Genomic DNA, 50302 nt, shown 5'->3' with positions numbered 1-50302 from the left:
CAAGTTCGCGATCCGACAGGCCGTAGAGTGACTGCAGCAAAAGCGCCTTGAACAGAACCAGCGGTGGCCAAGCTGCCCGTCCGGGGCCGCCATCGCGCAGCGGGTTGAGCAGCTTCTCGAAGCGATACCACTTCACCAGACCCGACAATCGATCAAGCGGTGAAGAACCGCCAGCCAACTTGCCGCCCAGAAAAGCCTCCGCCAAGCTCAACTGGCCCATCTGCTTCACTGCCATCGCGATTCCCTCCGAGCTTCGTCTCAGAGAATCACAATCAGCGAATTACGCAACAGGCCCAAGGGGGAGAAGGGAGGGTGCGCTACGCATCAGCCCTGAACGTCTGCTTCTGGATGCCCAGCCCTTCGATGCCGAGCTCGACGACGTCGCCGGGCTTCAGGAACACCGGCGGCTTCATGCCGAGGCCGACGCCGGGCGGCGTGCCGGTCGAGATGATGTCGCCGGGGTGCAGCGACATGAACTGGCTGAGATAGGACACGAGATAAGCGACGCCGAAGACCATGGTCTTGGTCGAGCCGTTTTGCATCGTCTTGCCGTTGACCGTCAGCCACATCGGAATGTTCTGCGGGTCCTTGACCTCGTCCTTGGTCACCAACCACGGACCGATCGGCCCGAACGTGTCGCAGCTCTTGCCTTTAGTCCACTGGCCCTGGCGCTCAGCCTGGAAGGCGCGCTCGGAGACGTCATGCGCGACGCAATAGCCGGCGACATAATCCAGCGCCTCGGCCTCGGTGACATACTTCGCTTTTCTGCCGATGACCACGCCGAGCTCGACCTCCCAGTCGGTCTTGACCGAGCCGCGCGGGATCAGCACGTCGTCATTTGGCCCGACGATAGCCGAGCTTGCCTTCATGAAGATGATCGGTTCCGGCGGCACGGTAGCGCCGGTTTCGGCGGCGTGGTCGGAATAGTTGAGACCGATGCAGATGAATTTGCCGGTGCCGGCGACGCAGGCGCCGATCCGCGGCTTGCCGGAAACCGCCGGCAGCGATTTCGGATCGAGCTTCGACAATGTCTCGAGCGATGCCGGGTCAAGCGCCTTGCCGGCAATGTCGGTGACATAGGCGGAGAGGTCGCGGATCGTTCCATCGGCATCGAACAGGCCGGGGCGTTCGTTCCCCGCCTCGCCATAGCGCAGCAGTTTCATAGAATTCCTCTCCTTGATTTGAGATGAGCTTAGATCGACCAGCCACCGTCGATATTATAAGCCTGCCCCGACGTATAGGTAGCGCCGGCCAGATAGACGGCGAGATCGGCGATTTCCTCGGGCGTGCCGAGGCGGCCCATCGGCTGGCGGGCGATGAAGGCGGCGCGAGCTGCTTCGTAGTCGCCCTGCGCATGCATGCGATCCTGCAGTGACGGGCTTTCGACCGTGCCCGGACAGATCGCATTGCAGCGTATGCCCTTGCCGACATAGTCGGCGGCGACCGATTTGGTCAGGCCGATGACGGCTGCCTTGGTCAGCCCGTAAACGAAGCGGTTCGGCACGCCCTTGGTCGAACTGGCCAGCGACGCCATGTTGATGATCGAGCCGTCGCCGCGCTCCAGCATGCCGGGCAGCACGGCGCGGATGGTGCGGATCATCGAGCGGACATTGAGATCATAGGCGAAGTCGAGATCGCCGTCCTTCATCTCGAGGATCGAGCCGGAATGGACGAAGCCGGCGCAATTGAACAGCACGTCGACGGCGCCGATCTCGGCAAAAGCGGCATTCACCGCCTCGTCGTTCAGCACGTCGAGCTTGCGGGTCTTGATACCGGGCGTCTTGCCGAGATCGGCGAGCACCAGCTCGTTGATGTCGGTGGCATGGATGACGGCGCCGGCCTTGGCGAACGCCAGCGCACTTGCCCGACCGATGCCTTGCGCCGCCGCCGTGACGACAACGACCTTGCCAGTCAGATCCGCCATGCTTTTCTCCTCGCCCGTCTGTGATCGTTCGGCTTTTTACCGGCACAAGGCCGGGGCGCAATGTGCCAGGCGGGCACTACCATCCCGCCTGTTTCGATATTCGCCTGCCGGCCAAATGTTTTTTCTCGGTAAAGAACATCTTTTGGCCCGTCAAGCCCGGACGTCCCTCCGGGACACTCAGTCGCCGTAGGGCACCCAGACGTTCTTGACCTCGATCGCACGGCGCAGCAAGGCATCGCCGGCTGCTTCGCTCGACGCCCAGTCGAGGCTGTGGCCGTTGCCGGTCCAGACACGCTTGAGATTGCCGATGGACTCGGCCTCCGCCTTGGCACAGGTCTCGGCATCGGCGAACATCCAGAGCCCGTCGACATCGTCGTGCTTGGCCAGCACGCCGGCCAGCTCGGCGCTACGGCCCGTAACGATGTTGATGGCGCCCGCCGGAACGTCGGAATATTCGATGACCTGGTAGAGGTCGGTGGCAAGCAGCGGGTATTTTTCGGATGGCACTGCGACTACGGTGTTGCCCATGGCAAGCGCCGGTGCCATCAGCGAGATCAGGCCAAGCAGAGGCGCATTGTCCGGTGCGATGATGCCGACGACGCCGACTGGCTCGTGCAGCGCCAGCGTGACGGCGCGGGCCGGCGGCTGGTGGACGCGGGCCTCGAATTTGTCGGCCAGGCCGGCGTAGAGGAACAGGCGCTCGATCGACAGCTCCACCTCTTCGCGCGCCGCCTTGGCGGTCGCGCCGGTGAGCTGGGTCAAACGGGCGGCAAACTCGTCGGCGCGGCCGGAAAGATTTTCGGCCACGTAGTAGAGTACCTGGCTGCGGTTGTAGGCGGTCGCCTCCGGCCAGGTCTTGCAGGCGCGCGCGGCCGCGACGGCGTCGCGGATATCCTTGCGGTTGCCGAGACCGACCTCGCCGGCAAGCTTGCCCTTTGCGCTGGCGATGGCCAAGGAATAATTGCCGTCCGGCCGGACCTGCTTGCCACCGATGAACAGCTTTGCCGTGCGGTCGATGGCGCCACCTTCCGCCTGCTCGACAGGTTGGGCAGAAGACGTTGCCGGTTTGATGATCGGGCCAAGCGGCAGTTTTGCCGAGAGATATTCGAACATGCCCTCGCGCCCGCCTTCGCGGCCAAAGCCGCTCTCGCGATAGCCGCCGAAGCCGCAGGAGGCGTCGAACATATTGGTGCCGTTGACCCAGACGACGCCGGCCTTCAATTGCGGCGCGACGTGCAGGGCAAGATTGATGTTCTCGCTCCACACTGAAGCGGCCAGGCCATAGCGTGTGTTGTTGGCGAGCTCGATCGCTTCCTCGGTGTTGCGGAAGGTCATAGTGGCGAGCACCGGCCCGAACACCTCTTCCTGTGCCAAGATGTTAGCCGGCGAAACACCGGTCGCCAGCGTTGGCAGATGGTAATAGCCCGCGGCGGGCAGTGCCGAGTCCGGCTGCCAGCAGATCGCGCCCTGCTTGGCACCTTCGGCAATCAGGCCCTTGACGCGATCGAGCTGAGTCAAATCGACCAGCGGGCCGATATCGGTGTTCTTGTCGAGCGGGCTGCCGACGCGCAGCCGGCTCATCCGCGTCTTGACCTTGGCGATGAAGGCGTCGGCGATGCCTTCCTGCACCAGAAGGCGCGAGCCGGCACAGCACACCTGGCCCTGGTTGAACCAGATACCATCGACTAGACCCTCGACGGCGCTGTCGAGGTCGGCATCCTCGAAAACGACGAATGCCGACTTGCCGCCAAGCTCCAGCGACAGTTTCTTGCCCGAGCCGGCAGTGGCCTTGCGGATGATCTTGCCGACCTCGGACGAACCGGTGAAGGCTATCTTCTGGACGCCGGGATGGTTGACGATTGCCGCGCCCGCCTCCGGCCCGCCCTGGACGATGTTGACGACGCCCTTCGGCACGCCGGCGCGTGCGCAGATCTCGGCAAACAGGATCGCGGTGAGTGGCGTGAATTCCGCGGGTTTGAGCACCACGGTGCAGCCCGCGGCGAGCGCCGGCGCGATCTTCCAGGCGAGCATCAAGAGTGGGAAGTTCCACGGGATAATCTGGCCGACGACGCCGACACCCTTGTGGCCGGGAAAATCCCGGTCCAGCGCCTGCGCCCAGCCGGCATGATGGATAAAATGGCGGATCGCCAGCGGCACGTCGATGTCGCGGCTCTCGCGGATCGGCTTGCCATTGTCGATTGTCTCAAGCACCGCGAACAGCCGTTGGTGGCGCTGCATGGCGCGGCCGATGGCATAGAGCACTTTGGCTCGGCTGTAGCCGGTGCTGGCGCTCCATTTCGGCAGCGCTTTTGTGGCGGCCGACACCGCCGCGTCGATGTCGGCGGCACCAGCGTCCGACACCTTGGCCAGCAGCTTTCCCGAGGACGGATCGCTGGTGTCGAAGGTTTTGCCTTCGCTGGCTGCCTTCCAGTCGCCGCCGATGAACAGCGCCTTGCCGAAATCCCGCGCGGCCAGCCAGGCATCGGCCTCGTTGCGGGCTTCCGGCGCCAGCCCGTAATCCATGGCGTGATAGCGTTCGAGAATGTTCATGAAGCGCTCCGAATCACGCCATCGCGTGGCGATGATTGGCCGAGTAGTGGCCGGTCAGATGATGCTCGAGCTGGCGCTCGATATCGGTCAAAAGGCTCGATGCTCCGAAGCGGAACAGCTCCGGCTCCAGCCACGGCCGCCCCAGTTCTTCTTTGATTAGCACCAGCCAATCGAGCGAAGCTTTTGCCGTGGAAATGCCACCGGCCGGCTTGAAGCCGATGAGATAGCCGGTTTCCTCGAAATAGGCGCGGATGGCGCGCACCATGGCAAGGCCGACCGGCAACGTCGCGTTGACGCTTTCCTTGCCGGTCGAGGTCTTGATGAAATCTGCACCCGCCATCATCGCCACCATCGAGGCGAGCATGACGTTGCGCAGCGTGGCGAGGTCGCCGGTGCCGAGGATCACCTTCAGATGCGCCTCGCCGCAAGCGGCGCGCATCGAGACGATCTCGTTATAGAGCTCCTGCCATTTCGCCCCGAATACCAGGCCGCGCGGGATGACGACGTCGATCTCGTCGGCGCCGTCGCGGACCGATGCTTCGATCTCTTGCAGGCGCGTCGAAAGCGGTGCAAGTCCATGCGGGAAGGCGGTCGAAACGGCGGCGACATGGACGCCGCTGCCGCGCAGCGCTTCGACGGCGGTGGCGACGAAGGGATGATAGACGCAGACCGCCGCCGGGCGGATCTTTTCACCAGTAATGCCGAGCCCTTCGACGATGTCGCGACGGAACGGGTTGACCGCCTTGGCACAGAGCCGGCGCACGCGCTCTTCCGTGTCATTCGAGTTCAGCGTCGTCAGGTCCATGCAGGCGACGGCGCGCAGCAGCCAGGCCGCCTGGTTATCGGCCTTGATCGACCGTCTTTTGGTCAGGCTGGCGACGCGGCGTTCCAGCGCCGAGCGGTTGACGCTGCGCATCGATTCCATGAAGCCGAGATCGAGCCTCATGCCGGGATTGCGGGCAATGCCATGGGCTTGCGGCATCGGCACATTGGCGGCGGCGCGCGCCGGCAGCGGCGTGATCTTGGACGTGCCGAGATCGGTGTCGCGGATTGTGCTGCTCATCTCCTGCCCCTTGTTCAGCGAATTATGCCGAAGATAGACCGTGAAGCAGCGCTTCACGAGTCCTTCAAGCGGTCATAGCGGAAAAAGACGGTCGAGGCAGCCGACTTTTGACCGTATGGTCAAAATCAGGGTCGCAAACCAGTAGACTCTGAACTGCCGGCCCTCAGCCGACGAAGGCGCGCTCGACGACGAAGCTTGCCGGATGATGCAGCGAGCCTTCCTGGAAGCCGTGGCTTTCAGCCAGCTCCTTGACGTCCTTGAGCATATGCATCGAGCCGCAGATCATGATGCGGTCGGTCTCGGGATTGAGCTTGTCGATGCCGAGATCGGTGTAGAATTTGCCCGAGCCGATCAGCGCGGTGATGCGGCCCATGCGCTCGGAGGTCTCGCGCGTCGTCGAATTATACAGCGTGACGCGGCCGCCGGTCAGCTCGCCGATCAGCGGATCGTTCTCCAGTGCGGCCACCAGTTCCTGGCCGTAGGTGAGCTCGGCATTGTCGCGGCAGGTATGGGTCAGGATAACCTGCTCGAACTTCTCATAGGTATCGGGATCGCGCAGCAGGCTGGCGAAGGGAGCGATGCCGGTGCCGGTCGAGATCATGAACAGGCGCTTGGCCGGCGTCAGCGCGTCGACCACCAGCGTGCCCGTCGACTTCTGCCGCATGATGACGGTATCGCCGATCTCGATTTTCTGCAGCTCCGAGGTAAGCGGGCCGTCCGGCACCTTGATCGAGAAGAATTCGAGTTCGTCGTCCCAGGACGGGCTGGCGATCGAATAGGCGCGGAACACTGGCTTCTCGGCATTGGGCAGGCCGATCATGACGAATTCGCCGGAGCGAAAGCGCAGCGACTGCGGCCGGGTGATGCGGAACGAAAACAGCCGGTCGGTATAATGCTTCACCGAGACCACGGTTTCGGCATAGACATTGGCCGGTATCGGGAACTGCAACGGCCGGGCGCCGGCTGTGTTGAACGCGGATGTGGTGTTCATCAAACCTAACCTTCTGGGCCGGCTCAGCGCCGGCGCCAAATCTCCACCTGCGCGCCCGAACCGGTCAGGTTCCAGCGTGCCGTTTGCACACTCCGAAGCGGTAAGCTCTTGTGTCCGGAATTTATTAGTATACAAACGATATTTGCGTCAAGACGCCGCCGTAAAACAGCTTTCCAAACTAAGGCATGTAGGCAGTTCGGGCATTTCGGGTTTCGACAATGGGACAGAATTTTTCGGCGCAAGCGCTGGATTCGACTGGCAGCGTCGTCGCCGGCATCGATGTCGGCGGAACTTTTACCGACCTCCTTCTGATCGACGGCCGTGACGGTGGCCGGGTCCACATCGCCAAGACCCCGACGACAGTCGACAACCAGGCGTTCGGCGTCGTTTCGGCACTTGGCGCCACCGGATTTCCGGTCGACGGCATCGACCTCATTGTGCACGGCACGACGACGACCACCAACGCGGTCCTGGAGCGCCGGCTGGCCAAGACCGGCATGATCACCACGCGCGGCTTTCGCGACGTCATCGAGCTTGGCCGGCGGACACGGCCGCAGGCCTATGGAATGACGGGCACCTTCGTCCCGATCGTTCCGCGCAATCTGCGGCTCGAAGTGTCGGAGCGGGTCGAGGCCTCAGGCGCGGTGCGCATCCCGCTCGACGAGGCCGAGATGCGGACAGCGGTTTCACAACTGATCGCAGCCGGCTGCGAATCCCTGGTCATCCATTTCCTGCATTCCTACGCCAACCCGGCGCATGAGCGACGCGCCGCCGAGATAGCGGCCGAGCTTTGGCCGAACGGCTACATCACGACAGGCCACGCCCTGCTTTCGGAAGCGCGCGAATTCGAGCGCGGCGTGACCGCTTCGGTCAACGCTTCGGTGCAACCGATCCTCGAACGCTATGTCGAGCGGCTGCGCAAGGAGCTGGCGTCAAAAGGCTACGCCCGCGACTTCCTGATCATGAACGGCAATGGCGGCATGATCTCGGCCCGCTTTGTCACACGTGAGTCGGCCAAGACCGTCATGTCCGGCCCCGCTTCCGGCGTCATTGCTGCCGCCTATACCGGCAAGCGCGCCGGCTTCGAAAACCTGGTCACCTACGACATGGGCGGCACCTCGACCGACGTGGCGCTGATCCGCAACGCCGAGCCGGCAGTGTCGAACGAGATCGAGATCGAATATGCGATGCCGATCCACGTGCCGATGGTGGCGGTGCATACGGTCGGCGCCGGCGGCGGCTCGATCGCCCGCGTCGATGCGGCCGGCCTGATCCAAATCGGCCCGGAAAGCGCCGGCGCCAATCCCGGGCCAATCTGCTACGGACGCGGCGGCTTGGAGCCGACCATCACCGACGCCAATCTGGTGCTCGGCAGGCTGGCGCCGAAGAAGCTGCTCGCGGTGGAAAACCCGGTCACCGTCGAACGGGTCACCGGCATATTCGAGGACAGGATCGGCCGCGCCACAGGCTTGTCCGGCGTCGAGGCGGCGGGTGCGGTGCTGCGGCTCGGCAACGTGAAGATGGCCGGCGCCATCCGCATGGTCTCGGTGTCGCGCGGCCACGACCCGCGCGATTTCGCGCTGTTCGCCTTCGGCGGCGCCGGTCCGCTGCATGCGACGGCATTGGCGCGCGAACTAGGCCTGCCGAAAGTGCTGGTGCCGGCGCGGCCGGGCATCACCAATGCTCTCGGCTGCGTCGTCGCCGATCTGCGCCATGATTTCGTCAACACGGTCAACCAGCCGGTGGCCGGTCTCGATGAAACCCAACTCCACGAGATATTGGAACGGCACCGAAACGAAGGCGAGGAGCTGATCGGCAAGGAAGCGGCGAAGCCGGAAGCAATCCGCGTCACGCATTCCGCCGACATGCAGTTCGTCGGCCAGACGCATATCATCAACGTGCCGCTGCCGTCGTCTGCCGTGACACGTCAGGTACTGCAGCAACTGTTCGAGAGTGCCTATTTCGCCCGCTTCAAGGTCGAGCTACCGGAAATCCGCGCCAATCTGGTCAACCTCAACACGTCGGTCACCGGCGTGCGGCCGACGATCGATCTGTCCCGGCTGATCGACCCGGCTGGGCGCGCCAAAACGCTCGAAGAGGCGCGGCGCGAAATCCGGCCGGTCTGGTATGGCGGGCGCTGGTACGATACGCCGGTCTACAGCAGGGAAAAGCTGCCGCTCGACGCAGTCATCATGGGGCCGGCGATCCTCGAACAGATGGACGCCACCACAGTGCTCGAGCCCGGCGACCGGGCGCGGTCGGATGCCGACGGCAACATCATCATCGATATCGGCGAGGCCTGAGATGGCGCAGCTTGACACTATTACGCTTTCGGTCCTCCAGGCGGCCCTGCAGCAGGTCTGCGACGAAATGGACCTGACGTTTTCGCGCGCCGCGTTCTCGCCTGTTATCGCCGAGGCCAATGACCGTTCGGATGGCATCTATTCGGCGCTCGATGGTTCGCTGATCGCGCAAGGCAGCCAGGGCCTGCCGGTGTTCGTCGGCGTTATGCAGTATTCGACCAAAACGGTGATCGAGATGATCGCCGACGGCCGCTGCCTGCCGCCCGAGCCGGGCGATATCTACATCGTCAACGATCCTTATCTCGGCGGCACCCATCTGATGGATGTGCGCTTCGCCATGCCGGTCTACCGGGACGGGAAGATCTTCTGCTGGCTGTCGAACACCGGCCATTGGCCCGACATTGGCGGTTCGGTGCCGGGCGGCTTCTCCGCCTCGGCAACGGCGGTCGAGCAGGAAGGCTTGCGGTTGCCGCCGGTGAAACTGTTCAAGAAGGGCGTGCTCGACCCGGAGATCTACGCCATCATCTCTTCCAACATCCGTGTCGCCGACCAGCGCATTGGCGATATTCGCGCGCAGGCGGCGGCACTGCTGATCGGCCAGGACAGGCTCAACGGAATCCTGGATCGTTACGGAGATGAAACGGTTGTCGAAGCGATCGCCGAATTGCGGCGCCGCGCTGCTGAACAGATGCGCGTCAACATATCGGCCATTCCCGACGGAATCTATCGTTCGCAGGCCTTCGTCGATTCAGACGGCGTGGTAAACGAGCCGCTGATCATCGCGCTGGCAGTCGAGAAAAAAGGCGACACGCTCAGCTTCGACTTCTCGGGCTCATCAAAACCCTGCGCCGGGCCGATGAACAGCGTTCTGGCGACGACCTTGTCCTCGGTCTATCTCGCCATGCGCCATATTTTCCCGGATGTGCCGATCAGCGCCGGCGCTTTCGAACCGCTAATCGTCAAGCGGCCGGAAGGCACCTTCCTCGACGCCAAATATCCGCGCCCTGTATCGGGCTGCGCAGCCGAGGTTTCGCAGCGCATCGCCGAGGCGGTGTTCGCGGCGATGGTGCAGGCTCTGCCGGACAGGGTGACGGCGGCTCCGGCCGGCTCCAGCGGCAATTTCGCACTCGGCGGCAACGACCCGGCGCGCGGCCGCGACTACGTCATGTACCAGATTTCCGGCGGCGGCTATGGCGGCAACGCCGATCACGACGGACTGACCAATGGCTGCTCGACCATAGGCATCTCCAAGTCGCCGCCGGTCGAAATCATGGAGCAGGCCTTTCCGGTGCTCTACCGCCACTATGCGCTGCGCGAAGGCTCCGGTGGCGCCGGCAAGCATCGCGGCGGTTTTGGGCTTGCCTATGAGGTGGAAATCCTGCGCGGCGATGCACGTGCCTCTTTCGTCATGGACCACGGCCGCTTCGGCCCGCAAGGCGCGCTCGGCGGCAAGGGCGGCGCGGTCAACACGGTGACCGTGTTCCACGACGGCAAGGAACATGTGCCGCCGCACCTGTCCAAGGAGCAGGACATCGCGTTGAAAGCCGGCGACCGCGTGCGCGTCGGCACGCCGGGCGGCGGCGGCTATGGTGATCCCTTGCAGCGGGACGCCGATCTGGTGGCGAGGGATGTCGCGCTGGGCTATTACACGCCCGCAGAAGCCGCCGAAAAGTTCGGGGTCGCTCTCTCGGCGGATGGATTGGGGATCGACCGGGCGGCCACGGAAAAGAGGCGCGCCGGATGACGGCGCGGCCTCGGATTCCCTCATTTGCGGCCAACGATCAGTTGCGGTGATCCAGCCTCGCGACCAGCCGGTCGCCGGCCCACTGGATGCCGCAGACCAGGACGATCAGGACGATGACCACGGCGATCATGACTGACGTTTCGAAGCGCTGGTAACCGTAGCGGATGGCGAGGTCGCCGAGCCCGCCAGCGCCGATGGCGCCGGCCATCGCCGAGGCGCCGATCAGTGTCACCAGCGTCACCGTGAAGCCGGCGACGATGCCGGGCAGCGCTTCCGGCACCAGCACCTCGCGAATGATCGTCCAGCGGTTGCCGCCCATGGCGCGCGCCGGTTCGATCAGCCCGTGGTCGACCTTACGCAGCGACACTTCGGCGATCCGGGCATAGTAGGGCGTCGCCGCGATCGACAGCGGAACGATCGCTGCCCAGGTGCCGATCGAGGTGCCGACGATCAGCCGCGTCACCGGGATCAGCGCAACCAGCAGGATGATGAAAGGCACAGAGCGGAAGCCGTTGACGACAGCGCCAAGCGCGCGGTTCACCCACAGGTTTTCGGCGATGCCGCCGCGGTCGGTGGCGATCAGCGCCAGGCCAAGCGGGAGCCCGAAAACCAGCGAGATGAGGCCGGAGGCGGCCGTCATCAGGATCGTTTCCCAGATCGAACGGACGAGAAGCTCAAACAGAACCGGCGACATGGCCAAGCACCTCCACCCGCGCTTGGCGGGCTTTCAAGAACGCGATCACCTCTGCTAGGTGAGCTTCATTGCTGCCGGCGACCGCAACGAACAGTGTCCCGACAGGCTGCTGCTGGACGTGATCGATGCCGCCATGCACGAGGCGGAACGAGCCGGGAACTGCCGAGGCAAGATCGGACAAAAGCGGGCTTCGCGCGGCCTCACCGGCCACGTCGATCCTGAGGATCGCCTCCACACCGGCGTTCTGCGTTAGCCGGCTTGCGATCTCCGCCGGCAATTGCGGCCGGATGCCGCCGAGCAGGCTCTGCGTGATCGCCGACTTGGGGTCCGCAAAAATCGACCAGACCGGGCCTTGCTCGACGATCCGCCCAGCGTCGATCACCGCGACACGATCGGCGATCGAACGGATCACCTCCATCTCGTGCGTGATCAGCAGGATGGTCAGGCCGAGCTGCCGGTTGATGTCTCTGAGCAAGGCAAGGATGGAGCGCGTCGTCTCCGGGTCCAACGCCGAGGTCGCTTCGTCCGACAGCAGCAGCACCGGGCGCGCCGCAAGCGCCCGGGCAATGCCGACGCGCTGCTTCTGCCCGCCCGACAGAGACGCCGGATAGGCTTTCGCCTTCTCCGACAGGCCGACAAGCTCGAGCAGCTCGGCGGCGCGCGCCAGGCGTTCGGCCCTGGGCCGGCCTTCGATCTTGAGCGGCAGCGCTACATTGTCTTCGACCGTCTTGGCGGACAGCAGGTTGAAATGCTGGAAGATCATGCCGATGCGCCGGCGCAGCGGCTGCAATTCGCGCTCGCCGAGCCGGCTGATGTCGCGGCCTTCGATGAAGACCTGTCCTGAATCCGGCCGCTCCAGGCCGTTCAGGCAGCGTATCAGCGTCGACTTACCGGCGCCGCTACGGCCAATGATGCCGAGGATCTCGCCCTGGCGCACGCTGAGCGACACGCCGTCCAGCGCCGCTGTCGCGCCGAAACGGCGCTTCAGCTCGATGAGGCGCACGACGTCGTTCGGTCCCGCGGAGCGGCCGCCGACGGGATGCGTGACTTCGGTGACCGAGGCGAAATGCTGGTTCATAAAAGTTCCTGTATTGGTGTCCCGCAAACGCGATCGCGGTCCGCGTTGAAGCGCGGACCGCTTTATCATGCCGGGCTTCAGCGCCCAGTCGAGCTCGGCATCAATAGGCGCTGATGCCGGTTCCCTTGTAGACCCGGTCGAATTCGGCCTTCACCTTTTCGTTCTGATAGGAGGCGACCAATGTCTTTACCCAGGGCTGGTTTTCATTGCCGGCCTTGACCGCGATGAAATTGCGATAGGGATTGTCGGCCACCGCCTCCTGGGCGATGCGGTTCTCCGGTGTGAGGCCGCTTTTAAGCGCCCAATCCGTGTTGACTACGGCCCCGTCGAGGTCTTCCACCGAGCGCCCGACGATGCCTGCGTCCAGCTCCTTGATGACCAAGTGCTTCGGGTTTTCGGCGATGTCGGCGGTCGTCGCCAGAATGCCGGTGCCCTCCCTGAGCTTGATCAGATGTTCGCTCTGCAGGACGCGCAGTGCGCGGCCCTCATTGGACGGGTCGTTCGGCACGCCAATGACCGCGCCTTCGGGCAGGTCGGCAATATTCGCGTACTTCTTGGAATAAAGGCCGATCGGCCAGACCCCGGTATAGCCGACCGGGACGATGTGATAGCCCTGCGTCTTGATCTGGTTGTCGAGATAGGGCTTGTGCTGGAAGGCGTTGGCGTCGATTTCGCCACGCTCGAGCGCTTCATTCGGCTGGGTATAGTCGTTGAACACCACGGTCTCGATCGTCAGGCCCCTCTCCGCCGCCTGGGCGGTGACGACGCGCCAGACGTCCTCGTCCTCGCCGCTCATGATGCCGACCTTGACCGCCGTCTTGTCCTCGGCGAACGACGGCGCAGCAAGGCTGACAATCGCAACCGCTGATGCAAGAAGTACAGCGAAGCCGGCGCGCCGGCTTATAGTTGCCGAGAAGAATTGAAGCAAAGTGTTGGTGTTCCCAGGCATGGTCAATCTCATCGGTTTGCAATCGTTGCGGCCAGGCGGAATGCGAAGCCTTGCGGGCATCATCGGAAATGCTGATCGCCAGATCAAAGAACAGTATTTCACACCAGATGAGGAGCCGGGAATATTCTCTCAAAGTTTCTGGCCTGGCGAGCACAGGACCCTGCCGCCTGGCGTGGGACTCGCTATGTGGCCCGCCGTGCGTCGGAACGGCGGGCCTTTCTGCGTCGGAATGCCCAACAAGGGCAGCAGTCTGGGATGTCGACAATGCTGGACGCGCCGCATGTCCCTTCAAAGCGACGCGCTTGTTCACTCGATGACCTTCACGATCCTGCGCGTGCCAGGATCGACCAGGACGGTCCGATTGTCGACGACGACGTAGCGGTATTTGACGTCGGGAACCTCATGAAGCTCGACGGTGTCGGGCAGTGTCGAGCCGACATTGAGCTCCACGCCGGGAAGCTGGACGGACGCCAGAGGCTGCTTTTTCACATACTCGCGTACGATCGTCTCCTGCTGCGGTTCGATGACCACGTCCTGGGCCGCAGCGGCGCCAACACCCGCAAGCAGCAAGAACCCAGCCGCAGCCGCGGAAAGATGCATTCTCATGATCGTCTCCTTTCGTCGTGAGCCACCTCTGCGCTGCGCCGCGTCATGCCGTTCGCAGCGGGGTCGCTAGGTCGGTAACGTCACCGGGCAAAGCTTGTTCCGCCGCTCGGATCGCTTGCCGTTTCGCTCGGTTAATTTGGAACAAAGTTTTTTAGCCGCAGTTTTACGCGGTGAAGGGACGCATTTTCCAAGGAGATCTCTCATGAAAGGCGTTCTGATTACCAGCATGCTAGCAATCAGCGTCAGCTGCGGAGCGGCACTTGCCCAGACGCAGCAGTCGACCGACGACCAGTCCGGCGCCAATTGCGCAGCCGGCACTGCCAACTGTCCAAATGGCGCAAAGATGGGCGAGCAGGCCCAGGGCAAGGCCGGCGCTACGACTGAACAACAGGCGCAGGGCAACAAAAAGCTGAAGACCGACGAGCAAGCCCAGGGCAAGGCTGGCGCTACGACTGACCAGCAGGCTCAGGGCAAGCCGAAAATGAAGACCGACGAGCAAGCTCAGGGCAAGGCTGGCGCCACGACTGACCAGCAGGCCACGGGCAACACCAAAATGAAAACCGACGAGCAGGCCCAGGGCAAAACCGGAACCACCACTACCGAGCAGGCCCAAGGCAACACGAAAATGAAGACCGAGGAGCAGGCTCAGAGCAAGACTGGGACCACGACCAACGAGCAGACTCAGGGCAACGCCTCTACGCAGACGCAGGACCAGAGTTCGACCGCTTCCATCAGCAATGTGACCGTTGAACAGAAGACAGAAATTACCCAGGTCATCAAGGAAACGAATGTCCAACCGGTTTCCAATGTCGATTTCGACATCTCTGTCGGCGTCGAGGTTCCGCGAAAGAAGGTCCGGCTGCATCGTCTGCCGGCGCGCATCGTCAAGATCGTTCCGGCTTACGAATCCTATGAATATTTCGTGCTGGCCGATGGCCGGATCGTCATCGTCGATCCGAATACCTACAAGATCGTGCTTATCCTGACCTAGTTGTAGCCGGACGGTTTGCAAGACCGTTTGATTGCACCGGTAAGCCCGCGGCGCGACTTGCGCGGCGGGCCTTACCGCATCCCGCTCCACAGCGTTGCAGCGTCTGCAAATCGCAGATCACGGTCCGTCCTCGGGGCGAGGAGCCAGCATGGTCTGATCGATGGTGTCGGGCAGGCATGGACTTGGAGCGCACCTTGTTCGGAATGACGCGGTGGCCATGGCATCAATATTCGGGACCAGCACCATTCTCGCGTAGTGCCGCGGCCACAGCGGTTCTCCAAACAAGATGAAGATGCCGCCAACCATCAGCGCCAGCAACAAGAGCGCCGTTGCGTTTGCAAATATCTCGCCGTAGCGCATGGTAACCTGTCCCGGCCGGAAATCGATTCAGCCTGTGACAGCGGCAATCGGAACGGCGCCGAAACCCAGCTCTACTGCCCTCGGCGCCTCGCGAATGCCGCCTCCCATTGGATCCTCCCGGGAATAGGCCAAGTGAATAACGGCACTCTCGGTACTTTGTTCCCGGGGCCGACGACAGCCGCTCCCTTCAAGCCCGGCGTCTCCGTTGGCGAAACCGCTGGCGGTCGTCGCCCTCATTGATGCGCGGCAGCGAGATCCTTCACGTGACGTTCGTGCATTTGCAGCACCGGCAGCGTCTTTTTGGCAAATTCCTTCATCGCCGGATCGTCGCCGGAATTCGCGTAAGCGGAAAACAGCGCCACCGCTTCCTTATGCGCCTGGGTCTGCATGTCGATATATTTCGATTGGAAGCTGTCCCCGCTGGCCTCCTTGAGTTGGTCGAGCAGCGCCTGGTGCTTGGTGTCCAGCGACGGGCCGGCCGGCGCGGTGGCCGAAGTCGTCTGACCCTTGCTGAGCGCCGCCTTGAAGTCCTCGCCGGCCTTGGTGTGGTCCGTGACCATTTGCGCCGCGAATGCCTTCACGTCGTCGGCAGTCGCCTGCGTCTGCGCAAGTCGGCTCGATTCGATTTCGAATGTATTGGCGATGGGCACGGTCTTGACGAACGTCGCGGTGTCAACCTTGCTCATGGTGTCGGTCGTTAGAGGCGTCAGCGTCGCCGATTGGGCAAAAGCAACCAAAGGCGCGCCGGCCATCATCGCTGCCGCAGTGATGGATAGAAGTGTTTTCATGGGAGCTCTCCGAGGCTGATGTCATCCCTCGATGGCTCAACGCGGAAGCTGCAGCGAGGTTGCCTGGTCGTGGCGCCAGAGCCGCCGCGACGCCAGACAATAGTTTGGAAACGCAAAACAAAGGACGCCGGCTGCGTCCCGCAAATTGCAACGCACGCGGCGAGATCGTACGCAATCGTACAAGCTCTTTCGCTTTGCCGCGGTCTTGCTATCGTTGGCCGGGAGAGATGGGTGGAGGCTTCCGTGGGGCAGATCAAGTCGCCGCTTGGTATGGATACCGACAAAGCCATTCATACCGTCATGGCCGACTACCATTCCGGCGATATTCTCTCGACCACCGTCGTCATAGCCGATTTGCGCAGACGCTTTCCCTGGTTCCGGCAAACCGACGAGGAGCTGGTTGGCTTCATCGTTCGCGCGTTGGACGGTCGGGAGATCGCGGTCAGTTTTGACCACCGCGGCCGTTAGGCGCTAATTTGCGGCAAAAACCAACAGGCCGCGGAGCCTATGCTCCGCGGCCTGGTGCTGTGATCACCGGGCGCTTACTTGCCGCAGTGGTTGTCGTTCAGCGTCGGGGCCATCGTGCCAGGAGCCTTGCCGGTCGCATCGGGCAGAGCCCCCTGCGGGCCTGGCGGGCAATTCCGGTCGGCATTCGAATTCGTCGTTGAGAAATCGCGAATGCTGTTGGTGATGGTCGAATCCGTGCCGCTGTCAGGGCCGCCATTATCCGGGACCACGATCGTCCGCCCGCTGCCGTCGGTAGCGTCTCCGGAGGGATCGCCGACGTTCTGGGCCATCGCTGACGTGGCCAGACCGATCGTAAGCGCGGAAGCTGCGAGAATTTTCGTGAACATGATGCTTCTCCTTTTTACGAGGGTCGTCGCGTTGCGACTAAGAAAACAACCGTTCGGGCGGGCGAAGGTTCCGACAAATTCCCCATGAATTTCAGCATGTTCTCAGGTGTTCAAGGCGGCCGCCATGCCATTCTCTGCAGGCATGCATCTGTGGACTTTTCTGACGGCACGGCCCGGCATTTTGCTTGCCGCATGAGTGTACGCCTTACCGTCCCGCCGGAACAGGAATGCTCCTTGCGAGTTCATACCTTTGTACAATGCGACGCGCTGATGCGAATGGCGGCAGCGCAAACAAGGAGAGCAGACATCATGGGCCTTGGAACCATTCTCATCATCATCTTGGTCCTTGCCTTGCTTGGCGGCTTCAGCGGCTTGGGCGGCGGACCGTTCTATGGCACCGGCTATTACGGTGGTGGCGGCCTCGGCCTGGTGCTGCTTATCGTCATTATCCTGGTCCTGCTTGGGCGCATTTGAGGCATGTCGCGCAAAAGCATGCCCCCGGGCTTGACCCGAGGGTGTGCAGCGGTTTTGTGATAACGACATGCATAAAACAGGAACCTAAAGTGCATCGCATGAGGCCGGTCAAGCGCGACACGCGTTAGTGTCACGCTCGCGACAAAAACGCCTGCCGCCTGGTAATAAGCGCCGGGCGTTTTGTCGTGAAAAGACAAGATTCCAAGTATCCTTGGCAAACCGGGGCCCTGGCCAGAAAGGGCGACTCGGTGCCGAACCTTTCGGCGCCGAGGACGCCACCATAGCAGCAGCTTAGTGTTGGCGATCGGCGGCCAGCGCTTCTTTCAGATCGGCGCTGAGCACACCCTCGTTGAACAGCGACATGATACGGGCTGCCAACCGCTCGCGGACAGGACTGTCGTCCGCAACACCCAACTCGCGGCAGCAGTCGTCGAGCGCTTTTCTCAGCACGCTCAGTTCGGCTGGAGTTGCTGCACCTTGCATCGACATGCCATCCTCCCTTGAAAAGGGCGAAAGCGCGAAGCGTCTTTCTAGCGTCCACTCGCCATGCCTGTGTGGACGACTCCAATTCAATTAGCGCCGCTCTCGTCCAAACTCAATGTACAGAAATTACCAAGCAGACAGTTTGGGAACGACTGTCTCGCACCTGCATTGTTGCTGCGATCCAACCCACCCTCATTTGGATCACTGGGCGTAGCCCACGACGCCCGAATGGAGCCCGTTGCATCCCTCGCGACGGGCTCTTTTGCGCCCGGCGATCTCAATTGTCGTTTTCGTACCAAACCGTCTTTGGTACGTTTCCGACTCTAACTTTCAGTCGGATGTTTTCGTAGGCAAGCGGCAGGAGAACTGCCGTGCATCGATTCATTTTTTTATTTAGTAGGCTCCATACCTTTCAGTGCTTATATAAGCGCTATCGTTCGCAGGTTATACCGGGCGCGGACGGCTGGGAGATAAAAAAGCTCTTGCCCTGTTTTGGGCCCAGCTATGTCTGATCCAGCAACTTCCAATAAGAATCCATATTCCAATAGAAATCCATACAAAAACAAGCTGTTGCGCCGAATGAGCGCCGGCGATTTCGCATCTCTCGAGCCGCACATCGAGCGCTGTTCGCTGGAGTTACGGCAATCGCTCGAAGTGTCCGGATCGCCGATCGAGGCCATCTATTTCCTCGAGGAGGGTATCGGTTCCGTGGTTGCGAAAATGCCGAACGGCAGCGATGCGGAAGTTGGCCTTGTCGGCTTGGAAGGTATGACCGGCTCGGCCCTGATAATGGGCGACGACCGTACGGTCCATGATTGCTATGTGCAGCTGGCGGGAGAAGCCGCCAAGATCGACGCCGAGCCGTTCAAAGCGGCGCTGACACAAAGCCCGACGCTGCGGCTGTTCTTGCTGCGCTACGTGCAATATCTGCATGTACAGACTGGCTTTACCGCGCTGGTCAACGCGCGATCGAAACTTGAAGACCGGCTGGCGCGCTGGCTGCTCATGTGTGACGATCGGGTGGACGGCGGCCGGCTGACGATCACTCACGAATTCCTGTCGATCATGCTTGGCGTAAGGCGCCCGGGTGTCACGGTCGCGCTGCAGCTGCTTGAGGGGCGAGGGCTCATCCGGTCCCGCCGCGGCGAAATTATCATCCGCGACCGCGATGGTCTCGTCGCACTGGCAGATGGCGGCTACGGCTTGGCCGAGGCCGAATACACCCGCCTGTTCGAGCATATCGGCGAGCGCTGACGGCGCTTTCCTGGCCGATTGCTGCCGCAGGTCGAGCCCTTGCGACACCACACGCGGGTCGGAAAAATTTTCAAAGCTCCCGTCGCTTCAGGGAACTTGTTTCCCGTCGGAGGGTTATCGGACGCCTCCACTTTGCGAGGCGGCACCAACCATTCGGGAGAGGATCATGGCGACCACGAAAAAGGCCGCGAAGGCGGCAAGCAAGGGCCTTGAGGATCTGTTCCTCGACGGGCTCAAAGACCTCTACTACGCCGAGAAGAAGATACTGAAAGCGCTGCCCAAAATGGCCAAGGGCGCGGAGTCGGAAGAAGTGACCGCCGCTTTCGAGAAACACCGCATGGAAACCGAAGGACATGTCGACCGCCTCGAGGAGGTGTTCGAGAAATTCGGCAAGCCGGCCCGCGGCAAAACCTGTCCGGCGATTGACGGCATCATCGAAGAGGGCTCGGAAATGCTCGAGGAGTATAATGGTGCTCCCGCGCTCGACGCCGGGCTTGTCGGTGCGGCGCAAGCTGTCGAACATTACGAGATCGCTCGCTACGGCACTTTGATCGCGTGGGCGGAAGAACTTGGCAAGAGCGACGTTGTCGAGCTGCTCAGGGCAACTCTCAAGGAAGAGGTCGCGACCGACGAAGCGCTTTCCAAGCTCGGCGAAAGCGGTGTCAACGAACGCGCAATGCAAGAAGCCGCTTGATTTCAAAACCGCAACCGAGCCTCGGAAATGTTGCCAAGGCTCGGTTGGCCGCGGCGAACCGGTGAATTTTGCATTGGTCCGTCATGAACGATAGAGCGGGCAGCTAGAGCCTTGAAGCGGTGCCTCGGAGCGGACTTACTCGATCTGCTCGAACGTGCATTGCCGGGGCTCCTTGTCCGGCCGCCAGCGCAACAGCTTTGTCCCGTGCCGGAACCGGTCCCCTGTCACATGGTCGAACCGAACCTCGACCACCAGTTCAGGCTTTATCGGTTCCCATTGTCCGCTCCGCTCCGTGCTCCAGCGGCTTGGTCCGCCCGGCGCCTTGCCGGTGAAACCCGGTTTGGCCCGCAGTTTTTCCAGCCGTCTGGTCAATGCTGCCCTGTCGTCCTTGCCGATGGTCGAGGTGAACCCGACATGGTCCAGCCTGCCTTCGTTATTGTAGAGGCCAAGCAGCAGGGATCCGACTTCGTTGCTGCCGGCGAGATAGCGAAAGCCGCCGACCACGCAATCCGCAGTGCGCAGTCGCTTGACCTTGACCATGGCGCGCTCGCCGGGCCGGTATGGCCCGGCTATCAGTTTTGTAACAACACCGTCGGTGGAGCCGTGGCCGGCGCCCTGCAGCCAGCGCTCGGCGGTGGCGGCGTCGTGCGTATATTTGGACAGGTGCAGTTCGGGCCGTGCCGCCGTCGCGACAAAGGCCTCAATCGCCTGCCTCCTGGTGGTGAGAGGCTCTTCGATGATGATCCTGCCGCCGGGTTCGGCCAGCATATCGAACAGGACCAGCCTGGCGGGCGTCTCAAGGCTCAACTTGCGGATCCTGCTTTCGGCGGGATGAAGGCGCATTTGCAGGGCCTCGAACGAGGACGATCCGTCGACCTCGATGACGATCTCGCCGTCGGCAACAAACCGTCGCGAGCGCACATCGCGCAGCACCCCGACGAGCTCGGGAAAATAGCGGCCGAGCGGCTTGCCCGATTTTGCACGCAGATCGACGGCATCGTCGCCCTTGAACACGAGGCAGCGAAACCCGTCCCATTTCGGCTCGTATTGCCAAAGCCCGTCGTCGCCAGGAATTGCATCGGCGGCTTTGGCTTCCATCGGACGAAGGTCGAGCGGCAACGGAAATGCGGTCATGGCTGGCCCGCGCCGCCGCTACGGCATTCGCTACCGCCGTCGGCCATTCCTCTGTGCCCCGCTTTGCTGCCTCGGCGCCTTGCGGCCGGCTTGGTCGGCTGAAGGCGACAGCGGATCGACCTCGCCAGACCCACCGATCTCCTTGGTGATGCGATAGGCCAGATAAGCGACGGCTCCAGCAAGCAGCAAGCGGACCATGACTGCAAATCCTTCGTTGGCGTGAACCCACCAACCCGCAGGCCGAAGGTTTTGTTCCGCCGCTGCCCATCGCCGGGTGAATCGTCGGCGGCGCAACCAAAATCCAGGCGCATCGTTTGTTGCTTATCGACAAAAAGAATTTGCGATGAAGACGCTCTTGCCCTTGTTCGCTTTGACCATGGCGCTATTCCTGGCCAGCAGCGCCTGGCCCGACGGGTGACCGCGATGCTCCTCGTTGTTCCGGTTTGGCAGGACATCGCGGCACGACTGCTTCTGACCGCACTCGCCGGCCTGTTGATAGGCCTCAACCGGGAGGCGCGCGGGCACGCGGCGGGGCTACGCACCACCGTGCTGGTAGGGTTGGCGGCTGCCATCGCAATGGTCCAGGCCAGCATTCTGCTGGGAACCGTTGGCAAGCACCCGGATTCGTTTGCATCGATGGACGTCTTGCGCTTTCCGCTGGGCGTGCTGACCGGGGTCGGCTTTATCGGCGGTGGCGCCATTCTTCGCCGTGGCAGTCTTGTCAGCGGCGTCACCACGGCGGCCACATTGTGGGTGATGACGGCGATCGGATTGGCTTTCGGTGGTGGCCAATACGGCTTGGGCGCGGCCGGCACGGCACTGACGCTGGCCACCTTGCTCGTCCTGAAATGGGTGGATCTTCGAATTTCGCGCGAACACCACGCCCAGTTGGCAGTGACCTGGAAGGCCGCAGCCCGACAGGAACTCGATACGATGATCGGGCCGCTTGGTTACCGGGCACGCCTCGTCGCGATAGAGAGGCGCCCGGATATCAAAGACCCTGTTTTCTCGTTCGAGATCAGTTGGAGGCGGCCGGACACTGGCGCACCGCCAATAGATCTGCTGGAATCGGTGGGCGAGCATTGCGAGATCCAGAAGTTTGATCTCCTCAGCGAACCTGCCCGGTAGCTGGCGGCTTGCAACGATCGCGGCCTGAATCAGGCCATAGCTTCTCCACACCCCTTTCGATACCTATCTGTCGAGGCAGGACTCAAGGAGCAAGCAAAAGACCGTGGCACAGCGATCGGGAAGTGCTGATCTCCCACTTCACGGCGGGCGCGTACCGAAATGGCTTGGCGACCGCATGACGCGGCTTGGCGCGGTCATGTGCGAGGCGATCATCCACCATTACGGCCGCGATGAATTGCTGCGCCGGCTGGCGCATCCGTTCTGGTTCCAGTCTTTTGGCGCCGTGATGGGGATGGACTGGCATTCCTCCGGCATCACCACCAGCGTCGTCGGAGCGTTGAAGCGCGGTCTGTCGCCGCTTTCCGGCGAACTCGGCATCCACGTTTGCGGCGGCCGCGGCGCGCATTCGCGCAAGACCCCGCATGAGCTCGCCCTGATCGGCGAGCGTGTCGGTCTCGACGGGCAAGGCCTCGCGACTGCCAGCCGGCTTGTCGCCAAGGTGGACAGCGCCGCGGTCCAGGACGGTTTCGATCTCTATCTGCACGGCTTTATCGTCACCGACGACGGCAAGTGGGTGGTGGTGCAGCAAGGCATGAACGGCGACAGCAAGGTGGCGCGCCGCTATCACTGGCTGTCCGAGGGCCTGAAGAGCTTTGTCGACCAGCCGCATGCTGCCATCGAGGGCGCCAATCAGGGCGAGATCGTCAACCTGACCGACCGCCGCGCCGAAGCGTCGCGCCAGGGACAACTGGACCTTCTGCACGACCTTGGACCGGATCGCATCGTGAGGGAACTTGCCGCTTTGGAGCGGGGTTCGGCGCCAGCGCCGGACCCGGCACAAAAGCTGCTGCCGCATCTGGTCATGCCGGCGCACCACGATGTGCGCGAAAGTGATGTCGTCATGCGCCGCCTGCACGGCAATATCGCCGCGGCGGCTGAGCGCGGTCCGACGGATTTCGCCGAGCTTCTCCTCGTGCCCAATGTCGGCGCGCGCACGGTGCGGGCGCTGGCGTTGGTCGCCGAAGTCGTGCATGGCGCGCCGTGCCGTTTTTCCGATCCAGGACGCTTCTCGCTGGCGCATGGCGGCAAGGACAGGCACCCGTTCCCTGTGCCGCTGAAAGTCTATGACGAGACGATCGGCGTGCTGAAGTCGGCTGTCCACAAGGCCAGGCTCGGCCGTGACGAAGAGATCGGCGCCTTGCGGCGGCTGGACGACCAGTCGCGGCAGGTCGAGCGCTATGTCACCGGCCCAAGCCTGAAGGAAATCGTCGCCGGGGAGTTCGAGCAATCGCATCTGCTCGGCGGCCGCAGCGCCTTCGGTTGGGAGGGTGTACCCGAAACGGCCGCAGTCAAATCAACGAAGTGATCGGCTCGGATCAAGGCTCCAGGTCGATCAGGGCGACGCCGAGTTCGGGATGATGCCTGCGGCGCAGATGGCCAGGCGTCTCCACCAATGTGACCTCGAGCGTCGGCCGCACGATTCCGTCCAGCAGATGACCACCCCTCGTGGTGCCGTCACTCAATCCAAGGACTGCGTGGACGTGCAGGCTGGGCCTGCCGTCGTCGCCGATGGCAACATCGCCGATCGCGCTCAGCACTTCACACTGTTCTCGAACGGGGATCTTCCGGTAGGTTCTTTCTCCAGGGTCGAACCAGCCGACGGTTGCCCTTTCGAAAGCGCCGAGCGCAGTCAGCGACGCGCCGCCGACGCCACGCTCGACCGCAAACGACGTCAGCTGCGCAAACGCCTCTTCGCCGGGATCAAGCACAACCACAAACGTTCTCTGCCCGGCGCTTTCGGCAACAAGTTGTGATTTCATGATTTCGCTCCAGCCGTCAGGAATTCAAACCCACCACACCAGCAATGCCAGAAAGACGAGACCCACCAGGCCGGCGATGAAAATGATCCGGCGCGCCCGCGTCCGCAGGATGATCTCGCCCTGCCGCGCCTGCTCCGCCGAAAAGACAGGACCATTCTTGTCCGGGTCGCTGCTCATCCATCGTCTCTTTCCGGGGCAATTATTCGGCATTGATTGGATCTGGCGCCCGATAGAACACAATTTCGTTTGGCGGATGAGGTTCCACGGCTGGGCGCCGTTTGCATCTATTCCTTTGGCGCGGTGGCGGGCGCGGTATAGCGGCGGCGCACTGCGTCCAGGATGTGGTTGCGGCTCTCCTGCGCCGAAAGTGTGCCGTCTTTCTCCGCCTCCGCGGTCTCGCGCGCCAGTTCCTTGTCCCTGATCTGGTGGCGAAACCATTCGGAATAGTCGCCGGCGCGCAGATGATGTTCCCAGGTCCTGTCGTCGATGCCCTCGGCGATCTGGGCGAAAATCATCAGATTATGGGCGCGGAGATTCATTGCATTGTCGGGACCGCGGAAATAGAAGCTGCCCTTCTCGTCGAGCTGGCCCTCGGCATATTTGCGGCTGTGGCGCTTGAGCGACTGCCTCGGCTCGATTGGCTCGACCATGGCGGGTTTCTTGTGCGCCTGCGGCCGCCAGAACAGCACGCGCTGGTCTTTTGGAGAGCTCAGATCCTTGTCCTTTGGCGGTTCGGTGCCGGTCTCGCGGCAGAACGTCTTGATGACCTTTTTCGCCTTGGGGCCGAGTGCGATGACGGCGGTGACCAGCCGCAATGCCTCGGTTGAGATCGCGTCCGGATGAACCGTGATCAGGATCGTGCCCGGCAATTCCATCGCCAGCACCATTGGAGTATCGTCGCGCCGCTTCGGCAGGAGGTGATGCGCCTCGTCGATGATCAGCCAGTGCGGTCGTGCCGTACGGAAACGAAGACTGCCGAGGCCCGGCAGCAGGTCGGCAAAGAAGTCCGGCCGCTCGTTGACGCGCAGCGCCAGGCCATTCACGACAAGATTGTTGTCAGGCTTCTCCAGGAGATCGAGCAATTGCGTTTTCGTCGGCGCGTTCGAGCCGTCGCCCAGCCGGACTGCGCCTTCGAGGCCATCGTAGTCGCCTTCCGGATCGAAGATGCAGAACTGGAACTTTCTCTCGACGAAGCGCTCCGTCAGTGCGGTCGCCAGGGTCGATTTGCCGATGCCGGAGCTCCCGGCGATCAGCACCGTATCGGTTGGCGACAGATACACCTCCTTGCCGTCCTCCGAGCCAAGCACAATGCCGTCGCGGCTCGGCACAAGCTCGCGATCGCGCTCCACCACCTTGGCGATCAGTTCCTCGACGCCCTTTCCGCGCGCGCCGCGTGTCACGAGATCCGCCGTTTCCTTGACTGCCGGCAGTGCGTTGTCGACGGCGACGCTGAAGCCGCAGGCGCGCAGGAAGGCGTGGTCGTTTTCGGCGTCGCCGACGCCGACGACGTTGTGCGGCGACAATCTGAGGTCCTGAAGCGCGGCTGTCAGGCCGGTCGCCTTGTTGATGCCGCTGGGCAGGATCATCACCGCGCCCTTGTTGAAGATGATTTCCAGCTCCAGCCCCAATTTCTTGATGACCTCGAGCGCGGTAGCCTGATGCGGTTCCCAGGTTGCTACGATCGAGCGTCCGACCGAAAGCGGTTTGACACCGCGTTTCCTGAGTTTGGCGATGAGCTCGGGGGCGGGCGGCGGAGATATCGTCCGCTCCTCCTCGCTGGCCGGCGTGTAGATCAGCGCCCCGTTTTCGGCGACGACCTTGTCGAAGATCGCGACTTCGGGAAAGACGCGTTTGAGGTCGGGCAGCTCGCGCCCGGTGACGAGAATGAGTTTGCGGCCGCTCTTCTTGAAGCGTTCAAGCGCCGCAAGCGTCTTCTCGGCAACGATCCCCTCATGCGCCAGCGTGCCGTCATAGTCAGTGGCCAGGGCAATGAAATACATGCCGTCAATAGCCGCCCACGATCGGCAATATCTCGCCGGTGATATAGCTCGAGCAGTGCGGCGAGGCGAGGAACACGTAGGCCGGCGCGATCTCCTCCGGCTGGGCCGGCCGTTTCATCGGCGTATCGGCGCCAAATTTCGAAACATCGCCGGCTTCCTTGTCCGAGGGGTTGAGCGGCGTCCAAATGGGGCCTGGCGCCACGGCGTTGACCCTTATGCCCTTGTCGACAAGGTTGCCCGAGAGCGCGCGGGTGAAGGCATGAATGCCGCCCTTGGTCATGGAGTAGTCGACCAGTTGCTTCGAGCCCTCGATGCCGGTCACTGAGCCGGTATTGATGATTGCCGAACCGGGCTTCATGTGCGGTACCGCCTCCTGCGCCATGTGGAAATAGCCGTAGAGGTTGGTCTTCAGCGTCGTGTCGAAATGCTCCTCGGTCAGCTCGCTGAAATCGCTGGAGTGGATCTGGAAAGCGGCGTTGTTGACCAGCACGTCGATGCGCCCAAACTCCTGCACGACCTCAGCCACCGCGTTGTGGCAGTGGTCGCGTTCGCTGACATCGGCCTTGATCAGGATGCAGCGCCGGCCTTCGGCTTCGACGGCCCTTTTGGTCTCTTCGGCGTCCCTGTCCTCCGAGAGATAGACGATCGCCACATCGGCGCCTTCACGCGCATAGAGCACGGCCACCGCACGGCCGATGCCTGAATCGCCGCCGGTAATGACGGCCACTTTGCCGTCGAGCTTTTTCGATCCGATATAAAATGGCGCATCATAAAGCGGCGCCGGCTCGATCGCCCATTCATGCCCCGGCTTCGGCTGGTGCTGCTCGGGGAAGGGCGGCTCGGGATATTTGCGGGCACCGGCCTGCATGGCGCCTTTTTGCTTGCCATTGGATTTGGACTTGTCCTTCTCGTCGATACGGCGCTGGATATGCCGCTGCTTGGCGGCCTCGCCGGCGATTTCCGATTTCATCTGCATGGTCATCTCCCTGGCTTGAAACCCAACAACGCATGTCCGGCGAAAAGGTTTATGCCATGGCGTCATTCCTTCAGTCCGGAGCGGATCGTGCGAAGTCTGAGCCACGGCAACCCGCTGCAGTATGAACCCGTTGAAAATGCCCAGGAGATTGCGGCGTCCTCAGCGGCGCATTTGTTCGGCCCGCCCTGAATCACAGATTGTTCTGCAGTGTCGCCCGACGGCTGGCTCCAGCCGTCCTATTCATGTCGCTGCCCTTGCCATTGCGTTGCCTGGCCTCGTCCTCGGCTGCGTCTTCGAGCTTGGCGACGAGCAGATCCTTGAGGTCGCCAACCTCTTCCTCGATGTCTTCGATGGGTACCCCGGCGTTGGCCGCCTCTTGCTTACATTCCCTGGCGAGGAGTTCCGCCTCCTTTTCAAGCCTGATCGGAGGCGGCGGCACATGAACGTTTTCGTGGATCCAGTCCTGCAAGAATTCTATCGCATTAGCACTCATGGTGCTCACCTGTAGCGGCAAACTGTAGTGCCATTAACGTACGTGCTGCAAAATGGATGCTTGGCAACGCCGGATTTCAAACAGCGATACTTAACGATAGCGTGATCGCCAAAGAGCTAGATCTTTGCAGTCAAGCGAAATCATTTGGCGTCGCAGAATGCCGCTAACCAGACATTTGGGGCGGGGGTGTAATTTGCAGGCATCCCGCCCTAAGACGCGTTGCGCCGTCGCGCCGGTGTTGCGCGGTTCGGGTCGCCTGACGGCCGAACATCGTCACCTGCGGCAGATCGTGTCGGCCGCTCAGCGACACGGTCGGCGCGCATTTTGCGTTTGTGCGCCATCCAGAACGGCAAGAGTTCAGCAAGAAAACTGTATAGCGTGGTCTTCATCGGCATGCTCCGGACCGGATTACAACTCGTGATCCCGCATTTCCGTTCCGACAAAGAGTCGCGTTCCGACAAATCCGTCGCTTCTACAATTGCGATTCGATCGGCAGGCAGCCAACCAGCGCTGCAATGATGCGCCGATAGAGACTGGCCTCCGGTTCACGCGAATATTGCCGCATCTCGCCATCCGCCAAGCCGAGCCACCGCAAGGCGCCTTTGTCCAGGACTAGCTGGTAGCTCGTCTGCGGTGACTTTTCGTGCTCGAACAGCCGGCGCAACTCCCTCACCAGATTGGTATCGTGGAAAAGCACGCCCATTTCCGCATTCAACGACACCGAACGCGGATCGAAATTGAAGGAACCGACAAACCCCAGCGTGTCGTCGACCGTAAAGGCCTTGGTATGCAGGCTGGCTCCCTTTGAGCCGAAAACGGAGATGTTGGCCTGGCGGTCGAAGGGCTGCAATTCGAAAAGCTGGATACCTTTTTTTAGCAGCTTGCGGCGGTATTTGGCATAGGCGCCGTGCACGGCGGCGACGTCCGTCGCGGCGAGCGAGTTGGTCAGGATTGCAACCTCGGCGCCACGGTCCACCAGCTTCGACAGGATGGCCAACCCGGTGCGGCTGGGGATGAAATAGGGCGAGACAATTTCGAGGCGCTGCCTGGTCGCCGCGATAGCGGGAAGCAGCTCCTTTGTCAGCCAGTTTCTGCGCCTCTTGCCGCGCACCTTTTCCGGCGGATCGGAAATGACGCGAACGCCTTTCGTCCAGCAGACGTCGCTGTGCGCTACAATGAACTCTGTGATCGTGCGCCAGGCACTGAGGCTGTTCAAAAGCTGGCCGTCCGCGGTCGCATCGAGATTGTCGAGGAAATCGGCGCGCGAGCCCGCTGCAGCCGGGTTGAGCAGTTCGATCGGCTTTGCCGCCTCGCAACTCCAGAACGCCTCGAAGATCTGCATCGTCTGCCCTACGGCAGGACCGAGAAGCAACAGGTCGAGATCGCGAAAATTCGTCTCCGCAGCGTCGAAATAGGCATCGCCGATGTTTCTTCCTCCGACAATGGCCAGGCCCTCATCGGCGATCCAGGCCTTGTTGTGCATGCGGCGGGTCATCGCAAACAGCCGGGCGACCATCTCCAGCGAGCGAAAAATGCTGCCGTTCCTCATGCCGCTGGGGTTGAACAGCCTCAGCTCGATGTTCTTGTAGCTGTTGAGCGCCAGGTAAGCGGCGTCGCTGTTGCGCGGATTGATATCGTCCAGCAGCAGGCGGACGCGGACACCGCGCTCCGCCGCCTTGACGACCTCCTGCATCAGCAGCCGGCCGCTATGGTCGTCGTGCCAGAGATAGTACATCAGGTCGAGGCTGCTTGTGGCACTGCGCGCAGCAAGGATTCGCGCGGCAAACGCGTCATAATTGTCGGCGATCAGCAGCAATCCGCTATTGCCGGCCGCGATCTTGTCCCGGGCAAACCGCGAAATGGCTGTATCCATCAAGTGCACCGACAAACATCAGCGAAGCAAACGATCTGAAATCTGACTAACAACCCTTCAGGTTCATTCTGGTTGCAGTCGCGGCTGCCGTATCGCGTCCAGGTTCAGTCGGGCCTTGATCGGCAGATGATCGGAAGCGCGCTGCGCCAGCGGCGTCTTGTGCACCTCGATGCTGGAAATCAGGTGGGGCGGCCTGGCCAGGATGCGGTCGAGCGCAAACAGTGGAAAGCGCGACGGAAAGCTCGGCAGAACCGCATCGATCGGACCGAAATGCGGCAGCAAGGCCAGCAGCGAAGACCTGTTGCGGACGCGCCATTCGTTGAGGTCGCCAAGCAGGATTGTTGGCCGCAGAACCGGGTGCGTGGCTTCGACCAGCGCGTTGGCCTGCTGCGAGCGCGACCGCCGCAGCAGGCCAAAATGTGCGGCTATGATCCTGAGCGAGACGCCCTTCAGCTCCAGATCCGCGATGACCGCACCGCGCGGCTCAAGGCCGGGCAGCCGGATCTGATTCACGCTTTCGACCACGCCGCGGCGCGCCAGGATCAGATTTCCGTGCCAGCCATGGCTGCGGCGGTTTTCCGGGACATGTGTGGGGACGAGGTCGCTGTCCCGCTCGAGCGCTGCGAGATCGAGCAAACCCTGCCTGCTTCCGGTTCTTTCGTCGGCCTCCTGCAAAGCAATGATATCGGCGTCGAGTTCCTTGACCACTGCCGCGACCCGCTCCGGATCGAACCTGCCGTCGGTGCCGACACATTTATGCACATTGTAGGATGCAACTGTGGTGCACGAAATTTCATTGCCGGGCGCCGTAAACCGCGGCACTTCCCTTCGCAGCGCAGCGCCAAGCGACCTTGGAAGGGTAGGCGATCGATCCAGCATCTGATCCATTTGCTTTTGAGTCGGCGAGTGGCGGCCATTGCGATTATGGCGCGTGCGGAGGTCTGAAACAACGACGACCTTGTAAAACCGTTCCACCGCCGGCGTCGGCGCGCGGCCTGGAACCCTGACGGGCAACAACACGTTTCGGGAGGGCAGCGCAGTCTACGGAGAAGTCGAATGCAGCCCTTAGCCGCAAATTCCGCCCCCCGCTCAGGCCCGCTCAGGATTGTCCCGTTCGATGGAACCGTAACCGTTCGGTTCTCCGACGCCATTATTGCGTCGAGCGCGCGGGCAAAGCTGCTCTACGAAGACGGTCATGATCCTGTCTTCTACATACCCTTCGAGGACATCTATTTCGACCTTCTGGAGAAGACGAACACAACGAGCCACAGCCCGCTGAAGGGCACGGCAAGTTATTGGCGTGTTCATGCGGTCGGCTCGTCGGCAGAAGACTTCATGTCGGCCTACGAGACGCCCGACACCCCGGCACTGGCGATCGCCCGCCACGGCGCGTTCGATCCCGGCCGGGCGCGGATTGAGGCCGATCCCGCGGAGGACAAGCGGCATACGCCGCACGTCACGGAATAGACTCACATCGGCAACGGCGCCAGCTTTCCGTCAGAACTCTTCAAGGATGCGCAGGCTGTCTTCGTATTTCTCTGTCGAGGCACCGATCTGCCGTGCCTGCCATAGATTGTCGACAAGATCGGCGCGCTTGACCGGCAACGCCAGCGGATTGGCCGCAGCCCTGCGAACGAACACGGAATCGTCCTCGTTCGGCCGCCGCGTCAGTGCGTCGACGGCCGATACGATGGACGGCCCGAACCCGGCCGCCTCAAGCCGGTCGCGATTCCAACCGTCGCCTTTTTCGATGACGTCGTGAAGATAGGCGATGGCTTTCTGATCGAGCGTTTCGACGGCATCGACGACCCGGCGGCAATGTTCGATATAAGGCCGCCCTGTCTTGTCCGTCTGCCCGGCATGGGCCTGTTCGGCGATTTTCGCTGCGCGATAAAGCACGCTCATTGGGTCGATCCCGTAACGAACAGCACATGTCCTGGCGCACCAACGCGCCATTGTCAGTGCGAGTTCCTACGCGCCGCGGGACCCTGCTGCCTCGCTTGCGAGCTGAATGCCGCGGTGGCGGGCGGAATAGTCAGGAGACGCGTTCAAAACTGTCGAGGCTGGTTCCAAAGGCACGCCAGGCGGGGAGTTTCCTGGCTCGTGCCGGCGCCCCTTCCTTTTCCGCCGACAAAGCGGCATCCGCAACGGTGTGCCACAGCATCTCCAGCTTCCCGTTCCTGAGGATGCCGGTATAGCTCACCGCCGCGGCTCCGACCCGCCCTTCGGCCGCGCAGGTGAATCCGATGACATCTCCATGGCAGGCTCCGAACAGCGGCACCGTCGTGCCGAAGAAGGCGCTGTCCTCCAGCGCCGTCCTGAAGGTTCCGCTGATCCGTCCGCCCTCTTCGCTGGTCAGTTCGACGACCGACCCGTACTGGTTCCGCCAGGTGCCCAGCCAACTCATCGCTGCTCCTCCTGATTGCTGCCATAGGGATTGCGTTGGCACACGGCCTCCAAGCCGCGGCCGAGGTAGCGGCCTTCAATCAGCCGCAATGCCAGCCATCGACATCTGAACGAAGCGCAGCGGCGCTTCCAGCGTCCAGGTGATGCCGTGCCTCTCAAATTCCAGGCGGCCGGTGCCGCTGAGCGCCTGCGGGGTGACGCGTTTGAGCACGACCGTTCCGAAACCGCGTCGCGTGTTTTCATCGACCAATGGTCCGTCCAGTTCCCGCCAGACAAGGCGGAAGCCGTCGCTGCCATCGGCGGCTGGCGTCACGGTCCATTCGACCTCGACCCGCCCGTCAAGGCGCGACAGCGCTCCGTGCTTTACCGAATTGGTGGCCAGCTCGTGAAAGGCAATGCCGAGATATTGCACCGCATTCGGCTGCAGCATGATCATCGGCCCGCTCATCGATAGCCTGGCCTGTGTCGCGAAGGCCTTGGTCTGGGCATGGATTAGTTCGCCGATGGTCGCGCCACGCCATTCGGCATCGACCAGCAGATCGTGTGATTCCGAAAGTGCCATGATGCGTTCCCGGACTTGGGAAAGGAAAGCCTCTGGCGTACCCGCCAGCTTGCTGGTCTCGCGGATCATCGAGACGATCACCGAATACTGGTTTTTAACGCGATGGTTGACTTCGCGCATGAGTGTGCGGATACGCCGTTCGCTGTCCTTATGCGGGCTGATGTCGCGCGCGATCTTGGAAGCGCCGACGATACGCCCAATGCCGTCGCGTATCGGCGAGATGGTGAGCGAAACCGGAACCAGGGTGCCGTCCTTGCGCTGCCGGATAGTCTCATATGAAGGAATCCGTTCGCCGGCGCGAATGCGGCTGATGATCATGGCTTCCTCATCCAGGTGGTCGGGCGGGATGAGCATCGTCACCGGGCGACCGATCGCCTCCGCGGGCGTGTAGCCGAACAGGCGTTGTGCCGCATCGTTCCAGCTGGTGATAATGCCGTTCAGGTCTTTCGACACGATCGCGTCCATCGAAGATTCGACGATGGCAGCGAGCCTTATGCTGGCGTCGTCAGCCAGCGCCTGGGTGCGCAGGTCGAGCAAGGTGTTGATGGCGCCGACGACCTCGCCGTTCGCATCGCGAAGCAGGACCGGATGCGCGCTGAACGGCATGAACTGGCCGTCCGGCCGCTCGGCGATCGCCCGGCCCCCAGGAACGTCCCGCTCCTCCAGCAAGGCAACGGCCATCGGACATTCGTCGTGCGCCATCGGCCGTCCGTCGAGGTGGCGAAGCTTCCATGATCCGCACCAGCGGTCCTGGCCGATAACCGGACGATATCCCCAGAGATCGGCAGCGGCTTCATTGAAGAACGAGATGTAGCCTTGTCTGTCGGTGGTGTAGACAGCCACAGGCAACGCCTGCATCAGATCGGCGGAGGAAACTTGCGGGATTCCGCCAGTCTTTAGTTCAACGACGTCCACCAGTCCCCCGCTCCGCTTGGCTTGCCGACGGATTGCTACGTCATCTAAATGCGCGCGAGCGTTTTCGGTTCCGTTCGATCCGCTTTCGGACATTCAGGCTGATCTGCGTTTCGCGGCCGTTCCCCGACCTTTGTTAGGAGCCTTGCCGCCTTCCTGCGCCAGGCTTCTGCGCAGAATATCGGCGAGGTTGACGACATTCGTCCTCGGTGCAGGTGCCGGCTTGGGCGGTTTCTTGCCCTTGCGCTTGGCTTCGATCATCGCAACCAGCGCCTGTTCATAAGTGTCTTCGAACTTCGACGGGTCGAATTTGGCGGGCTTCTTGTCGATCAGCAATTGCGCGATTTCCAGCATCTCGGGATCGACCTTTCGAGCCTTCAGTCCTTCGAACACCGCGTCCGTTGCGACCACTTCATTGTGGTTGCGTAATTCCGTCATCACCATGCCCTTGCCCAGCGGCTGGATCAGCACCTCTCGGCCTCGCTGGTACAGCACGACGCAGGAGCGGGCTGCCACTTTCTTCCTGGCCATGGCGTCCCGGATCACCGCGAAGGCCTCAGTGGAGGGCGCGTCGGCCGGAACCAGATAATAGGGCTTTTCGAGGTAGCGTGCGTCGATTTCGGCGGTGGGCACAAACTCGCCGATCTCGAGCGTGTGCTGCGATACCATCTTTAGTTTCTTGATTTCGTCCGGCTCTATGCGGATGAATTCGCCCTTCTCGACTTCATAGCCCTTTACCTGGTCGGCAGCCTCCACCGTATCGCCGGTCTCCTCGTCGATATAAGCGCTCTTGACCGGGAGACCGTCCTTGCGGTTCAGGATCCTGAAATGCACTTTCTCGGCCTCGCTGACGGCGCCGATGATCTTGACGCCACAGGAAACCGATCCGACCTTCATAAAGCCCTTCCAGGCAGCTCGCGGCGTCGCCATGTCAATCACTCATTTGCCGAACGGACGGAACGGCTGCGAGCCGAAATCGTTCCGCCGTGGCAGGCTGGTCCGTACGCCGGCCCGGACGAGAACATTCGGTTCATTTTCGTCAGGGGAATAGCGGAATGGCCAAACGCAGCGCAGGGTTGCTCATTTATCGCCAAAGCCGAGGTTCACTTCAGGTGCTGCTGGTGCATCCCGGCGGCCCATTCTGGGCGAAGAAGGACGACGGCGCATGGTCGATCCCGAAGGGCCTGGTCGACGAGAACGAAGACGAACTGGCGGCGGCAAAACGCGAAGCCGAAGAGGAGCTCGGGGTCGCCATCGATGGAGTTTTCGAACACCTTGGCAGCTACCGGCAGCCGGGCGGCAAGCTCGTCGTCGCGTGGTGCGTCGAAGCGGACTTCGACAGCGACGCCATAAGCAGCAACACCTTCGTCATGGAATGGCCGCCAAGGTCCGGCTCGATGAAGGAATTTGCCGAAGTCGACAGAGCGGGCTGGTTCTCCGTGCCTGAAGCCAACCTCAAGATACTGAAAGGCCAGCGCGCCATGCTGGCGGATTTGGCCGGTCGGCATGGCGACCGATGAAATCGGATCGGCTCAGTACTTCAGGGCGGCGCCTGGCTTGCCTTACGGCGCTAGCCCAAGCGAATTTTGAGCGTGCAGCGTGCGTAATGTGATCGAATAGCGGTGCTCGGCGACCGGCGGAATGCTGTGCTCCCATTCGTTGCGCGCAGCACCCGTCATCAAATAGGCCGATCTTGGCTCGACGGTGGCCGTCTTGCGATCCCATCGCGTGCCGTTTTTCCGGCGCAGGCGGAAGCTGCAGGCGGCCAGCAGCGAAACGCCGGCGACCACTTCGAAATGAGGCTTGTCACGGTGCCAGCCGATACCGGCGCCCGGCCGGTACTCGTTGATCAGCACCTGCACGAAGGTTTCGGCCGGCAGGCGGGCAAAGGCTGCAACTTTGTCCCTGAGCGGCAGCAGAAAGCCGGGTATCGGCGGTGCTTCGACGACTTTGCGCCGATCGTAGTCGTAACGCAGCCCGAAGCCGACCACCCGCCGGTTTGCCAGATGGCCGTGAAAGTCGAAGGGCTGAAAAGGCAGGCCTGCGAGCTGGCTTGCCAACGCTGCTTCCTCGTCTGGCGTGATCAGTTCGGGCCGGTAGCGGAATCCTTCCGGCAGGTCGTCGGTGTTGGCAAAGAGATCGCCCTGACGGGCTGCAGCCGATGTCTTGAGTGGTGGCATCAACTGTACTTGGTGAAGCCGGCCCGAAGCGGCAAGGCCGCTTCGGCAGCAAGGAACCTCGCTCTCCGTGCAGGGTTATTCACACGATGGCGTGGATTGGAGCACTGCCGAGCATTGGAGCTGTCGAGATGCCTTCAACTGCGATCAGAAACATCGACTACCAGCCGGCGACGAGGGTACTCTCGGTGTGGTTCGTCCCGAGCGGAAACCGCTATGATTACGAGGACGTTCCGCCGCAGGTCCACGCCGCGTTCCGCAAGGCTTCGTCGAAGGGCCGGTTCTTCAACGAACATATTCGCGACCGGTATAAATACCATCTGGTCGAGCAGAGCCATTCGAGCTGAGTCTTCCGACGCTTCTCAACCATGATCTCGGCTCTCCGCCATTCGTAGCCGCGCGGCAATGAGCGGACTTCGCAGTTGGTGAGCGACCTGATATTGATCATGGTTTCACCGGAAACATCGAAAGCCTGGAATGCCCGCCGAAGTCGAAAAAACCGAGCAGCTCCAGCAATTGCTCGATACCCCGCATCTGGCGGGCGTGCTGGATAGCGAACAATTCAAGAGATTTCTCGACCAGCTGCCGATCGCGATCGCAATTTCCGATCTCAGCGGCGACGAACGTGTCGTCTATGTCAATTCCGAGTTCCAGAAATTGTCAGGCGTATCCGTCGCCGAGCTCGAGCGCTGGAACTGGGCCGCACTGAGCGGAGAAGGCTTGAGCGAATACAAGGACCGGCCGCTGGCCCGGGCCATCGTCGAGGATATCGATCGTGCGGGAACATTCAGGATACAACGTGCTGCCGCAGCGCCAGCCATCGTCGATGTCTATTCGAACCTGATCGAGGACGAGCGCGGGCGACGGTCCTTTCGACTGGTCGCCCTTGTCGACGTTACCGCGCACAAGGCAAGCGACAGCGAGGCCATCGAACAACGCATTCGGGAAAAGGACATGCTGCTGCGCGAGTTGCAGCATCGGATGAAGAACAATCTCCAGATGATCACGGCTCTCATCAGATTGGAGGCCCGCAGTGCGGCGTCACCCGATCAGAAACGCTTCGAGCGCCTCGCCGGCCGCGTCGATGCGCTCGCAATCCTCTACCAGACGCTGTCGGTCGACGAACAGAAGGCCGAAGTGGACCTTGGCGTCTATCTCAGCCAGATCGCTTCCGCCGTGATGACGTCGCACGCCATGCAGGGCATCCGGCTGGACATGAAGGTCGATACCTATCCCGTGTCCATCAACGTGGCGATGCCAACGGGTCTGGCGGTCAATGAGCTTTTGACGAACGCGCTGAAACACGCCTTTCTGGGTCGCGAAGGCGGGACGATCACGCTGCGCAGCGTCGTCGACGGAGACGGTTTTCGCATCGTAGTCGCCGATGACGGCATCGGCCTGCCCGAAGGCGAGACCTGGCCGAAACCCGGCAAGCTCGGCGCGTTGATCGCTCAATCGCTGATTGAAAATGCCAAAGCCCGGTTCGAGGTGGATTCTGCCCCCGGCAAAGGAACGCGGGTGACCATCGTGTTCAACAGATCGGCCGCCGTCGCGACGTAGCCGGCCGAGCAAGCGCCATTCAAGGCCATCCGCATCAGCCAGGCCCGTCGATCACCTTGCGCGTGTGGCGGGCGATTACACCTTCTTCGTCGGTTGCGATGACGCGGACTTCGACCTTGCTGTCCGCCTGGCTTATGAGCGCTTCATGGGAGTTGTTGTCGGCTTCGTCGATCGCCACGCCGAGCCAGCCAAGCCTGCCGCAAATCGCTTTGCGGGCCGCGGCAGAGTGCTCGCCGATGCCGCCGGTGAACACCAGGCATTCCAGCCCGCCCAGCGTATTGGCGAGGGCGGCAACTTCCCTGGCGGCGCGGAAGGCGAAAAGCTCCACCGCTTCGCGCGCCCGGCGGTCATCGCTGGCCTCCAGCGTGCGCATGTCGCCGGAAATGCCGGACACGCCGAGCAGGCCGGATTCCTCGTAGAGCATGTCTTGCAGCGCCTCTCCCGAAACACCTCTTTCCAGCAGCAGGTACAAAAGCACGCCCGGATCGACGGCGCCGCAGCGTGTGCCCATGACCAGGCCGTCAAGCGCCGAAAAGCCCATCGTCGTATCGACGCTTCTCCCGTCGCGCATGGCGCACAGGCTCGCCCCGTTGCCGAGATGGGCGACGATGGTTCTTTTCGCCGCCAGATCGGGCGATCTCTGCTTGAGCCGGCCCGTGACATATTCGTAGGAAAGCCCGTGAAAGCCGTAGCGGTGGATGCCGTCTGCCTCATAGCGGCGCGGCAGCGCAAAACGGCTGACCAGAGGCTCGATGGTCCTATGGAAGGCCGTGTCGAAGCATCCGACCTGCGGCAGGTCCAGCCGCAGCGTGGCAAGCGCCCGGATTGGTGCGAGGCTGCGCGGCTGGTGCAATGGCGCAAGCGGCGTCAGCCTGTCGAGAGCCTCGATAACTGTCGGCGTCAGGCGAACAGGTTCGACGAACTCGCGCCCGCCATGGACGATGCGATGGCCGGCGGCGATCAGTTTCCTTCCGCCAAGTTCGTTCTCGATCCATTGCAGCATCTGGCCGATGCCCATGTCGCGTGATGCGTCAGCGGCAAGTGGCCGATCGCACTGCAGCTCGCCATCGGCGGCTTTCGCGGTCAGCCTTGGCGCATCGCCCAGATCCAGCGAGCCGCGCGAGGCAAGATCCAGCTCGGCGGATGCTGCAAGCTCGTAAAGTCCGAACTTGATGCTCGACGAGCCGGCATTCAACGCAAGGATCGATCGTCGCATCAATCGCCGGCCCTTGTCGCGCCGTCCTGCCGCCAGGACCATTTCTGGATCTCGGGCATGTCCTCGCCATGTTCGCGGACATAGGCCTTGTGCTCGGCCAATTTCCCATGCAGCGCCGCGGCAAGCTCCTTCGCCCGCTCGGCCAGCCCCGGCACACGCGCGATCGCGGCGAGCGCCAGGTGATAGCGGTCGAGCTGGTTAAGCACGACCATATCGAACGGCGTCGTCGTCGTGCCTTCCTCGCGAAAGCCATGCACATGCATGTTGTCGTGATTGGCGCGCCGGTAGGTCAGACGGTGAATGAGATAGGGGTAGCCGTGATAGGCGAAGATGACCGGCTTGGCCTTGGTGAACAGCGCGTCGAATCTGTCGTCGGCAAAGCCATGCGGATGTTCGGAATTCGACTGCAAAATCATCAGGTCGACGACATTGACGACGCGGATCTTCAGGTCCGGAACGCCCGAGCGCAGGATGTCGGCTGCGGCAAGCGTCTCCAGCGTCGGCACGTCGCCGGCGCAAGCCAGGACCACATCCGGATCTTCGCCCTTGGCAACCGTCCCGGCCCATTCCCAGATGCCCGCGCCGGCCTTGCAGTGCGCTTCCGCGTCCTCGGCGGACAGCCATTGCGGCGCCGGCTGCTTGCCGGCGACGATGACGTTGATGCGGTTGTAGGTTTTCAGGCAATGGTCGGTGATCCACAGCAGCGTGTTTGCATCCGGCGGGAAATAGAGCCTTACCGTGTCGGCCTTCTTGTTGGCGACGAAATCGGCAAAGCCCGGATCCTGATGGCTGAAGCCGTTGTGATCTTGCCGCCAGACATGCGAGGTCAGCAGGTAGTTTAGCGAGGCGATCGGCTTGCGCCAGGCAAGTTCGCCGGAGGTCTTCAGCCATTTGGCATGCTGGTTGACCATGGAATCGACAATGTGGACGAACGCCTCGTAGCACGAGAACAGGCCGTGGCGGCCGGTCAGCAGATAGCCCTCCAGCCAGCCCTGGCAAAGGTGCTCGCTGAGCACTTCCATGACGCGGCCGCCGCGGGAAAGATGAACGTCGTAAGGCTCGATCCGCTCCATCCAGACCCGGTCCGTGACCTCGAACACGTCGTCGAGGCGGTTGGAGGACGTCTCGTCGGGTCCCATCAGCCGGAAATTCCTGGCCTCGGCGTTCAAGCGGATCACGTCGCGAAGATAGCTCCCCACGGTCCGCGTTGCCTCCCCAACAGTGCCGCCCGGACGCGGTACCTCGAGCGCCAGGCCTTTCCAGTCGGGAAGCACGAGGTCTTGCTTCAGCAGGCCGCCATTGGCGTAGGGGATTGCGCCCATGCGTCTTGGCCCTGTGGGCGCCAGCGCCGCGAGCTCCGCCAGGAGATGCCCGCCTTCATCGAACAGCGTCTTCGGTTCGTAGCTGCGCATCCAGTCTTCGAGGATCTGGCGGTGCGCCGCGTCGCCGCCCGCGTTAGACACCGGCACCTGGTGCGAACGCCAGAAATCCTCGACTCGTCTGCCGTCGACCTCTTTCGGCCCGGTCCAGCCCTTTGGGCTGCGCAGCACGATCATCGGCCACAGCGGCCGCTCTCCCTTCCAGCCCGCGGCTCGTGCAGGCTCCTGGATGGAGTGGATCCGGTCGAGCACGGTATCGAGCGTGCGGGCCATCTCCCGATGCATCGGGGCAGGCTCGTGGCCTTCCACGAAAAAGGTTTCGTAGCCATAGCCGAGGAACAGGCTGCGCAACGCCTCGTCTTCCATACGGCCGAGGATCGTCGGGCTGGCGATCTTGTAGCCGTTGAGATGCAGGATCGGCAGGACGGCACCGTCGGATGCCGGGTTCAGGAACTTGTTGGAATGCCAGGCCGCGGCGAGCGGGCCGGTCTCGGCTTCGCCGTCGCCCACGACGCAGGCAACCACAAGGTTCGGATTGTCGAAGGCGGCGCCGAAGGCATGGACCAGCGCATAGCCGAGCTCTCCGCCTTCGTGGATCGAGCCGGGTGTCTCCGGGGCCGCGTGGCTCGGCACTCCGCCGGGGAACGAGAACTGCCGGAACAGCTTTCGCAGGCCGTCTTCGTCCCTGCCGACCTCGGTATAAATTTCGCTGTAGGTGCCCTCAAGCCAGGTGTTCGCGACCATTGCCGGGCCGCCGTGACCCGGCCCGCAGATGAACAGAACATCGAGGCCACGTTCACGGATGATCCGGTTCAGATGCACATAGATGAAATTGAGGCCGGGCGTCGTGCCCCAATGGCCGAGCAGCCGTGGCTTGATGTGCTCGGGCCGCAAGGGCTCGCGCAAGAGCGGATTGTCGAGCAGATAGATCTGGCCAACCGAAATGTAGTTCGCGGCGCGCCAGTAGCGGTCCATCAGATTCATCTGGTCAAGGCCGGTTGTTTGCGCAGTGGTGCGGGCCTCGTCGTTCATGGAAATGCCTCCGGAATACCCTCGTCCGTCGTTATCTGGAGTGGCGTCGCCTCGGAGAAAGGATTTGCCTCGAAATAAGTTTGGGCGGGCGCGGCCAGCTCCCGCTCGCCGATCCTGCAATCCGCCTCGCCCGACAAAAAGCGGGTCGGTCTTTTGAGGAACCTCGGGGCTTGCCAACGGTTAGGAAGATGCACCGCATTGCATGAATCCAAGGGGACTGCCGAGGCCCCCGGGACATCGACTGGCCAAAGTGCCGTTGAGCAGCTTGGGCGATTGTGGCGGAGGCCCGTAGGAGGAGCAAAAAATGCTCGATCTCTCCCATGCCCGCAACCAAATGGTCGACATTCACCTAAGCCGCCGTGGCATTCGCGACCGCAATGTCCTTCAGGCGATGCGCGAGGTCCCGCGCGAGGCTTTCGTCGAGCCCGGTTTTGAAGAATTTGCCTATGAGGACGGGCCGCTGCCGATCGCCGAAGGTCAGACGATATCGCAGCCCTACATCGTTGCGTTGATGATCGAAATGGCCGAGGTCGGAGCCGGTGACCATGTTCTCGAGGTCGGCACCGGCTCGGGCTATGCGGCTGCCGTAATGAGCCGGATCGTCGAACGTGTCTACACCATCGAGCGCCACGCCGCGTTGGCTGAAACGGCAAGGCAGCGGTTTAAAAAGCTTGGCTACGACAATATCGAAGTCCGCACCGGCGACGGCACCAAGGGCTGGCCAGAAGCTGCACCCTTCGATGCGATCCTGGTTGCAGCCGCTGGCCCCGGCGCACCGCTCGCGCTGCAGGAACAGCTCGACGTCGCCGGCCGGCTTATCATCCCGGTCGGCGACGAATTCGACGCGCAGCGCCTGCTCAAGGTCACCCGGACCGGCGCAGCAACTTACACCGAGGAGGATTTCGGCGGCGTGCGGTTTGTTCCGCTGATCGGCGAGCAAGGCTGGGGCGAGCCAGGCAGCGACAGCCAGATAGCGGCCGATCTTCCGCACCGGCATCAGCGCAGGAGCAGCCTGCCGCAGATGATAGCGGCCGCCGCCGAACCGCTTCCGGATTTCGACGATCCGGCCTTCGGTGCGCTGTTCGACCGGTTTGCCGACCGCCGCGTCGTCTTGCTCGGCGAAGCCAGCCACGGCACGTCGGAGTTCTATCGTGCGCGCGCCGCGATCACTCGCAGGCTGATCGAGAAGCATGGCTTCACCATCGTCGCGGTCGAGGCCGACTGGCCCGATGCCGCGGCGATCGACCGTTACGTCCGCCACCGGCCACCACGGCCGGGCGCCGATCCGCCGTTCCAGCGCTTTCCCACCTGGATGTGGCGCAACACCGACGTCGCGGCGTTCGTTGACTGGATGCGAGAGCATAATGAGCGGATCAGGATATCCTCCCGGCGGGCCGGGTTCTATGGCCTCGACATTTACAATATGGGCGGGTCGATCGCGGCGGTCCTGCAATATCTCGACCGGGTCGATCCGCAGGCGGCAAGGATCGCACGCGAACGCTACGGCTGCCTGACTCCGTGGCAGAACGACCCGGCCACTTATGGCCGTGTCGCACTCACCTCCGGCTACCAGAAATGCGAGAAGGCCGTGCTCGAGCAATGCCGGGAACTGCTCGCTAGAGAGCTCGACTATGCGCAGCAGGACGGATTCGATTTCCTCGACGCCACCCAGAACGCCCGCCTGGTCGCCTCCGCCGAGCGCTATTACGGCACCATGTATTATGGCGGCGCGCAATCCTGGAACCTGCGCGACACCCACATGTTCGAAACGCTGGAGCACCTGCTGCAGGCCCGCGGCCCGAACGCCAAGGCGGTGGTGTGGGCGCATAATTCCCATATTGGCGATGCCCGCTATACCGAGATGGGGATCGTCAGGGACGAATTGAACATCGGCCAGCTCTGTCGCCAGCGTCTTGGCGACGAGGTTGCCTTGATTGGGCTCAGTACGCATTCCGGGACGGTTGCCGCTGCCACCGACTGGGACGGCGACATGGAAGTGAAACCGGTTCGGCCTTCCCACAACGACAGCTATGAGCGGCTTTGCCACGACAGCGGCGTCTCGCCTTTCCTGCTCGATTTCGAGCGCGACGACACGCTGCGCCAACGGCTTCTGGAGCGCCGGCTGGAACGCTTTATCGGTGTCATCTATCGGCCCGAGACCGAGCTGCACAGCCACTATGCGGACGCCTCGCTCGCCCGCCAGTTCGATGCTTTCGTTTGGTTCGATGAGACCAATGCCGTGACGCCGCTTGGGCCGGAGCATGCGGGGACAGGCCTTCCCGAGACTTATCCTTTCGGGCTGTAGCGAATCTGGACCTTGGGGAAGCGGAAAATCGAAAGGAAGGAGGTCACCAATGGCCGGAAAGAAGACTCATGAGCAGCAATTGCGCATCATCGAAGAGCGTGAGAACACGAAAAACGCCGGCAAGGATTTCGACGCGGAAGCGGATTTGAAAAAGACCAGGCAAGAGCGCGAGGCGTTCCGGCGCGGTGCCGAGCTCAGATCGGACCCGAAGGATATTGCCGATCCCGACGATCGCAACATCATCCGCGGCGAGCACCAGGAAAGCGCCCACAACAAGCATCGCGCCGACCGCTGAACGGCCGGATCGCTTGACGTTAAGACAATACGGCGCCGGGTCCGTCCCCTGACTTTAATCCCTGGGGCTATTCGGCAAAAAATGTCGCGGCGACAGCAATTGAGACGAGGCTCAGCATTGCCAGGCCCGCCCTGGCGACGTGCGAAGCCTCCCAGACGTTGCGCAAATCTCTCCAGTCGCCGGTCTGCTTTCGAGAGAACATTGAAAAAAACGTCGCGGCGGATTTCGGCAGGGCAGTGTCTTGCACCCAGAAATTATTGACGGGGTGCGTGACCGACCAATAGGTCGCGTGCTCCGCCAGCAACGAGACAAGCGCCGCCAAGGTCCACCAGAATCGCGCGCTTGGATAGGGCGTCAGGTAAAGCAGGACGGCGAGTGCAATGATGCCGCCGATCTCGGCGAACCCGCCGATCGTGAAGCCGGGATAGTAGATCGCCTGCACTGATTTGTAGGTGGCCTCCTTGAGGCGCAACTTGCCGGGCAATTCCAAAGCGTGCGCGAGCGAGAGCGCCATCGAGACGGCGACCAACAGAAGCGTGGCGATCGTCAATGCGCGCATGTTCCTGCTCCCGACCATGCCCTCGTGGTGCGCGCGTAGATAGGGTGGTTGGTGATCCTGAAAAGGCGCCCGACTTCGCCGGCAGGTTATTCGGTCATTCCCCGATCTGGCTGGTCGAGCGTTCGTGGAGCCTGGCGCCGGTCTGCGCGTCGACCGCGACCATGCTGACCTCGTAGCCCCAGAGCTTGCGGATGTGGCGCAGCGTGGCGTCGCGGCTGCCGCCTTCCAGCACGATGCCGTCCTTGACCTTGTGCTGCAGGCGCAGATGCCGGTCGCCGAGCAGGTCCACATCCACCACCTGGATGTCAGGCCGGCTGGCGCCGATGTCGTAGCTGTGGGCGAGTGCGCTGCGGATACTCTCGTAGCCGCGCTCATTGTGTATCGAGGCGACTTCGTAATGGGGGTCGTTGGCAGCGTCGGCAAGCACAAAGAACCGCCATTTCCGTATCAGGGTAGGGCTCAGATATTGGCGGATGAAGGACTCGTCGCGATGGTTGGCCCAGGCGTCCAGCAAGGTCTGGCGCCAGTCGCCGTTGCCGGCGATATCGGGGAACCAGTCGCGGTCCTCGGCCGTCGGCGCGGTCGAGATGCGCTGGATGTCCTGCATCATGTCGAGGCCCAGCGCGTAAGGGTTGATACCGGAAAAGCGCGGATCGTCGAACCCCGGCTGGAAGATCACGTTCGAATGGTTGCGCAGGATCTCCAGCATGGCACCTTCGCCGATCAGCCCGCGGTCGAACAAAAGGTTCATCAGCGTGTAATGCACGAAGGTGGCGCAACCCTCGTTCATCACCTGCGTTTGGCGCTGTGGATAAAAATACTGCGCGATAACGCGGACGATCCGGATAACCTCACGCTGCCACGGTTCCAGGATCAGGCTGTTCTTCTCCAGGAAATAAAGCAGGTTCTCCTCGGGCAGCTTGAGCGATTTCTTGCGCTCCGCCATGGTGTCCGTCTCGCGGACCTTGGTGCCGTCCTTGGACGGCGGCAGCGTGCGCCACAGATCGTTGTAGGAGCGCTCCTCATATTCCAGGCGCTCGTGAAGGCCCTCGCGCTGCTTTTCCGACGACAGCTTCGGCGGCCGGTGATATCTGAACACGCCCTGTTCCATCAGCGCGTGTGCGGCATCGAGGATCTCTTCCACCGCATCGACGCCATGCCGCTCCTCGCAGCGGGCAATGTAGCCCTTGGCAAAGTCGAGATAGCTGAGGATGGCGCCGGCGTCCGTCCACTGCCGGAAAAGATAATTGTTCTTGAAGAAATGGTTGTGGCCGAGTGCCGCGTGCGCCGTCACCAGGGCCTGGAGGGCCATGGTGTTTTCCTCCATCAGATAGACGATGCAGGGATTCGAATTGATGACGAGTTCATATGCGAGCCCCCGCCCGCCTTTGCGATAGAGCAGTTCCTGGTAGAGGTAGTGCTTGCCGAAGGACCAGTGCCGGTACATCAGCGGCATGCCGACCGAGGAATAGGCGTCGAGCATCTGTTCGGACGAGATGATCTCCATCTGTACCGGATAGGTGTCGAGGTGGAGCTCTTCGGTGGCGATCGCCTCGATGGTCTCGTAGGCGCGCGACAGCGTCCTGAAATCCCAGTCGGAACCGGAAAACAGCAGCCCGGATCTGCTCGCCATCAGCCCCCTCTTTCACCGCTCTTTTGATAGCCCGGCTGTCTGGCGAAGAGCTGGCGGAAAACCGGGTAGATGTCGGCCGCGGTGGCGATGCGGCTCATCTGGAAATTCGACCACCTCAGCTTGACCGCACTGTAGGCACGCCACAGCGACGTGCCGTTGTCGGTAGCGCCGAAGATATGGCTCTCGCGCTCGTCGAGGATCTCGACATAGGCGAAATACTGGCACAGCCGCATGATCTGTTCGTCAAGCAGGGCGATGCAGCGCTCGGAATCGGTGACGAAATTGTCACCGTCCGAGGCCTGGGCGACATAGATGTTCCATTCGCGGCTGGGATAGCGTTGCTCGACGATGCGGTGCATCTCCTCGAGCGCGGTGGAAACCACCGTACCGCCGCTCTGGGTGTTGTAGAAGAAGGTTTCCTCGTCGACCTCCTGCGCCTCGTGGGTGTGGCGGATGAAGACCACCTCGGTCCGGTCGTAGCGCCGCTTCAGGAACAGGTGCAGCAGCACGAAGAAGCGCTTGGCCAGATCCTTCTCGCGTTCGCCCATCGAACCGGACACGTCCATGAGGCAGAACATCACCGCGTTGGCGTTCGGCACCGGCTGGGCGTCGAAGCGGTTGAAGCGGATATCGACCGGGTCGACATAGGCGATCCGCTTGCGGCGACGCTCCAGTCGATCGAACTCTTCCTGCAGCGCCACGATGCGCTGGCGCATCTCGACGTTTTTCGGCTTCGCCTCCAGCGACGCAATCTCCTGCGCGATCGCATCGAGGTCCTCCTGCTTGGGACGCCTGAGCGCTATGCGGCGGCCATGGCTGTTGCGCATCGTGCGCCCGACATTGATGTTCGTCGGCGAGCCGGTCGCGGCGAAGCCGGCCCGGCGCGGCTTGAAGGCGAGGATCTCCTTGAGGTTGAGCTTGACCATGTCAGGCAGTTCGAGGTCTTCGAAAAAGAGGTCGAGCACCTCTTCGCGCGACAGCACGAAACGGAAATCGTCCTCCGATTCGGTTCTCCCCGGGGCGGACCCCATGCCGCCGCCCTGGCCAGGCTTGGGCAGCCGGTCGCCTGGGGAGAAATGCTTGTTGCCGGGCAGGACGTGCTGGCGGCTGCCGCTGTTCCTGGCATCGTTGAAGCTCGGCTCGCCGGTGCCTCGCGCCGGCATCGAAACGGCATGCTCGGCGTCCACATCGGCGATCTTGCCGGTGCGGATCTGATCGCGGATGGTGCGCTTCAACTCTTCGCGCGCCCGCCGCAGGAAACGCTGCCGATTGCCGAGGCTTTTGTCCTTCGGGTTCAGTCGGCGATCGATGAAGATCGGCATATGTTACCCCGGGCTGGCTTCAACCCGCCTTGTTCACCCGCATGTACCAGTCCACCAGCCGGCGAACCTGGCGTTCGGTGTAACCGCGCTGGATCATCCGCTGCACGAATTCGGTATGCCGCTTCTCCGTCACGCTGTCCTGCTTGGAGCCGAAGCTGATCACCGGCAGCAGATCCTCGACCTGCCCGAACATCCGCTTCTCGATGACTTCGCGCAGCTTTTCATAGCTTGTCCATGACGGGTTGCGGCCATGGTTTCTGGCCCGCGCGCGCAGCGTGAACTTCACCACTTCATTGCGGAAGTCTTTGGGATTGGCGATGCCGGCCGGCTTTTCGACCTGCGACAGTTCATTGTCCAAAACCTCGCGATTGAGGATCTGGCCGGTATCGGTATCCTTGTAGTCCTGATCCTCGATCCAGGCATCGGCATAGGCGATGTAGCGGTCGAACAGGTTCTGGCCGTATTCGCTGTAGGATTCCAGATAGGCCTTCTGGATCTCGTGGCCGATGAACTCGGCATAACGGGTGGCCAGCTCCGACTTTATGAAATCGAGATAGTCCGCCTCTGTTTCCTTCGGGAACTGCTCGCGCTTGATCGCCTCTTCCAGGATGTACATCAGATGCACCGGATCGGCGGCCACCTCTTCGGTGTCGTAGTTGAAGGTCTGCGACAGGATTTTGAAGGCGAAGCGGGTGCTGACGCCGGTCATGCCTTCATCGACACCGGCCGCGTTTCGGTACTCCTGGACCGACTTCGCCTTGGGATCGGTTTCCTTGAGGTTCTCGCCGTCATAGACGCGCATCTTGGTATAGAGCGGCGAATTGTCGTGTTCGGCCAGGCGGGTCGAGACGGTGAACCGGCTGAGGATGTCGAGCACTTCCGGAGCGCAGGGGCTGTTAGCCAATTCGCTTTCGCGCAACAGCTTCTCGTAGATCTGCCGCTCTTCGGTTACGCGCAGGCAATACGGCACTTTGACCACCAGGATGCGGTCGAGGAACGCCTCGTTGTTCTTGTTGTTCTTGAACTGCAGCCATTCCGATTCGTTGGAATGGGCAACGATGATGCCCTGATAGGGGAAAGCGCCGAAATTCTCGGTGCCGTTGTAGCTGCCTTCCTGGGTGGCGGTCAGCAGCGGATGCAGCACCTTGATCGGCGCCTTGAACATCTCGACGAATTCGAGCAGTCCTTGCGTCGTCCGGTTCAGCCCGCCGCTATAGGAATAGGCGTCCGGATCGGACTGGCTGAAGTTTTCCAGCTGCCTGATGTCGACCTTGCCGACCAGGGCCGAAACGTCCTGGTTGTTCTCGTCGCCCGGCTCAGTCTTGGCGATGCCGATCTGGCGAAGCCTGGACGGCATCAGCTTGACGACGCTGAATTTGGAGATATCGCCGGACAATTCGTCGAGACGCTTGGCCGCCCAGGGCGAGATCAGGCCGGTCAGCCGCCGCCGGGCGATGCCGTATTTGTCTTCCAAAAGGTCGCCCATGCGGTCGGGATCGAACAGCCCGAGCGGCGATTCGAAGACCGGGCTGACCTGGCCGCCGACCTTCAGCGTATAGATCGGACGCTGCTCCATCAGCCTTTTCAGCTGCTCCGCAAGCGAGGACTTGCCGCCGCCGACCGGGCCGAGGAGATAGAGGATCTGCTTGCGTTCCTCGAGCCCTTGCGAGGCGTAGCGGAAATAACCGGCGATACGCTCGATCGTATCCTCCATGCCGTAAAAGTCGGCGAAGGTCGGATAGATCTTGATCGTCCGGTTCGAAAAAATACGGCCGAGCCGCTCGTCCTTGCTGGTATCGAGAAAGGTCGGCTCGCCGATCGCCTCGACCATCCGCTCGGGCGCCGAAGCGTACATCGACTTGTCCTCGCGGCAGGCAAGCAGATATTGCTGGAGGCTTATCTCCTCCTGCGCCGCATTCTTATAAACCTCGGAAAACAGATCGAAGACGTCGGATTGATTCTCACGCATGGTATTCCTAGCCCCGGAGCCGATGTGGCTGCATGTTTGTCTCTTGAACAACCAAATGTTGGAAAGCCCTTGTGGTTCCCTTCACTTCGCAGAGAGTGCATGTGACCGAACGATAAGAGTCTAAATAAGGGCATCCTGAGTGCAGACAAGGCGTGGAACGTCCTGCTCGCGGCACAAAATCCTGAATCGCACCACGTCCTGCGGGCGACATCCAACAAGACGGAGGAACGGTTCGGGTCCTTTCCGGTTGTGAGGGAAAGGAGACGGTCGATGTCTGGGAATAGTTTGTGGTTGCTCGTTGTTGCAGGCGGTCCACTGCTGCTGGCAGTCCTGATCGCCTACGCCCTGCTCACGCAGCGCCGTCGCGGCCCGGCGGAGCGCAGGGAAAGCGAGCGTGCGACCGAGCGCCTGTATCAGGAAAAGAAGGACTGACCGACGGGATCGCAGCTCAGCTGCCGGCAACCGCCAGCCCGGTCGCTTTTTCGGCGCGCAGCAGCATGCCAAACAGGTCGCGCGGCTCATCGGGATCGGCCAGAAGGTCTAGTTCCTCGTAAAGGCCGGTCCGCTGCAGCTGATCGCGGACGTAGCGCAGCGCGGAAAAATCCTCGATCGCAAAGCCGACGGAGTCAAACAATGTGATCTGTCGGGCATCCGTCCGGCCTGCTGCCTTTCCTGTCATCACCTGCCACAATTCGGTGAGCGGGTGATCCGCATCGAGCTGCTGGCTCTCGCCTTCGATGCGCGTCTGCGGCGGATATTCTACGAAGATGTCCGAGCGCAGCAGAATGTCGCGATGCAGCTCGGTCTTGCCCGGGCAGTCGCCGCCAACCGCGTTGATGTGCACGCCGGATCCAACCATGTTGTCGGTCAGGATTGTTGCCGACCGCTTGTCGGCGGTAACCGTGGTGATGATCTCTGCACCTTCAACGGCTTCCTGCGCCGACGCGCAGAGCTTGATGTCGAAACCCATGCCGGCAAGGTTCCTCATGCATTTCGTCGAGGCCGCCGGGTCGATATCGTAGAGACGCAGCCTGTCGACGCCAAGCAGCGCCTTGAACGCAATCGCCTGGAATTCCGATTGCGCACCATTGCCGATGATCGCCATGCACCTGGCGGCCTCGGGAGCAAGGTATTTCGCCGCGACGGCCGAGCTTGCGGCGGTTCGGAGCGCCGTCAGGATGGTCATTTCCGAAAGCAGCATCGGATAGCCGTTGCCGACATCGGCAAGCACGCCGAAAGCGGTCACGGTCTGGCGGCCGTCACGCGTATTCTTCGGATGTCCGTTGACGTACTTGAACCCGTAAAGCTGTCCGTCGCTGGTCGGCATCAGCTCGATCACGCCGTCAACGCTGTGCGAGGCGACGCGCGGTGTCTTGTCGAACAGCTCCCAGCGCCTGAAATCCTCTTCGATATAGGCGGCAAGCTCGAGCAGGAAGCGCTCGATGCCGATGGCAAGCACCAGCTTCATCATGCGGTCGACGCTGACGAACGGCACGATGTTCAAATTCACGGTCATGGCTCAGAACCCCCTCGTCGGGCGATCCATGATCCGCCGGCCCATCAGGCTCGCGGTCAGGTCGACCAAAAGCGTGGCGGTGCGGCCGCGTTCGTCGAGAAAAGGGTTGAGCTCGACCAGGTCGAGACTGGTGACGAGACCGCTGTCATGCAGCATTTCCATCGCCAGATGCGCCTCGCGGAAGGTGGCGCCGCCGGGAACGGTGGTGCCGACCGCCGGGGCGATCGACGGGTCG

General features: G+C 62.2%; 52 protein-coding genes (1 of these 52 cut by a window edge). 16 read left to right on the top strand and 36 right to left on the bottom strand.

The annotated features are described in order from the left end of the window. The 6 genes from NKH80_RS23900 to NKH80_RS23875 all read right to left on the bottom strand — a co-directional run. Window positions 1–235: transposase (locus NKH80_RS23900; RefSeq protein ID WP_352751585.1), on the bottom strand; the 235-nt coding region annotated here is incomplete at its 3' end. A gap of 82 nt (window positions 236–317) precedes the next feature. After that, complete coding sequence (locus NKH80_RS23895; protein ID WP_352993907.1) at window positions 318–1163, bottom strand: fumarylacetoacetate hydrolase family protein; 846 nt, start codon at window positions 1161–1163, stop codon at window positions 318–320. Window positions 1164–1192: 29 nt separating this feature from the next. After that, window positions 1193–1924 carry an SDR family oxidoreductase gene (locus tag NKH80_RS23890; protein WP_352993904.1) on the bottom strand — a complete coding sequence of 244 codons (732 nt, stop codon included), beginning with the start codon at window positions 1922–1924 and terminating at the stop codon, window positions 1193–1195. Window positions 1925–2101: 177 nt separating this feature from the next. After that, the gene (locus NKH80_RS23885) at window positions 2102–4474 is read right to left on the bottom strand and encodes an aldehyde dehydrogenase family protein (protein ID WP_352993901.1); all 2373 of its coding nucleotides are present in this window, start codon (window positions 4472–4474) and stop codon (window positions 2102–2104) included. A gap of 13 nt (window positions 4475–4487) precedes the next feature. Then, entirely contained in the window at window positions 4488–5537 is a 1050-nt protein-coding gene (gene deoC / locus NKH80_RS23880; protein ID WP_352820333.1) for a deoxyribose-phosphate aldolase, read from the bottom strand. 163 nt (window positions 5538–5700) lie between these two features. After that, window positions 5701–6528 carry a ferredoxin--NADP reductase gene (locus NKH80_RS23875; protein WP_352468141.1) on the bottom strand — a complete coding sequence of 276 codons (828 nt, stop codon included), beginning with the start codon at window positions 6526–6528 and terminating at the stop codon, window positions 5701–5703. Between the two features lie 218 nt (window positions 6529–6746). On the opposite strand from NKH80_RS23875, the gene NKH80_RS23870 reads away from it, so the two are divergent. Both NKH80_RS23870 and NKH80_RS23865 read left to right on the top strand, forming a co-directional pair. Next, window positions 6747–8831: a hydantoinase/oxoprolinase family protein gene (locus tag NKH80_RS23870; protein ID WP_352993896.1), complete on the top strand. Its 2085-nt coding sequence runs from the start codon at window positions 6747–6749 to the stop codon at window positions 8829–8831. Window position 8832: 1 nt separating this feature from the next. Further along, window positions 8833–10575 (top strand): hydantoinase B/oxoprolinase family protein, encoded by a 1743-nt coding sequence (locus NKH80_RS23865; protein WP_352820328.1) that lies wholly within the window; start codon window positions 8833–8835, stop codon window positions 10573–10575. A gap of 37 nt (window positions 10576–10612) precedes the next feature. Here NKH80_RS23865 and NKH80_RS23860 read toward each other — a convergent pair whose 3' ends face one another. From NKH80_RS23860 to NKH80_RS23845, 4 genes are all read right to left on the bottom strand, one after another. After that, window positions 10613–11269, bottom strand: coding sequence for a methionine ABC transporter permease (locus tag NKH80_RS23860; protein WP_352993893.1), 657 nt, complete (start codon window positions 11267–11269; stop codon window positions 10613–10615). Continuing rightward, window positions 11250–12347, bottom strand: coding sequence for a methionine ABC transporter ATP-binding protein (locus NKH80_RS23855; RefSeq protein WP_352820324.1), 1098 nt, complete (start codon window positions 12345–12347; stop codon window positions 11250–11252). Before NKH80_RS23855 ends, NKH80_RS23860 begins: the two co-directional genes overlap by 20 nt. 100 nt (window positions 12348–12447) lie before the next feature. Then, a complete protein-coding gene (locus NKH80_RS23850; protein ID WP_352736901.1) occupies window positions 12448–13296 on the bottom strand; it encodes a MetQ/NlpA family lipoprotein in 849 nt (282 codons plus the stop codon). 306 nt (window positions 13297–13602) lie between these two features. Beyond that, window positions 13603–13902: a DUF1236 domain-containing protein gene (locus NKH80_RS23845; RefSeq protein WP_352473090.1), complete on the bottom strand. Its 300-nt coding sequence runs from the start codon at window positions 13900–13902 to the stop codon at window positions 13603–13605. 202 nt (window positions 13903–14104) lie between these two features. Between NKH80_RS23845 and NKH80_RS23840 the strand changes: the two genes are divergently transcribed. Then, window positions 14105–14893 carry a DUF1236 domain-containing protein gene (locus NKH80_RS23840; protein WP_352820322.1) on the top strand — a complete coding sequence of 263 codons (789 nt, stop codon included), beginning with the start codon at window positions 14105–14107 and terminating at the stop codon, window positions 14891–14893. 117 nt (window positions 14894–15010) lie between these two features. On the opposite strand, the gene NKH80_RS23835 is transcribed toward NKH80_RS23840, so the two are convergent. Beyond that, window positions 15011–15253, bottom strand: a complete 243-nt coding sequence (locus NKH80_RS23835; RefSeq protein ID WP_254815753.1) for a polymerase — start codon at window positions 15251–15253, stop codon at window positions 15011–15013. 233 nt (window positions 15254–15486) lie between these two features. Then, window positions 15487–16041, bottom strand: a complete 555-nt coding sequence (locus NKH80_RS23830) for a DUF4142 domain-containing protein (protein ID WP_352820321.1) — start codon at window positions 16039–16041, stop codon at window positions 15487–15489. Window positions 16042–16284: 243 nt separating this feature from the next. On the opposite strand from NKH80_RS23830, the gene NKH80_RS23825 reads away from it, so the two are divergent. Then, window positions 16285–16509 (top strand): hypothetical protein, encoded by a 225-nt coding sequence (locus NKH80_RS23825; protein WP_352701085.1) that lies wholly within the window; start codon window positions 16285–16287, stop codon window positions 16507–16509. Between the two features lie 74 nt (window positions 16510–16583). On the opposite strand, the gene NKH80_RS23820 is transcribed toward NKH80_RS23825, so the two are convergent. After that, window positions 16584–16895 carry a hypothetical protein gene (locus tag NKH80_RS23820; RefSeq protein ID WP_352507056.1) on the bottom strand — a complete coding sequence of 104 codons (312 nt, stop codon included), beginning with the start codon at window positions 16893–16895 and terminating at the stop codon, window positions 16584–16586. Window positions 16896–17204: 309 nt separating this feature from the next. Here NKH80_RS23820 and NKH80_RS23815 point away from each other — a divergent pair, with 309 nt between their 5' ends. After that, window positions 17205–17369: a DUF3309 family protein gene (locus NKH80_RS23815; protein WP_023677107.1), complete on the top strand. Its 165-nt coding sequence runs from the start codon at window positions 17205–17207 to the stop codon at window positions 17367–17369. Between the two features lie 291 nt (window positions 17370–17660). Here the strand turns inward: NKH80_RS23815 and NKH80_RS23810 are convergent, their stop codons facing one another. After that, window positions 17661–17858, bottom strand: coding sequence for a hypothetical protein (locus NKH80_RS23810; protein ID WP_254815757.1), 198 nt, complete (start codon window positions 17856–17858; stop codon window positions 17661–17663). A gap of 498 nt (window positions 17859–18356) precedes the next feature. On the opposite strand from NKH80_RS23810, the gene NKH80_RS23805 reads away from it, so the two are divergent. Both NKH80_RS23805 and NKH80_RS23800 read left to right on the top strand, forming a co-directional pair. Beyond that, a complete protein-coding gene (locus tag NKH80_RS23805) occupies window positions 18357–19106 on the top strand; it encodes a Crp/Fnr family transcriptional regulator (RefSeq protein ID WP_502896173.1) in 750 nt (249 codons plus the stop codon). Between the two features lie 166 nt (window positions 19107–19272). Next, window positions 19273–19800: a YciE/YciF ferroxidase family protein gene (locus NKH80_RS23800; protein ID WP_254815759.1), complete on the top strand. Its 528-nt coding sequence runs from the start codon at window positions 19273–19275 to the stop codon at window positions 19798–19800. A 135-nt stretch (window positions 19801–19935) separates the two neighbouring features. Here NKH80_RS23800 and NKH80_RS23795 read toward each other — a convergent pair whose 3' ends face one another. Next, on the bottom strand, window positions 19936–20934 hold the full coding sequence (locus NKH80_RS23795; RefSeq protein ID WP_352507054.1) for an ATP-dependent DNA ligase: 999 nt from the start codon (window positions 20932–20934) through the stop codon (window positions 19936–19938). Between the two features lie 30 nt (window positions 20935–20964). Beyond that, window positions 20965–21132 (bottom strand): hypothetical protein, encoded by a 168-nt coding sequence (locus tag NKH80_RS23790; RefSeq protein ID WP_352507053.1) that lies wholly within the window; start codon window positions 21130–21132, stop codon window positions 20965–20967. A gap of 225 nt (window positions 21133–21357) precedes the next feature. On the opposite strand from NKH80_RS23790, the gene NKH80_RS23785 reads away from it, so the two are divergent. Together NKH80_RS23785 and NKH80_RS23780 are read left to right on the top strand one after the other, a co-directional pair. After that, entirely contained in the window at window positions 21358–22062 is a 705-nt protein-coding gene (locus NKH80_RS23785) for an MgtC/SapB family protein (protein WP_352476927.1), read from the top strand. Between the two features lie 103 nt (window positions 22063–22165). Beyond that, complete coding sequence (locus tag NKH80_RS23780) at window positions 22166–23428, top strand: DUF763 domain-containing protein (RefSeq protein ID WP_352507052.1); 1263 nt, start codon at window positions 22166–22168, stop codon at window positions 23426–23428. Window positions 23429–23438: 10 nt separating this feature from the next. Here NKH80_RS23780 and NKH80_RS23775 read toward each other — a convergent pair whose 3' ends face one another. The 7 genes from NKH80_RS23775 to NKH80_RS23745 all read right to left on the bottom strand — a co-directional run bounded on the left by NKH80_RS23775 (window position 23439) and on the right by NKH80_RS23745 (window position 30103). Beyond that, complete coding sequence (locus NKH80_RS23775; protein ID WP_352507051.1) at window positions 23439–23882, bottom strand: PPC domain-containing DNA-binding protein; 444 nt, start codon at window positions 23880–23882, stop codon at window positions 23439–23441. A gap of 24 nt (window positions 23883–23906) precedes the next feature. Further along, window positions 23907–24059 carry a peptide ABC transporter permease gene (locus NKH80_RS23770; RefSeq protein ID WP_254815765.1) on the bottom strand — a complete coding sequence of 51 codons (153 nt, stop codon included), beginning with the start codon at window positions 24057–24059 and terminating at the stop codon, window positions 23907–23909. Between the two features lie 107 nt (window positions 24060–24166). Beyond that, window positions 24167–25882 carry an HAD family hydrolase gene (locus tag NKH80_RS23765; RefSeq protein WP_352686262.1) on the bottom strand — a complete coding sequence of 572 codons (1716 nt, stop codon included), beginning with the start codon at window positions 25880–25882 and terminating at the stop codon, window positions 24167–24169. 4 nt (window positions 25883–25886) lie between these two features. Further along, window positions 25887–26858 (bottom strand): SDR family oxidoreductase, encoded by a 972-nt coding sequence (locus NKH80_RS23760; protein ID WP_352993887.1) that lies wholly within the window; start codon window positions 26856–26858, stop codon window positions 25887–25889. Between the two features lie 190 nt (window positions 26859–27048). Next, a complete protein-coding gene (locus NKH80_RS23755) occupies window positions 27049–27351 on the bottom strand; it encodes a hypothetical protein (protein ID WP_352993884.1) in 303 nt (100 codons plus the stop codon). Between the two features lie 472 nt (window positions 27352–27823). Further along, the gene (locus NKH80_RS23750) at window positions 27824–29224 is read right to left on the bottom strand and encodes a phospholipase D family protein (protein ID WP_352993881.1); all 1401 of its coding nucleotides are present in this window, start codon (window positions 29222–29224) and stop codon (window positions 27824–27826) included. A gap of 63 nt (window positions 29225–29287) precedes the next feature. Next, a complete protein-coding gene (locus NKH80_RS23745; RefSeq protein ID WP_302893445.1) occupies window positions 29288–30103 on the bottom strand; it encodes an endonuclease/exonuclease/phosphatase family protein in 816 nt (271 codons plus the stop codon). A 177-nt stretch (window positions 30104–30280) separates the two neighbouring features. Here NKH80_RS23745 and NKH80_RS23740 point away from each other — a divergent pair, with 177 nt between their 5' ends. Next, window positions 30281–30691 carry a DUF427 domain-containing protein gene (locus NKH80_RS23740; protein WP_352993878.1) on the top strand — a complete coding sequence of 137 codons (411 nt, stop codon included), beginning with the start codon at window positions 30281–30283 and terminating at the stop codon, window positions 30689–30691. Between the two features lie 30 nt (window positions 30692–30721). Here NKH80_RS23740 and NKH80_RS23735 read toward each other — a convergent pair whose 3' ends face one another. The 4 genes from NKH80_RS23735 to ku all read right to left on the bottom strand — a co-directional run bounded on the left by NKH80_RS23735 (window position 30722) and on the right by ku (window position 34034). Next, complete coding sequence (locus NKH80_RS23735; protein WP_352507046.1) at window positions 30722–31129, bottom strand: HD domain-containing protein; 408 nt, start codon at window positions 31127–31129, stop codon at window positions 30722–30724. Between the two features lie 130 nt (window positions 31130–31259). After that, window positions 31260–31631, bottom strand: coding sequence for an avidin/streptavidin family protein (locus NKH80_RS23730; RefSeq protein ID WP_254815773.1), 372 nt, complete (start codon window positions 31629–31631; stop codon window positions 31260–31262). Between the two features lie 75 nt (window positions 31632–31706). Then, window positions 31707–33107, bottom strand: coding sequence for a PAS domain-containing HWE histidine kinase family protein (locus NKH80_RS23725; protein ID WP_352993875.1), 1401 nt, complete (start codon window positions 33105–33107; stop codon window positions 31707–31709). 93 nt (window positions 33108–33200) lie between these two features. Next, window positions 33201–34034: a non-homologous end joining protein Ku gene (gene ku / locus NKH80_RS23720; RefSeq protein WP_352507044.1), complete on the bottom strand. Its 834-nt coding sequence runs from the start codon at window positions 34032–34034 to the stop codon at window positions 33201–33203. 125 nt (window positions 34035–34159) lie between these two features. On the opposite strand from ku, the gene NKH80_RS23715 reads away from it, so the two are divergent. Continuing rightward, window positions 34160–34624, top strand: a complete 465-nt coding sequence (locus tag NKH80_RS23715) for an NUDIX hydrolase (protein ID WP_352993869.1) — start codon at window positions 34160–34162, stop codon at window positions 34622–34624. A gap of 42 nt (window positions 34625–34666) precedes the next feature. Here the strand turns inward: NKH80_RS23715 and NKH80_RS23710 are convergent, their stop codons facing one another. Then, a complete protein-coding gene (locus tag NKH80_RS23710) occupies window positions 34667–35284 on the bottom strand; it encodes an alpha-ketoglutarate-dependent dioxygenase AlkB (RefSeq protein WP_352993866.1) in 618 nt (205 codons plus the stop codon). 128 nt (window positions 35285–35412) lie between these two features. On the opposite strand from NKH80_RS23710, the gene NKH80_RS23705 reads away from it, so the two are divergent. Further along, window positions 35413–35628: a KTSC domain-containing protein gene (locus tag NKH80_RS23705; RefSeq protein WP_352476940.1), complete on the top strand. Its 216-nt coding sequence runs from the start codon at window positions 35413–35415 to the stop codon at window positions 35626–35628. Between the two features lie 130 nt (window positions 35629–35758). Further along, window positions 35759–36841 carry a sensor histidine kinase gene (locus NKH80_RS23700; RefSeq protein WP_352993863.1) on the top strand — a complete coding sequence of 361 codons (1083 nt, stop codon included), beginning with the start codon at window positions 35759–35761 and terminating at the stop codon, window positions 36839–36841. 34 nt (window positions 36842–36875) lie between these two features. On the opposite strand, the gene NKH80_RS23695 is transcribed toward NKH80_RS23700, so the two are convergent. After that, window positions 36876–38057 carry an acetate/propionate family kinase gene (locus tag NKH80_RS23695; RefSeq protein WP_352993860.1) on the bottom strand — a complete coding sequence of 394 codons (1182 nt, stop codon included), beginning with the start codon at window positions 38055–38057 and terminating at the stop codon, window positions 36876–36878. After that, window positions 38057–40468 (bottom strand): phosphoketolase family protein, encoded by a 2412-nt coding sequence (locus tag NKH80_RS23690; protein ID WP_352993856.1) that lies wholly within the window; start codon window positions 40466–40468, stop codon window positions 38057–38059. Before NKH80_RS23690 ends, NKH80_RS23695 begins: the two co-directional genes overlap by 1 nt. A gap of 304 nt (window positions 40469–40772) precedes the next feature. On the opposite strand from NKH80_RS23690, the gene NKH80_RS23685 reads away from it, so the two are divergent. Both NKH80_RS23685 and NKH80_RS23680 read left to right on the top strand, forming a co-directional pair. After that, window positions 40773–42773 (top strand): protein-L-isoaspartate(D-aspartate) O-methyltransferase, encoded by a 2001-nt coding sequence (locus tag NKH80_RS23685; RefSeq protein WP_352993853.1) that lies wholly within the window; start codon window positions 40773–40775, stop codon window positions 42771–42773. A gap of 49 nt (window positions 42774–42822) precedes the next feature. Further along, complete coding sequence (locus NKH80_RS23680; protein ID WP_023720508.1) at window positions 42823–43068, top strand: hypothetical protein; 246 nt, start codon at window positions 42823–42825, stop codon at window positions 43066–43068. A 67-nt stretch (window positions 43069–43135) separates the two neighbouring features. Here the strand turns inward: NKH80_RS23680 and NKH80_RS23675 are convergent, their stop codons facing one another. The 4 genes from NKH80_RS23675 to NKH80_RS23660 all read right to left on the bottom strand — a co-directional run bounded on the left by NKH80_RS23675 (window position 43136) and on the right by NKH80_RS23660 (window position 48551). Further along, a complete protein-coding gene (locus tag NKH80_RS23675) occupies window positions 43136–43627 on the bottom strand; it encodes a DUF1772 domain-containing protein (RefSeq protein ID WP_352993850.1) in 492 nt (163 codons plus the stop codon). Between the two features lie 94 nt (window positions 43628–43721). Then, window positions 43722–45260 (bottom strand): SpoVR family protein, encoded by a 1539-nt coding sequence (locus NKH80_RS23670; RefSeq protein WP_352993847.1) that lies wholly within the window; start codon window positions 45258–45260, stop codon window positions 43722–43724. Then, the gene (locus NKH80_RS23665; RefSeq protein WP_352879234.1) at window positions 45260–46582 is read right to left on the bottom strand and encodes a YeaH/YhbH family protein; all 1323 of its coding nucleotides are present in this window, start codon (window positions 46580–46582) and stop codon (window positions 45260–45262) included. The genes NKH80_RS23670 and NKH80_RS23665 overlap by 1 nt, the downstream gene beginning before the upstream one ends. 19 nt (window positions 46583–46601) lie before the next feature. After that, window positions 46602–48551, bottom strand: coding sequence for a PrkA family serine protein kinase (locus NKH80_RS23660; protein ID WP_352993844.1), 1950 nt, complete (start codon window positions 48549–48551; stop codon window positions 46602–46604). 270 nt (window positions 48552–48821) lie between these two features. Between NKH80_RS23660 and NKH80_RS23655 the strand changes: the two genes are divergently transcribed. After that, window positions 48822–48983 carry a hypothetical protein gene (locus NKH80_RS23655; protein ID WP_254815787.1) on the top strand — a complete coding sequence of 54 codons (162 nt, stop codon included), beginning with the start codon at window positions 48822–48824 and terminating at the stop codon, window positions 48981–48983. Between the two features lie 16 nt (window positions 48984–48999). Here the strand turns inward: NKH80_RS23655 and ocd are convergent, their stop codons facing one another. Then, window positions 49000–50067, bottom strand: a complete 1068-nt coding sequence (ocd, locus tag NKH80_RS23650; protein ID WP_352993841.1) for an ornithine cyclodeaminase — start codon at window positions 50065–50067, stop codon at window positions 49000–49002. Between the two features lie 3 nt (window positions 50068–50070). Beyond that, on the bottom strand, window positions 50071–50302 hold the 3' portion of the coding sequence (gene rocF, locus NKH80_RS23645; protein WP_352993838.1) for an arginase. The gene runs 689 nt beyond the window's last position; 232 of the gene's 921 nt are visible here — the last part of the coding sequence; the start codon falls outside the window, past its right edge; it ends in the stop codon at window positions 50071–50073.

Origin of the sequence: Mesorhizobium sp. M0904, from assembly GCF_040319475.1 — a bacterium.
In the GTDB taxonomy this organism is placed as follows: domain Bacteria; phylum Pseudomonadota; class Alphaproteobacteria; order Rhizobiales; family Rhizobiaceae; genus Mesorhizobium.
This window is presented reverse-complemented; position numbering and strand designations above follow the sequence as displayed.

Coding starts and splice junctions, on each gene's coding strand:
- NKH80_RS23715 (WP_352993869.1), top strand. CDS start 34,160: ATGGCCAAACGCAGCGCAGGGTTGCTCATTTATCGCCAAAGCCGAGGT.
- NKH80_RS23690 (WP_352993856.1), bottom strand. CDS start 40,468: ATGAACGACGAGGCCCGCACCACTGCGCAAACAACCGGCCTTGACCAG.
- NKH80_RS23755 (WP_352993884.1), bottom strand. CDS start 27,351: ATGAGTGCTAATGCGATAGAATTCTTGCAGGACTGGATCCACGAAAAC.
- NKH80_RS23760 (WP_352993887.1), bottom strand. CDS start 26,858: ATGCAGATGAAATCGGAAATCGCCGGCGAGGCCGCCAAGCAGCGGCAT.
- NKH80_RS23820 (WP_352507056.1), bottom strand. CDS start 16,895: ATGTTCACGAAAATTCTCGCAGCTTCCGCGCTTACGATCGGTCTGGCC.
- NKH80_RS23815 (WP_023677107.1), top strand. CDS start 17,205: ATGGGCCTTGGAACCATTCTCATCATCATCTTGGTCCTTGCCTTGCTT.
- NKH80_RS23685 (WP_352993853.1), top strand. CDS start 40,773: ATGCTCGATCTCTCCCATGCCCGCAACCAAATGGTCGACATTCACCTA.
- NKH80_RS23835 (WP_254815753.1), bottom strand. CDS start 15,253: ATGCGCTACGGCGAGATATTTGCAAACGCAACGGCGCTCTTGTTGCTG.
- NKH80_RS23830 (WP_352820321.1), bottom strand. CDS start 16,041: ATGAAAACACTTCTATCCATCACTGCGGCAGCGATGATGGCCGGCGCG.
- NKH80_RS23700 (WP_352993863.1), top strand. CDS start 35,759: ATGCCCGCCGAAGTCGAAAAAACCGAGCAGCTCCAGCAATTGCTCGAT.
- NKH80_RS23790 (WP_352507053.1), bottom strand. CDS start 21,132: ATGGTCCGCTTGCTGCTTGCTGGAGCCGTCGCTTATCTGGCCTATCGC.
- NKH80_RS23710 (WP_352993866.1), bottom strand. CDS start 35,284: ATGCCACCACTCAAGACATCGGCTGCAGCCCGTCAGGGCGATCTCTTT.
- NKH80_RS23870 (WP_352993896.1), top strand. CDS start 6,747: ATGGGACAGAATTTTTCGGCGCAAGCGCTGGATTCGACTGGCAGCGTC.
- NKH80_RS23730 (WP_254815773.1), bottom strand. CDS start 31,631: ATGAGTTGGCTGGGCACCTGGCGGAACCAGTACGGGTCGGTCGTCGAA.
- NKH80_RS23855 (WP_352820324.1), bottom strand. CDS start 12,347: ATGAACCAGCATTTCGCCTCGGTCACCGAAGTCACGCATCCCGTCGGC.
- NKH80_RS23875 (WP_352468141.1), bottom strand. CDS start 6,528: ATGAACACCACATCCGCGTTCAACACAGCCGGCGCCCGGCCGTTGCAG.
- NKH80_RS23740 (WP_352993878.1), top strand. CDS start 30,281: ATGCAGCCCTTAGCCGCAAATTCCGCCCCCCGCTCAGGCCCGCTCAGG.
- NKH80_RS23860 (WP_352993893.1), bottom strand. CDS start 11,269: ATGTCGCCGGTTCTGTTTGAGCTTCTCGTCCGTTCGATCTGGGAAACG.
- NKH80_RS23795 (WP_352507054.1), bottom strand. CDS start 20,934: ATGACCGCATTTCCGTTGCCGCTCGACCTTCGTCCGATGGAAGCCAAA.
- NKH80_RS23655 (WP_254815787.1), top strand. CDS start 48,822: ATGTCTGGGAATAGTTTGTGGTTGCTCGTTGTTGCAGGCGGTCCACTG.
- deoC (WP_352820333.1), bottom strand. CDS start 5,537: ATGAGCAGCACAATCCGCGACACCGATCTCGGCACGTCCAAGATCACG.
- NKH80_RS23680 (WP_023720508.1), top strand. CDS start 42,823: ATGGCCGGAAAGAAGACTCATGAGCAGCAATTGCGCATCATCGAAGAG.
- NKH80_RS23810 (WP_254815757.1), bottom strand. CDS start 17,858: ATGTCGATGCAAGGTGCAGCAACTCCAGCCGAACTGAGCGTGCTGAGA.
- NKH80_RS23890 (WP_352993904.1), bottom strand. CDS start 1,924: ATGGCGGATCTGACTGGCAAGGTCGTTGTCGTCACGGCGGCGGCGCAA.
- NKH80_RS23695 (WP_352993860.1), bottom strand. CDS start 38,057: ATGCGACGATCGATCCTTGCGTTGAATGCCGGCTCGTCGAGCATCAAG.
- ocd (WP_352993841.1), bottom strand. CDS start 50,067: ATGACCGTGAATTTGAACATCGTGCCGTTCGTCAGCGTCGACCGCATG.
- NKH80_RS23775 (WP_352507051.1), bottom strand. CDS start 23,882: ATGAAATCACAACTTGTTGCCGAAAGCGCCGGGCAGAGAACGTTTGTG.
- NKH80_RS23840 (WP_352820322.1), top strand. CDS start 14,105: ATGAAAGGCGTTCTGATTACCAGCATGCTAGCAATCAGCGTCAGCTGC.
- NKH80_RS23670 (WP_352993847.1), bottom strand. CDS start 45,260: ATGGCGAGCAGATCCGGGCTGCTGTTTTCCGGTTCCGACTGGGATTTC.
- NKH80_RS23750 (WP_352993881.1), bottom strand. CDS start 29,224: ATGGATACAGCCATTTCGCGGTTTGCCCGGGACAAGATCGCGGCCGGC.
- ku (WP_352507044.1), bottom strand. CDS start 34,034: ATGGCGACGCCGCGAGCTGCCTGGAAGGGCTTTATGAAGGTCGGATCG.
- NKH80_RS23745 (WP_302893445.1), bottom strand. CDS start 30,103: ATGCTGGATCGATCGCCTACCCTTCCAAGGTCGCTTGGCGCTGCGCTG.
- NKH80_RS23770 (WP_254815765.1), bottom strand. CDS start 24,059: ATGAGCAGCGACCCGGACAAGAATGGTCCTGTCTTTTCGGCGGAGCAG.
- NKH80_RS23765 (WP_352686262.1), bottom strand. CDS start 25,882: ATGTATTTCATTGCCCTGGCCACTGACTATGACGGCACGCTGGCGCAT.
- NKH80_RS23735 (WP_352507046.1), bottom strand. CDS start 31,129: ATGAGCGTGCTTTATCGCGCAGCGAAAATCGCCGAACAGGCCCATGCC.
- NKH80_RS23660 (WP_352993844.1), bottom strand. CDS start 48,551: ATGCGTGAGAATCAATCCGACGTCTTCGATCTGTTTTCCGAGGTTTAT.
- NKH80_RS23845 (WP_352473090.1), bottom strand. CDS start 13,902: ATGAGAATGCATCTTTCCGCGGCTGCGGCTGGGTTCTTGCTGCTTGCG.
- NKH80_RS23665 (WP_352879234.1), bottom strand. CDS start 46,582: ATGCCGATCTTCATCGATCGCCGACTGAACCCGAAGGACAAAAGCCTC.
- NKH80_RS23705 (WP_352476940.1), top strand. CDS start 35,413: ATGCCTTCAACTGCGATCAGAAACATCGACTACCAGCCGGCGACGAGG.
- NKH80_RS23675 (WP_352993850.1), bottom strand. CDS start 43,627: ATGCGCGCATTGACGATCGCCACGCTTCTGTTGGTCGCCGTCTCGATG.
- NKH80_RS23885 (WP_352993901.1), bottom strand. CDS start 4,474: ATGAACATTCTCGAACGCTATCACGCCATGGATTACGGGCTGGCGCCG.
- NKH80_RS23805 (WP_502896173.1), top strand. CDS start 18,357: ATGTCTGATCCAGCAACTTCCAATAAGAATCCATATTCCAATAGAAAT.
- NKH80_RS23865 (WP_352820328.1), top strand. CDS start 8,833: ATGGCGCAGCTTGACACTATTACGCTTTCGGTCCTCCAGGCGGCCCTG.
- NKH80_RS23800 (WP_254815759.1), top strand. CDS start 19,273: ATGGCGACCACGAAAAAGGCCGCGAAGGCGGCAAGCAAGGGCCTTGAG.
- NKH80_RS23785 (WP_352476927.1), top strand. CDS start 21,358: ATGCTCCTCGTTGTTCCGGTTTGGCAGGACATCGCGGCACGACTGCTT.
- NKH80_RS23850 (WP_352736901.1), bottom strand. CDS start 13,296: ATGCCTGGGAACACCAACACTTTGCTTCAATTCTTCTCGGCAACTATA.
- NKH80_RS23895 (WP_352993907.1), bottom strand. CDS start 1,163: ATGAAACTGCTGCGCTATGGCGAGGCGGGGAACGAACGCCCCGGCCTG.